The organism is Burkholderia pseudomultivorans, assembly GCF_902499075.1.
GTDB classification, from domain to species: Bacteria; Pseudomonadota; Gammaproteobacteria; order Burkholderiales; family Burkholderiaceae; genus Burkholderia; species Burkholderia pseudomultivorans.
In genome coordinates this window covers 1-55,807 of sequence record NZ_CABVPP010000041.1, presented here as the reverse complement: position 1 = coordinate 55,807, position 55,807 = coordinate 1, and the positions used below count along the sequence as shown (strand labels likewise).

Genomic DNA, 55,807 nt, shown 5'->3' with positions numbered 1-55,807 from the left:
CGATGCGATCGTCACCGAGGATTACGACCGTGCGATGCGTTTCCTGCGCGAAGTCGATTCGGCGAGCGTGATGGTCAATGCGTCGACGCGCTTCGCGGACGGCTTCGAATTCGGCCTCGGCGCGGAAATCGGCATTTCGAACGACAAGCTGCACGCGCGCGGCCCGGTCGGCCTCGAAGGGCTGACGTCGCTGAAGTACGTGGTGCTCGGGCACGGCGAAGGCCGGCAGTAACGTAGAACACAAAGCACAAAACGAGGCGCACAACCGATGGCAATGCTCTGGGTCAAGACGTTCCATATCGTTCTGATTGCCGCGTGGTTCGCGGGGCTGTTCTACCTGCCGCGCATCTACGTGAACCTCGCGATGGAGACCGATCCGGCTGCGGTGCGGCGCCTGCTGCTGATGGCGCGCAAGCTGTTCCGCTTCATGACGATGATCGCGGTGCCGGCGCTGGCCTGCGGGCTGTGGCTGTGGCTCGTGATCGGCATTGGCCAGGGGCAGGGCTGGATCCACGCGAAGGTGACGGTCGTGCTGCTGCTGGTGATCTACCACGCGTACTGCGGGCATCTGCTGAAGGTGTTCGAGCGCGGCGAGAACCGCCGCACCGACAAGTGGTATCGCGTGTTCAACGAACTGCCGGTGCTCGGCATGCTGATCGCGGTCGCGCTGGTCGTGATCAAGCCGTTCTGAGCGAATGCGCTGGAGAACCCGCCGGCGGCGCGGCCCGCTTGCCTGTCATTGCGCAACGGCGTCCCTCGGGGCGCCGTTTGTCGTATACGACGCCGGCGGCGGCTAGTCCTTCGCGCCGTCGTCGATCCGGCGGCGCGTGATCGCTTCCTTCGCGCGGCCGACGCGCTCCATCAGTGCGGGGCCGCGCGACAGCGCGACGCCGACCGCCAGGATGTCGCCGATCGCCAGATGCGACATCCGCGACGTCATCGGCGAGAACACGTCGGTTTCCTCGGCGATGTTCGATGCGAGGCTGACCGTCGCGAGCTTCGCGAGCGGCGAATGGCTGTGCGTGATCGCGACGACTTTCGCGCCGCATGCGAGCGCCGCGCGCGCGGCGTCGACGATGTCGCGCGTGCGGCCCGTGTTCGAGATCGCGACGACGACGTCCTGCGGCCCGAGCAGCGCGGCCGACATCGAGAACGTATGCGGGTCCGAATACGCGACGCTCGGTACGCCGAGCCGGAAGAACTTGTGCTGGATGTCCTGCGCGGCGATGCCCGAGCCGCCCGCACCGTAGAACTCGATGCGCGATGCATTCGACAACAGCGCGATCGCCTCGGCGACGCTGCCCGCCGACAGGCTGTTGCGCACTTCGATCAGCGCGCCGATCGTGCGGTCGAACACCTTGCCGATGATGCCGGGCGCGGGCTCGTCGGGCTCGACGTCGCGATACACGGACGACACGCCCGGCGCGACGCTCTGCGCGAGCCGGATCTTGAATTCGCGAAAGCCGCTGCAGCCGAGCGCCTGGCAGAAGCGCGCGATGGTCGGCTGGCTGACGCCCGCGCGCGTCGACAGTTCGGTCATCGCGAGGTCGAGCACCTCGCGCGGCGCGGCGAGGATGTAGTCGGCAAGCTTGCGCTCGGACGGGCGGAGTTCGGCGCGGATCGCTTCGATGCGGGGCAGCATGGGACGGCAGATGGAAATCGGGTTCGGATGAGCGAGTGTATCGCAATCGAATTGTAGAAAATCTACATGAAAATACTAGCGGGAATAGACGATCTTCCTCGCGACGGTCGTCACGCTCATTAGGGTTTTCACTAGTTATAGCCTTGATGCTGGCGGGAATGAGGGTTGCGGCCGGTTCGATCTGCATTGCGTGCTTGTAGTTTTTCTACTAGACTGCCTTCGTTCGGTCGACGCACTCGACCGTCCCCACGATTCCAACCGCCGGCGTCGGCCGGCATACAGGAGCGCCCAGCATGACGTCGCTGCATCCCACCCTGGCGAAGGTCACCGAACGCGTGATCGCCCGCAGCCAATCGACCCGTTCCGCCTATCTGCAGCGCATCGACGGCGCGCAGGGCAAGTTCCCGGCGCGCGGCGCGCTGTCGTGCGCGAACCTCGCGCACGGTTTCGCGGGGCTCGAGGGCAGCGACAAGTTCGCGATCAAGGCGATCCGCGAGCCGAACATCGGCATCGTGTCCTCCTATAACGAGATGCTGTCCGCGCACGCGCCGTACAAGGATTTCCCCGACATCATCAAGGCCGCCGCGCGCGAGAACGGCGGCGTCGCGCAATTCGCGGGCGGCGTGCCGGCCATGTGCGACGGCGTCACGCAGGGCAATCCGGGGATGGAGCTGTCGCTGTTTTCGCGCGAGGCGATCGCGATGGGCACCGCGATCGCGCTCACGCACAACATGTTCGACGCGGCGCTGTGCCTCGGCATCTGCGACAAGATCGTGCCGGGCCTGCTGATCGGCGCGCTGCAGTTCGGCCACCTGCCGACGATCTTCGTGCCGGCCGGCCCGATGACGAGCGGCCTGTCGAACGACGACAAGGCGAAGATCCGCCAGCAGTTCGCGACCGGCCAGGTCGGCCGCGACGCGCTGCTCGAAGCCGAATCGGCCGCGTATCACGGCCACGGCACCTGCACGTTCTACGGCACCGCGAACAGCAACCAGATGCTGATGGAGCTGATGGGGCTGCACCTGCCGGGCTCGGCGTTCGTCCACCCGCATACGCCGCTGCGCACCGCGCTGACGGCCGAAGCCGCGCGCCGCGTGCTCGACCTGACGGTCGAGCGCGGCCAGTACACGCCGATCGGCCATGTGGTCGACGAGAAGGCGATCGTCAACGGCATCGTCGCGCTGCTCGCGACGGGCGGATCGACCAACCACACGCTGCACCTCGTCGCGATCGCGCGCGCGGCCGGCATCCTGATCGACTGGAACGACTTCGACGAGCTGTCGGCCGTCGTGCCGCTGCTCGCGAAGATCTACCCGAACGGCAAGGCGGACGTGAACCATTTCCATGCCGCGGGCGGCGTCGCGTTCCTGGTGCGCAACCTGCTCGAAGGCGGGCTGCTGCACGAAGACGTGACGACGGTCGCCGGCAAGGGGCTGTCGCACTACACGAAGGAGCCGAAGCTGCTCGACGGCAAGCTGACGTGGGTCGACGGCGCGGCCGAAAGCCACGACACCAAGGTGCTGCGCGGCATCCGCGACCCGTTCCAGCCGGACGGCGGCCTGCGCCTGATGCAGGGCCGGCTCGGCCGCGGCGTGATCAAGATTTCGGCGGTCGCGCCCGAGCACCGCAAGGTGACGGCGCCCGCGATCGTGTTCGATTCGCAGGAAGCCGTGCAGGAGGCGTTCGATCGCGGCGAGCTGAAGCGCGATTTCGTCGCGGTCGTGCGCTTCCAGGGCGCGCGCGCGAACGGGATGCCCGAACTGCACCGTTTGACGCCGCTGCTCGGCGTGCTGCAGGATCAGGGCTTCCACGTCGCACTCGTCACCGACGGGCGCATGTCGGGCGCGTCGGGCAAGGTGCCGGCCGTGATCCACGTGTCGCCGGAAGCGCTGCTGGCCGGTCCGATCGGCAAGGTGCAGACCGGCGACACGCTCGTGATCGACGCGGAAGCCGGCGTGCTCGACATCGAGATCGACGACGCGCAATGGGCGGCGCGCCTGGTCGCGCAGCCGCAGCATCAGGCCGACAACGAAGTCGGGTTCGGGCGCGAGCTGTTCGGCGTGTTCCGCGCGGCGGCCGCACCGGCCGAGCAGGGCGCATCGGTTTTCGGGACGCTGGTCGGCGAGACGGCCGCCCGCGTCGCCGCGTAATTTCAAAGGTTCAAGGAGAAGCATCGATGAAGACGATTGGCGAAATCGTGAAGCTGGGCCCGGTGATTCCGGTGCTCGCATTCGACTCGGTCGAGCAGGGCGAACACGTGTCGCGCGCGTTGCACGCGGGCGGCGTGAAGGTGCTCGAGATCACGCTGCGCACGCCGGCCGGCCTAGAGGCGATCCAGCGTGCGAGCCAGCTCGCGGACGACATCGTCGTCGGCGTCGGCACGATCACGAAGCCCGAGCACTGCGAACAGGCCAAGCGCGCGGGCGCGAAGTTCGGCGTGTCGCCGGGCCTGACGAAGGAACTGCACCTCGCGTCGCTCGACGCGGGCCTGCCGCTGCTGCCGGGCGTGATGACGCCGAGCGACATCATCCAGGCGCTCGACTTCGGCTACGAGATCGTCAAGTTCTTCCCCGCGCAGCAGGCCGGCGGCGTGCCGATGCTGCAGGCGTTCCACGGTCCGTTCCCGACGCTGAAGTTCTGCCCGACCGGCGGCATCTCGGCCGATACCGCGCCGAATTTCCTGAAGCTGCCGAACGTCGTGTGCGTCGGCGGTTCGTGGCTTACGCCGAAAGCCGCGCTTGCCGTGCAGGACTGGGCCGAAGTCACGCGTCTCGCGCAAGCGGCCAGCCAGCTGCCCCGCTAAGGCTTGTACGAAACGGCAGTTTCACCCTCGGAAGACGAGCGCTTAGTGCTTGTTTTCCGAGGGTTTTTGCTGATGGAACCGGTTCTATCCGCGCGCCGTAAAGATAAGTAAAATTCAGCGTCCCGACCGGCAGGGGTTCCCCCGCTGTTTCGGAGACCTGCGCAGCCGGGCATACTCGCGTCAATCCGCGTCCGGTTCGAATAATCCCAAGGAGGAGTGCCACATGGGGGCTGTCCAAGGCAGCATGCTGCTCGTATTCACGCTGATCGCGATCGCCGCGCTGATCCTGATGATCGCGCGCTTCAAGATCTACCCGTTCCTGGTGCTGATCATCGTGTCGCTGGGTCTTGGCCTGGCCGTCGGCATGCCGATGGACAAGATCGTCAAGTCGTTCGAGACGGGCACGGGCGGCACGCTCGGCCACATTGCGATCGTCGTCGGCCTCGGCACGATGCTCGGCAAGATGATGGCCGAATCGGGCGGCGCCGAACGGATCGCGACCACGCTGATCGACTGGTTCGGTGAGAAGAACATCCACTGGGCGATGATGTTCGTCGCGATCATCGTCGGCCTGCCGGTGTTCTTCGAAGTCGGCTTCGTGCTGCTGATCCCGATCGCGTTCAACGTCGCGAAGCGCACCGGCAAGTCGTTGCTCGTCGTCGGCCTGCCGATGGTGGCCGGCCTGTCCGTCGTGCACGGGCTGATCCCGCCGCACCCGGCCGCGCTGCTGGCCGTCCAGCAATACGGCGCCGACATCGGCAAGACGATCGCGTTCGGCCTGATCGTCGGCGTGCCGACCGCGATCATCGCGGGCCCGGTGTTCGCACTGACGATCTCGAAGTTCGTGAAGCTGCCGGAAAACAACCCGCTCGCCGCGCAGTTCGTCGACACGCACGCGGACGGCAAGCGGCGCGAACTGCCGGGCTTCGGCATCACGCTGTTTACGATCCTGCTGCCGGTCGTGCTGATGCTCGTCGGCAGCTGGGCCGACCTGGTGTTCGCGCCGAAATCGCTGCCGAACAACCTGCTGCGCTTTGCCGGCAACTCGGACGTCGCGCTGCTGATCGCGGTGCTGGTGAGCTTCTTCACGTTCGGCAAGCTGCAGGGCTTCAACCGCGACCAGATCCAGAAGTTCTGCGGCGAGTGCCTGGCACCGATCGCCGGGATCACGCTGATCGTCGGCGCGGGCGGCGGCTTCGGCGGCGTCCTGCGCGACAGCGGGATCTCGCAGCAGATCGTCGAAACCGCGAAGCACGCGCACCTGTCGCCGCTGCTGCTCGGCTGGTTCGTCGCGGCGCTGATGCGTCTCGCGACGGGTTCGGCGACGGTCGCGATGACGACGGCCTGCGGCATCGTCGCGCCGATCGCGGCGGCGGCCGGCACGGCGGTCAGCCCGGAGCTGTTGGTGCTCGCCACCGGCTCGGGCTCGCTGATTTTCTCGCACGTGAACGACGGCGGTTTCTGGCTGATCAAGGAATATTTCGGGATGACGGTCGGCCAGACGTTCAAGACGTGGTCGTTGCTCGAAACGATCATCTCGGTGCTTGGCCTCGGTTTCACGCTGGCGTTGAGCATGGTTCTGTAACAAGGGGTAGTCAATGATTCTGATCGCAATGGGCGTGTCGGGCGCGGGCAAATCGCGAATCGGCGAGATGCTGGCGGAACGCCTGTCGTGCAGCTTTACCGACGGTGACGCGTTTCACAGCGCGGCGAACAAGGAAAAGATGCACCACGGCATTCCGCTGACCGACGACGACCGCTGGCCGTGGCTGCGCGCGATTCGCGAGGCCATCGAGGCCAAGCAGCGCGCGGGCGAGACGGCGGTGTTCACGTGCTCGTCGCTGAAACGCTCGTATCGCGACGTGCTGCGCGGCAACGACACCGACGTGCGGTTCGTGTATCTGAAGGGTTCGTTCGAGGTATTGCGCGAGCGCCTGAAGGACCGCACCGGCCACTTCTTCGATCCGTCGCTGCTGCAGAGCCAGCTCGACACGCTCGAGGAGCCGGGCCCGGACGAAGCGATCGAGGTCAGCATCGAGCTGACGCCCGAACAGATCGTCGATCAGGTGATGGTGAAGATCGGGTTCGCGCAGCAGCAGTGACGGTGGGGCGGGAGGTCGATCCCGCTGAAACCGGGTGATACGCCGATGCCAAGGGGCCGAGTCCTGTTTTTACGGGGCTCGGCTCTTTTCGTTTGGATGCGTTCGGTTGCGGATTCGAATGGAGCGGGGGGGGGCGCGCCGTGCTTGCCGCGAAGTATCGACTCGTATCGAAATCAGCTTTCGGCGCGAGGAATCTTGCTGAATTTCCCGCCAGTGACCCATCCGCTGCCGGAGTCGCACCTGACCTTGGTGTACATGTCGACCTTGCCCGCCATGTCCATTCCGGGTTCGCAGTGTTCCGATGGTTGAAGGTAGAAGACGACTTTTCCGTCGATGCTGTCGTAAACCGGGATGCGATCCTGCGCGATCCAGGTTTCGTCGGGATGCGACGAGCAGCCGATCACCAGAATCGACAGCAATGAAATGACGCTACTGCTTCGGATAGACATGTTCGGCAACCAGTCGTCGTGAGCGCTTCAATCCTGTCATGAGGTCGGCGGGGGAGACGGTTTCCCCAAAGGACCAACGAGGATCGTGCGCTTGTATTCCGGCTTCTTGAAGTACTTCGGCGATATTGGAAGAACAACTGTTCCCGAACAGAGAGTATGGTTCATTGGCGGCGATCCGCCGATTGATCGCGGCCAGAATCTTCTGTTTTTCTTGAGCGGTCACCTTCAGTGTGTAACCCCATGAATCGCGTTGCATGCTGACTTGTTGTCGGCGCAGATACCGCTCCTTTGTATCTATGTCCCAACCGCCCGGTGCTCGTCCGTATTCTCGTCCATCGACGATAATGGCGGTGTGACCAAACTGTGATCCTCTCGAAATTAGTCGTGAATCGCTGATTATAATTTCGACTGTTTCATGTTTCGTATTAACGAGGAGCTCCTTTGGATCGGAGTCGGAAGCGACGGTGGTGTTTTTGATCGCGGCCTTGATTAGTAAGGCGCCGGATCTGGAGATGATTGTATCCATTTAAATATAGATGTGCACGGTTTCGGATTCGGTTGTCGACGAAAGAAGATGGGTGCATCCGTCGCGGTCTGTCACGCCGTGCTCAACTGTGCCGTTCGAACGTAAAATCGCGTATTCCTTGTTTACGAGGGGATTGCCTGTTGCATGGTCATATAGTTTGAATCGATCGTTGAGGCGTGGTGGCTCGGTTGACGCGCTGGACGATCCTCTCTCTACGCCGGGCTCAATTTTAGTGATCGTGCTACCCGAAAGCGACATAAAGCCAGTGCTTTGTGATGCAAGAAGGCGAGGTGCTGGAGAGCATTTGCAGATGCATAGATCGTCGCTCAGTGCAATTTGCTTTCCATTCAAGAGCATAGTTCGATAAGGTGGAATGTTTTCGATTGTTCCCACCGTTTGGCAAGCAGGGCAAGATACTTGTGCGCCTGCATAGGCAACCGCTTTGCCGTGATGCTTGAATGAATCTTTTCCCTGTAATACCGTGCCACCAGAAGTTGTTTTATCTCCAATTCTAATAAAATATCTCTCCATGAAACTCTCCCGTTGATCTGTGGGTGAAGTTTGCCATGGGATTTATTGAGGTGCTTGGCATGCAATGCTGAGAACGTTGCGAACTGTGAATGAGGTTAAGTGGCGCGTTCAAAATTTATGGAGCGTGAATGCGTGTTCGGTCGTTGGTGCGTTGGGACATTGACGATGTGTGGAGGAAATCTCAAAGTTGCTTTTCGAGATGTGAAGGCTAGTGCTTTTTAGTGGTTCAAAGCCAAGGCGGGATATTTTCAAGATGTATTGAAAATATCCCGCCAAAATTTCTCGATGCGTTTAATCTGGAGTGGATGTGGCAGTTCCGGGACGAAGCTTGCTCCAGACCTCGGCGACGAGTCGCTTCAACCCGCCTCACCGCCCCCCGCCTGCCGCGCAATCCCGTCGAGCAGCACGTCGAGCATCGTCTCGTGCACCACGGCCGGGTCGAGCGTCGCATAAAGCGGCGCGGCCGACTTGACGAGCGGATGCCCGGCATCGGACAGCGCGTCCATTTCCGCCAGCTCGACGTCGTTCGCGGCCCGCGTGAGCCCGCCTGCCTCGGCCGCGGCGAGCCCGATCACGCTCGCATACCAGCCGACGCACACGGTCGGCAGCGCCGCGTGCGGGATCCCGGCATCGACCAGCGCGCGATGCACGGCCTCGACGTGCGCGAGATCGGCCGGCCCCGTGCTCATGTGGCGCTGCAGGAAGCCGAACGCGACCGGACGGGCCAGCGCGAGCGACCGGTACTGGCGCGCGAGGTCGCGCAGCCGCTCGCGCCACGGCAGTGTGGCATCGACCGGCACCAGCGAGCGCGACAGCGCATTCGCGATCGCGCGGCTCAGGCCTTCCTTCGACTTGAAGTGGTACAGCACGCTCATCGGGTCGCAGCCGATCGACTGCGCGAGCTTGCGCACGCTGAACGCGGCTTCGCCGACTTCTTCGAGCAGCGCGAGCGCAGCGGCGACGATCGCGTCCTTGTCGAGGCCGCGCGGGCCCTGGGCGGGTTTGTCTTTCATCGAGGTGGCGCGGCGGCCGGGATGGACCGACCGTAAGCTTGACGAAAGTATATTCTACACTGTAGAATTATTTCTGCGGTGTAGAAATTGGGTGTCCCGGCACCTTTCAATGCGTGCTTCTCGCACGGTCCGGGATCCAGGCGGCACGAGCGTGCCCGCCGTCAACACGGGCGCGTCGCGCCCCTTCTTCCGTTGACACCCAAGTGGAACCGGCTGCCCCACCCGCGAAGCCAGAACGGCTCTTCGACAGGCGGCCCAAGACCATGCAAGTGCAAACATGATCTCCCGACAACCCCTGATCCAGGGCGAATCGCGTTTCGAGCAAACGCAACTGACTATCGAAAAAGACAACTGGAACTGGTGCGATCCGGCCCGTTACGACGGCGAGCGTCCGGCCAACTGGTACGAGGCGTCGCTGTCGCGTCATGCGAACAGCGCGCCGCTCGCGCAAGACGCGGTGTGCGACGTGCTCGTGATCGGCGCCGGGCTGCTCGGCGCGTCGGCCGCGCTGCATCTCGCGGAAGCGGGCGTCGACACGATCCTCGTCGACAAGCACCACGTCGGCTCGGCCGCATCGGGCCGCAACGGCGGCCAGCTCACGCCCGGCCTCGCGCGCTGGGAAGCGGCCGACATGATCGATCACCTGTCGCACGACGATGCGAAGCGGCTGTGGCGCTTCGCGTCGACCGAGTCGATGGACCTGATCGACGCGATCGGCGCGCGCTATGCGCTCGATCTCGATCGCCGGCGCGGCCACGTGACGGCGGCCGTCCATCCCGGCCACATGAGCGCGCTGCTCGACGGCGCGGATGCGCGCCGCCATCTCGGCGACGCGGGCGTGACGCTGGTCGGCAGGCATCAGCTGCACGACGAATACGTGCGCTCGGGGCTGTATTACGGTGCGGCGGTCGACGCGATCGGCGGGCAGATCCATCCGCTCGCGCTGGTGCGCGGCCTCGTGCACGGCTTCCGGCTGAACGGCGGCGCGCTGTACGAGGGCACCGAGGTGCTGGAGCTCGACGAGACGCCGGCGGGCGTCGTCGCGACGACGCCGGGCGGCACGATCACCGCGCGCAAGGGCGTCGTGCTCGCGCTGCACAACACGACGTTCCGCCTGCTCGACGACGGCGCGGCGACGACCGTGCCGTTCTTCACGTACGTGAGCGTGACGGCGCCGCTCGACGTCGACGTCGCGACGCTGATGCCGGCCGGCATGCCGGTGTACGACACGCAGTTCCAGATCGACTACTACCGGCCGGTGCGCGGCAACCGGCTGCTGTTCGGCGGGCAGGGCACCGGCAGCTGCTGGGCGCAGCCCGACGTGAACGCGTATCTGCTCACGCGGCTGAACACGGTGTTTCCGCAATACGACGACCGCTTCGCGCTCGACTACAGCTGGAGCGGCGTCAGCGACTTCACGCTGAACGGCGCGACCGACAGCCGCAAGACGGACGGCCGCGTGCCGGTCTACATGGTGCAGGGCTGGAGCGGGCACGGCGTCGCGCAGACGGTGCGGATCGGCAAGGCGATCTGCGACGATTTCGTCGGACGCAACGACGACTTCTCGATGCTGACCGGCATCGACCATCGCGAGATTCCGCTCGGCCGGCAGTTGTCGCCGATCGCGATTCCGGCCGCGAAGGCCGCGATGAGCGTGATGAGTGCGCTGAATCCGGGGAAGATGATCTCGTTCTGATTCGGACGGTACGGCGCGGCCGGCGCGCAAGCGTTGGCGCCGGAAACGAAAACGCCCGATGCGATGCATCGGGCGTTTGCTTTTGCGCGCTTGGAGCGGGCGGCAGCGCCGCCACGGCGAGCGCGACGCGAAACCGCGTTACGCGATCCGTTTCGCGAGTTCGACCGCCTTGCCGATATACGACGCGGGCGTCATCGCGAGCAGGCGATCCTTCGCATCCTGCGGAATCGCGAGCGTGCCGACGAATTCCTGCAGCGCTTCGCGCGTGATGCCCTTGCCGCGCGTCAGCTCCTTCAACTGCTCGTACGGGTTCTCGATGCCGTAGCGGCGCATCACGGTCTGCACCGGCTCGGCGAGCACTTCCCAGCAGTTGTCGAGGTCTTCGTTCAGGCGCTGCGGGTTCACCTCGAGCTTGTCGAGGCCGCGGATCAGCGAGTCGTACGCGAGCAGCGAGTAGCCGAGCGCGACGCCCATGTTGCGCAGCACGGTCGAGTCGGTCAGGTCGCGCTGCCAGCGCGACACCGGCAGCTTGTCGGCGAGGTGGCGCAGCGTCGCGTTCGCGAGGCCGAGGTTGCCTTCCGAGTTCTCGAAGTCGATCGGGTTGACCTTGTGCGGCATCGTCGACGAGCCGATTTCGCCGGCCTTCGTCTTCTGCTTGAAGTAGCCGACCGAGATGTAGCCCCACACGTCGCGGTCGAGGTCGAGCAGGATCGTGTTCGCGCGGGCCACCGCGTCGAACAGCTCGGCCATGTAGTCGTGCGGTTCGATCTGGATCGTGTACGGGTTGAACGTGAGCTTCAGGCGGTTCTCGATCACGTCGCGCGAGAACGCTTCCCAGTCGAATTCCGGATACGCGGACAGGTGCGCGTTGAAGTTGCCGACCGCGCCGTTCATCTTGCCGAGAATCTCGACCTTCTCGATGCGCGCGATCGCGCGTTCGAGGCGCGCGGCGACGTTCGCGAGTTCCTTGCCGAGCGTCGTCGGGCTGGCCGGCTGGCCGTGCGTGCGCGACAGCATCGGCTGCTCGGCGAGCGCATGCGCGAGCGCGACGAGGCGCTGGTGGACCGTGCGCAGCGCCGGCACGATCACGTGCTCGCGCGCGCCGGCGAGCATCATCCCGTGCGACGTGTTGTTGATGTCTTCCGACGTGCACGCGAAGTGGATGAACTCGCTGGCCTTCTCGAGTTCGGCCTGGCCCTTCACCGATTCCTTCAGCCAGTATTCGACGGCCTTCACGTCGTGGTTCGTCACGCGCTCGATTTCCTTGATGCGCGCGGCGTCGTGCGCGGTGAAGCGCTCGGCGAGCTGCAGCAGGAACTGTTCGGACGCTTCCGAGAAGCGCGGGACTTCCGCGAAGCCGGCACGCGACAGCGCGATCAGCCAGTGCACCTCGACGGTGACGCGGTGGCGCATGAAGGCGGCTTCGGAGAGCCAGTCGCGCAGCGCTTCGGTCTTGCTGGCGTAGCGGCCGTCGATGGGCGAGAGCGCGGTGAGGGCGAAAAGCGTATCGGGACGAGTGTCGGACATGATCGGGCGGGCCTTGGGGCCGGGTCGAGCGAGGGGGAAGGAGAATCCGGCATTTTACCATCGGCGCGCGACGATTCCTGGCGCGGGCGGCCGGTGCGCGCCGCGGCCTGCCTTTGCCGCGCCGAGGGTGTCCTTGCACCGCGGCCGCGGCGGCCGTGCGCGGCGCCGCCGGCCGCGTCCGCGCGCCGGTAAAATGCCGGCTTCTCCCCGATCGCCGCCCGCCGCGCGCGCCCCGTATGGAACTGAAATGGCTGGAAGACTTCGTCTCGCTCGCGGAGACGCGCAGCTTTAGCCGGTCCGCCGAACTGCGGCACGTGTCGCAGCCGGCGTTTTCGCGGCGCATCCAGGCGCTCGAGGCGTGGCTCGCGACCGAACTGATCGATCGTTCGGTCTATCCGACCCGGCTCACGCAGGCCGGCCAGATCTTCTACGAGCAGGCGCTGACGATGCTGTCGCAGGCGCACGAGGCGCGCACGCTACTGCGCGGCCACGTCGGCGCGCCGGTGCCGACCATCGAGTTCGCGGTGCCGCACACGCTGTCGCTCACGTACTTCCCGCGCTGGCTGCAGCGCATCGAGGCGAAGATGGGCCAGGTCCATACGCGGCTGCGCGCGCTGAACGTGCACGACGCGGTGCTGTCGCTCGTCGAGGGCGGCTGCGACCTCGTGATGGGCTACCACCATCCGAGCCATCCGGTCGCGCTCGACCCGGCGCGCTACGACATGCTGATCCTCGGCAGCGAGCCGATCAGCGCGTTCTCGGCGCCCGGCCGCGCGGGGCGGCCGCGCTACACGCTGCCGGGCACGGCCGACGCGCGCGTGCCGTATCTGTCGTATACGCCGAACGCGTATCTCGGCCGGATGACCGAGGTGATCGTCGCGAATGCGCCGACGCCGCTGTTTCTCGACCGCGTATACGAAACCGACATGGCCGAAGGGCTGAAGGCGATGGCGCTCGCGGGCCACGGCGTCGCGTTCCTGCCGCACAGCGCGGTCGAGGATGCGGTGGCCGGCGGCCGGTTGATCCGCCTCGACCGGGCGGTGCGCGGCGGCGCGCAGCCGTTCACGCTGACGATGGAGATCCGCCTCTACTGCGACAAGCTCGCGCTGCAGGGCGACGAGCCGCGCCAGAAGCTTGTGCGCGCGCTGTGGGAGGTGGTGCGCGACGAGCTGCGCGAAACGGCGGGTTAACCGCCGGCGGTTAACCGGGCCCTCGATCGCGAGCCGGCTGACGGCGAGCTTGCAGCGCCTGTCAGCCGGCTGTCCGGCGGTCGGCGCGCGCACGACGCGCGCCGTTTTTCGCGCCCGCGATGCACGATCGATCGCGGCCGTTCTTGCGCAAATCGACCGCGGATTTGCGAAAAATCGCGATCATGCAAGAAACGCATAATCGAATAAGCAAACGGCATTGGATAAAAAAAACGGGTTTTTCGACAATGTGCGCAATCCGTTGAACGTTGGAGCATCCATGTCTTCGCAACAGCAGTCCATCCCGTCCTACCTGCACGCCGACGATCTCGGCCCGTGGGGCAACTACCTTCAGCAGGTCGATCGCGTCGCGCCGTACCTCGGTTCGCTGTCGCGCTGGCTCGAAACGCTGAAGCGTCCGAAGCGCATCCTGATCGTCGACGTGCCCATCGAGCTCGACAACGGTACCGTCGCGCACTTCGAGGGCTATCGCGTGCAGCACAACGTGTCGCGCGGCCCGGGCAAGGGCGGCGTGCGATACCACCAGGACGTGACGCTGTCGGAAGTGATGGCGCTGTCCGCATGGATGTCGGTGAAGAACGCGGCCGTGAACGTGCCGTACGGCGGCGCGAAGGGCGGTATCCGCGTCGACCCGCGCAAGCTGTCGCGCGGCGAGCTCGAGCGCGTGACGCGCCGCTACACCAGCGAAATCGGCATCATCATCGGCCCGAACACCGACATTCCGGCGCCGGACGTCAACACCAACGAACAGGTGATGGCGTGGATGATGGACACCTTCTCGATGAACCAGGGCCAGACGTCGACCGGCGTCGTGACCGGCAAGCCGATCTCGCTCGGCGGTTCGCTCGGCCGCAAGGAAGCGACCGGCCGCGGCGTGTTCGTGGTCGGCTGCGAAGCGGCGAAGAAGAAGGGCCTCGAGATCGAAGGCGCGCGCATCGCGGTGCAGGGCTTCGGCAACGTCGGCGGCATCGCGGCGAAGCTGTTCCAGGAAGCGGGCTCGAAGGTGATCGCGGTGCAGGATCACACCGGCACGATCTACCAGCCGGCCGGCCTCGACGCGAACAAGCTGCTCGACCACGTGGGCCGCACCGGCGGCGTCGCGGGCTTCGAGGGCGCGGAACCGATGCCGAACGACGAGTTCTGGACGGTCGAGACCGACATCCTGATCCCGGCGGCACTGGAAAACCAGATCACCGAGAAGAACGCGTCGAAGATCCGCACGAAGATCATCGTCGAAGGCGCGAACGGCCCGACCACGACGGCGGCCGACGACATCCTGAGCGCGAACGGCGTGCTCGTGATCCCCGACGTGATCGCGAATGCGGGCGGCGTGACCGTGTCGTATTTCGAATGGGTGCAGGATTTCTCGAGCTTCTTCTGGACCGAGGACGAGATCAACCACCGCCTCGAGCGCGTGATGCGCGAAGCGTTCGCCGGCGTGTGGGCGGTCGCGGAAGAGCACAAGGTGTCGGTGCGCACCGCGGCGTTCATCGTCGCGTGCAAGCGCATCCTGATGGCGCGCGAAATGCGCGGCCTGTACCCCTGATCGGCGTCGCGGTCGTACGCGGCCCGTTGATTTCGATCAAGCGATGACGCAATCCATCCGATTGCGTGCATGAACCGCGCGGGCGGTGCCGGATCCGGCACCGCCCGCGCGCGCATTCGACGCGCCTGAAGCCGGGAGGACGGCTGCGCACCGGGCGATTCGTAGTGCGGTAAACAACCAGTACTTTCAAAAATATTACTTTGATACACTGGCGCGGGTTTCAGCCAAGGAGATGACCAAAATGAAATACCACAAGGCAGTCCTGATGGTCGCGGCGCTCTGCGCGTTCGCAAGCGGCGCGCAGGCTCAGGAGACGGGCACGCTGAAGAAGATCAAGGACACGGGCGTAATCGCGCTGGGCCACCGCGAGTCGTCGATTCCGTTCTCCTACTACGACCAGAACCAGCAGGTCGTCGGCTATTCGCGCGAATTCCAGATGAAGGTCGTCGACGCGGTGAAGAAGAAGCTGAACCTGCCGAACCTGCAGGTGAAGAACATTCCGATCACGTCGCAGAACCGCATCCCGCTGGTGCAGAACGGCACGGTCGACATCGAGTGCGGCTCGACCACCAACAACGCCGAGCGCCAGCAGCAGGCCGCGTTCTCCGACACGATCTTCGTGATCGGCACGCGCCTGATGACGAAGAAGGATTCGGGCATCAAGGATTTCGGCGATCTGAAGGGCAAGACGGTCGTGACCACGGCCGGCACGACCTCCGAGCGTCTGCTGCGCAAGATGAACAACGAGAAGCAGATGGGCATGAACATCATCAGCGCGAAGGATCACGGCGATTCGTTCAATACGCTCGAATCGGGCCGCGCGGTCGCGTTCATGATGGACGACGCGCTGCTCGCGGGCGAGCGCGCGAAGGCCAAGCAGCCGGGCGAATGGGTGATCGTCGGCACGCCGCAATCCGAAGAGGCCTACGGCTGCATGATGCGCAAGGGCGATGCGGACTTCAAGAAGGTTGTCGACGACGCGATCGCGCAGGTCGAGAAGTCGGGCGAAGCCGCGAAGATCTACGCGAAGTGGTTCGAAAACCCGATTCCGCCGAAGGGGCTGAACCTGAACTTCCCGCTGTCGGACTCGATGAAGAAGCTGTTCGCGAACCCGAACGACAAGGCGCTCGACTGACCGCGCGTCCGTTGACGCAGAGTTGATGCCGACGAAACGGAAGAGGCCACGCTTCTTCCGTTTCTTTTTGCTGGAGTCCTGCCCATGTCATACCACTGGAACTGGGGCATTTTCCTGAGCCCCGTCTCGACCGGCGAGCCGACGACTTATTTCGGATGGCTGATGTCCGGCTTCTGGGTGACGATCGAGGTGTCGCTCGTCGCCTGGGTCATCGCGCTGATCGTCGGTTCGCTGTTCGGCGTGCTGCGCACCGTGCCGAACAAATGGCTGTCCGCGATCGGCACCGTGTACGTGTCGATCTTCCGCAACATTCCGCTGATCGTGCAGTTCTTCATCTGGTACCTCGTCGTGCCCGAGTTGCTGCCCGCATCGATCGGCACCTGGATCAAGCAGTTGCCGCCCGGCACGCAGTTCTTCACTGCGTCGATCGTCTGTCTCGGGCTGTTCACCGGCGCGCGCGTGTGCGAACAGGTGCGCTCGGGGATCAACGCGCTGCCGAAGGGCCAGCGCGCCGCCGGTCTCGCGATGGGCTTCACGCAGTGGCAGACGTATCGCTACGTGCTGCTGCCGGTCGCGTACCGGATCATCGTGCCGCCGCTCACGTCCGAGTTCCTGAACATCTTCAAGAACTCGGCGGTCGCGTCGACGATCGGCCTGCTCGACCTGTCCGCGCAGGCGCGCCAGCTCGTCGACTACACCGCGCAGACCTACGAGTCGTTCATCGCGGTCACGCTCGCCTACGTGCTCATCAACCTCGTCGTGATGGCGTTCATGCGCTGGATCGAAGGCCGCACGCGGCTGCCCGGCTACATCGGAGGCAAGTGATGCATCAGTTCGACTGGAGTAGTATTCCCGGCGCGCTGCCGACGCTCTGGACCGGCGCGATCGTCACGTTCAAGATCACGCTGATCGCGATCGTGGTCGGGATCGTCTGGGGCACGCTGCTGGCGCTGATGCGGCTGTCGGGCGTGAAGCCGCTCGCATGGTTCGCGAAGGCGTACGTGACGGTGTTCCGCTCGATCCCGCTCGTGATGGTGCTGCTGTGGTTCTTCCTGATCGTGCCGCAGGTGCTGCAGGGCGTGCTCGGGCTGTCGCCGACGATCGACATCCGGCTTGCGTCGGCGATGGTCGCGTTCTCGCTGTTCGAAGCCGCGTATTATTCGGAGATCATCCGCGCCGGCATCCAGGCGGTGCCGCGCGGGCAGGTGAACGCCGCGTTCGCGCTCGGCATGAACTACGGGCTGGCGATGCGCCTCGTGATCCTGCCGCAGGCGTTTCGCGCGATGGTGCCGCTGCTGCTCACGCAGGCGATCGTGCTGTTCCAGGACACGTCGCTCGTGTACGTGATCAGCCTCGCGGACTTCTTCCGCACGGCCGCCAACATCGGCGATCGCGACGGCACCACCGTCGAGATGGTGCTGTTCGCCGGCGCCTGCTATTTCGTGATTTGCTCGGTGGCGTCTGCCCTCGTCAAAGGTCTCCAGAAAAAGGTCACAAGATGATTTCCATCAAGAACGTTTCGAAGTGGTACGGCCAGTTTCAGGTTCTCACCGACTGCACGACCGAAGTGAAGAAGGGCGAGGTGGTCGTCGTGTGCGGGCCGTCGGGCTCGGGCAAGTCGACGCTGATCAAGACCGTGAACGGCCTCGAGCCGTTCCAGCAGGGCGAGATCCTCGTGAACGGCCAGTCGGTCGGCGACAAGAAGACGAACCTGTCGAAGCTGCGCTCGAAGGTCGGCATGGTGTTCCAGCATTTCGAGCTGTTCCCGCATCTGTCGATCACCGAGAACCTGACGCTCGCGCAGGTCAAGGTGCTCGGCCGCAGCAAGGACGAGGCGACCGAGAAGGGGCTGAAGCTGCTCGACCGCGTCGGCCTGAAGGCGCATGCGCACAAGTTCCCGGGCCAGCTGTCGGGCGGCCAGCAGCAGCGGGTCGCGATCGCGCGCGCGCTGTCGATGGACCCGATCGCGATGCTGTTCGACGAGCCGACGTCCGCGCTCGATCCGGAGATGATCAACGAAGTGCTGGACGTGATGGTCGAACTCGCGCAGGAAGGGATGACGATGATGGTCGTCACGCACGAGATGGGCTTCGCGAAGAAGGTCGCGCACCGCGTGATCTTCATGGACAAGGGCGCGATCGTCGAGGACGACCGCAAGGACGACTTCTTCTCGAACCCGAAATCGGAGCGCGCGAAGGACTTCCTCGCGAAGATCCTGCACTGAGCGTCGCCGCGGGTTTCCCGCGGTCATGCAGAAACCGCCCGGCAGTGCGCCGGGCGGTTTTTTTTCGTCGGCCGGCGGCGCCGGTGCCGCGCGCCGCCGGGCAGCCGTCGCGCCGGACGGCTACCAGCTGTACCGATAGCCGACCTGCCCGACGATGCCGCGCCGGTACGACCCGCCGATATTGCGCGCGTACTTCGCGTTCGCGTACAGCTCGCCCGACTTGCCGAAGCCCGCGGTCACGCCGACGCCGAGTTCGTACCACGTGCGGCCCAGGTGCGTCGCGAACGGCGTGCCGCCGACGACGGTCTGGCCCGGCGACAGGAAGTCGTGCAGCACGTCGGCCGTGAAGTACGGCGTCGCGGCGCCGCCGCCTGCGTTCGACTCGAGGTTCGGCCGGAAGATGCGCACGCCGACGCGCCCGCGCAGCGCGTTGCTGGTCGTGCCCGATACGGCCGACACGTTGTCGCTGAAGCCGTTGAGCTTCAGGTACTGGTACATCAGCTGCGCCTGCGGCTCGACCGCGATCGGCGTGCCGCCGACCGCGAACGGCTTGCCGACCTCCTGCGACAGCGCGACGCCGAAGCCGTTCTGCGACGCTTCGTTGCCGTAGCTGTCGCGATAGCGGTTGCCGTAGTGCGTGACCTGGCCGACGCTGTCGAAGTACGTGCCGTCGGACAGATACTTCGTCCAGTAGCCGCCGATGCTCTGCGCATGCATCTGCACCGAACCGGTCGACGTCGACAGGTCCGGCGTGTCGCTGCGTGCGAGGTCGGTGAAGCTCGCGTTCGACGTGCCGATGGTCGCGGTCACGCCCGCGTGCGTGCTGCCGCCGTTGGGCGTCTGGTCGAGCGTCCAGTCCTTGCCGAGCTGCGCGAAGAACGTGCGCTCGTCGGCCGCGAAGCGTCCTGCGTTCGCATCGAGGCTCTGGCCGCCGATGCGCCCCCACACGCCGTCGCGGTTGCCGGGCTGCTGCTTCTCGAGGTTGTAGACGTCGCCGACGCGCTCGTGCAGCTTGCCGAGCGTCGAGAAGCCGTAGTCGGCGTTGAGCAGCGGCGTCAACGCGTAACCGGAGACGCCCGGACGATAGGCGAGATTGCCGCCGTTGCCGTTGCCGCTGCCGGACGGGCCGACCGGATCGCCCGGGTCGGTCGGGTCGAGCTGCGAGCGCAGATACCAGCCGTTCGCGTCGCCCTGGCCGCCGCGGTAGAGCCGGTATTCGTACGCGCCGGCCTGCACGGGGCCGGCGAGATGGAACGCCGACGCGGTGGTCGTGCCGCCGTTGGCCGTGACGACCACCGGAATCCCGTCGCCGGTCGTCTGCGCGCCGGTGCCGGCCGTGTTGGCGATCTTCAGGCCGGTCGTGCCGCTCGCGGCGCCGCCGCTGACGATCACGCGGTCGGTCGGCGACGCGTCGGCGCCGAGGAACGTGTTCAGCGCGATCGTGCCGCCGTTGCCGACGTAGCTGCCGGTCGTCAGCGTCTTGTAGCTGCCGGTCAGCGCCGGCGAGCCGGTCGGTGCGGCGAAGGCGACCGTGCCCGCGTTCGTCAGGCTGCTCAGCACCGAGCTTGCCGTCATGTTCCACGTGCTCGTGCCGTCGACCGTCAGCGCGACCGGGTCGATCCGGCCGGTCAGCGTCGTGCGCTGGGTCAGGAACACGTTGCCGGTGCTCGATGCGTCGGAGACGATGTCGCCGGTCAGGTTCACCGCCGACGCGTCGAAGGTCGCCTGGCTGCCGTTCGACAGATCCAGCAGCGTGCCGTTGCCGGCCGTCACGACCGTGCCGTTGCGCACTGCGATGTCGGCGGCGCCGCCGCGCGCGGCGAATGCCGGCCCGCCGATCGACGTCACGCTGCCGCCGTCGACGAGCACCGAACTCGTCGCGCCGGTCGCGAGCGTGTCCGAGGTCAGCACGCCGGCCGTCGCGCCCTTGAGCGTCGTGCCCGTCAGCGCGAGCGTGCCGCCGCTGTCCGCGGTTGCGCCGCGGCCGGCCGCGCTCGATATCGACGAGCCCGTATCGGCGATGCGGCCGCCGTTCTGCGCGACGAGGCCGTCGGCCGCGGCGCCGGCCGTGCCGATCTTCGTGCCCGACAGCAGCGCCGTCGCGCCGTTGCCGACGACGAGCGCGGCTGCGCCGGCGCCGGCCGTCGCGACGGTCGTGCCGCCGGCTGCCAGCGTCGAGTCCGTGCCCGACACGACCATGCCGCGCGCGCCGTCGCCGGCGGTGTGCACGCGTGTGGCGGCATCGGTCGAGATCCGCGCGCCGGCGCCGCTCGACGACAGGCCGTCGGCGCCGGTGCCGGTCGTGCCGATCTGCGTGCCCGACAGCACGATCGTCGTGTGGGTGCCCAGGTTGTCGATGCCCTTGCCCGAGCCGCCGACCGCGATCGACGTTGCGCCGGCCGCGATGCCGCCGTCCGACACGGTCGAGTCGATCAGCACGCCGTCGGCGCTGCCGTTCGCGGCGACGGTGCCCGCACCCGACAGCGCGACCGACGCGCCGGCGCCCGTCAGGTGGATGCCGGCGATGCCGTCGTCGGCCTCGATCGAGCCCGTGTTGGTCAGCGTCGCCGACGCGCCCTGCACGAGCGCGCCGGTGCCGTCGGACACGCGGATCGTCGATGCGTTGTTCACCGTGCCCTGCGTGCCGACCACCACGCCGGTCGAGCCGGCGCCTGTCAGCAGCACGGTGTTGCGGTTATCGAGCGTGCCGAGGTTCTGTGCGACGAAGCCCGTCACGCCCGCGGTCGACGACGTGACGGCGGCCTCGTTGGTCAGCGTCGTCGCGACCGGTGCACCGGCATTCGCGCCGGACAGGTCGTGCGGCTGGCCGTCGACGACGCCCGCGATCGCGCCGGCCGCATTCAGGTTGATCGTCGCGCCTGCGTCGATCGTGCCGGTCGCGCCGCCTTCGACCGCGACGGCGATGCCGTTCGCGCCGTTGACGTTGTAGACCGCGTCGCCGGTCGACAGCGTGGTGCCGGCGTCGGTCGCGAGCACGCCGCGCGCGTGCTGGCCGTCGACGTTGGTCGTCAGCGTGCCGGCCGTCGATGCGCCCGTATAGGCTGCGCCGCCCGCGACGCGGAACAGCGTCGAATCGTCGGTGCCGACCGTGAGATTCTGCGCGGCCACGTTGATCTTCGAGCCCGCGCCATACGCGTAGAAGCCGATCTGGTTGGTGCCCGACACGAAGTCCGGCACCGCGTTGGCGCCGACGTCGATGGTCGCGCCGGCGCGCGCGTGCACGCCGATCGCGCCGTTGCCCGTCAGGTTCAGCGCGCCGTCGAGCCGGGCCGTCGCGTTCGGCCCTTCGGCCCACACGCCGTAGTTGCGCATGTCCGACGCCGGGTCGAGCGCGCCGGCCACGTCGATCGTGCCGGTCGAGGTCGCGGACGTCGCGGTCGCGCCGTTGCCGACCACCATGATGCCGATCCCGTTCACGCCGTTCAGCGTGATGGTGCCGGTGTTGGTCACGGTCGCGCCGCTGTTGGCCGCGAGCATGCCGACGTTGGCGAGCGGCGTGCCCGGCGCCGCGCCGTTGACGGCGATCGTGCCGGCGTTGGTCAGCGTGCCGGCGGTCGAGCCGATGCTTGCCATCGCGGCGCCGTTCTGCGTCTGCGAGCCGATCACGATGGTGCCGAGGTTGCTCGCGGTGCCGGACTGGCCGAGCAGCACGCCGTACGCATGCGCGGACAGTGCGACGTCGTTCGCGGCTTCCGGCGCCGCGCCGTCGTACTGCGCGGCGCGGCCGAGATAGATCGTGCCGCCGGCTTCGTTCGTGAAGCTGCCGCCGGCGACGAGCCCGCCGATCACCTGGCTGTCGAGCGTGGTCGCATTGACGCCGACGTTGATCGTGCCGGCGTTCGACGCGGCGGCGCCGCCCGTCACGGCCACTGCGTAGCTCTGCAGGTCCGGGTGGTCGCCGTTCAGCGTCCACGCACCGACGTTCATCACGCCGTTGTTGACGAAGGTCGTGCCCTTGCCGTCCGCATAGACGCCGAAGCCTTCGGTATATGCGCCGAAGCCGAAGTTGTCGGGCGCTGCGCTGCCGCCCGTGTTGAAGTTGTCGCCGGCCGCGTAACCTGCGGAGATCGCGCCGTTGTTGACGCCGCTTGCGCCGCTCAGCAGGCGGACCAGCGTGAAGTCGCCCGACAGGCTGCCGTCGTTGACGAAATGCGCGCCGTGTTCCGCGAGCACGGCCGAACTCGAGTCGATCGTGTTGGTGCCGCGAAAGTCGATCTGGCCGCCCGTGCCGATATGCAGCGTCGCGTTCGCGCCGGTGCCGTGCATGACCGACAGGTGATCGATCGGCAGCGCGTTCTTGTCGCCCGCGGACACGTCGTTCGCGTACTGGAAGGTTTCCGTCGAGATCGTGACGGCCTGGCCGAACGCGCTGTCGTAGGCGGCCTGCGAGCCGAGCGCGCCGCTCTGGATCGAGCGCACCAGGAAGTCGTTGTACGCGGCGAGCGACGCGGCATCGGTGACGGTCCAGGTGCTGCCGTCGAACGCGGTGAAGGTGCCGGCGTAGGTCGGCACATCGAGCTGGATGCTGCCGACCGGGCCGCCGTTCGCGAGATAGTCACCGGTGGTGAACCAGACCTGGTTGCGCGAATTCCAGTTGACGACGCTCGGCGCCGCGCCGGTGCCGTCCGCGAAGGTCAGGTCGGTCTGCTTGGCCGCCATCGTGATCGCATTGCCGGCCGCCGCCGGCGCATTCGCCGGATTGCCGATCGACACGTCGAGCGTGCCGCCGGTGTCGGCGACCGTGCCGATGCGCGTGTTCAGGTACTGGTTGCCGTTCACGTCGTGATAGACGGGGACGTCGACCGAGCCTGCGCTCGACGCGGCGAATTCCGACGAGTTGTAGGTTGCGATCGACGTATGGGTGCCGGTGATCGAGTCGGGCGTGCTGACGCTCTGCGTCTTGCCGCCGAGCGACAGTTGCGGCTGGCTCGGGTCGCCCGACACGGTCGACGCGCTGCCGAGCGGCACCATCGTGTAGCCGGCGTCGCCGGTGGCGCCTGTCCATGCGCCGGTGACGCCGACCCTGTCGCCGCCCGAGACGGTCGCGGCACCGGCCAGGTTGTCGTTCGCGACCGGGCCGTAGCTGCCGATTGCGCAGGTGCCGCCCGTCGCGACCGGCGCGCCGTTGCCGCAACTCGACGCGTACGCGGCGCCGGAGGACAGCGCGGCCAAGGTAGTCAATGCGGCGCCCAGCGCGGCGACGCGCAGTCGCGGCCGGTTGGCGCTCGCCGATGCGACGATGCTGCCGCCGGACCGGCTGCCCGAACGCTTGCCGCGCGCCCGCGATGTTTCCGCCACTGCGACCCAGCACCCGGTGGTCTCGCTCCATATCGATCGAAATGAGTGATTCACGACATGCCCCTCTTTTTCTTTTGAAGTGGTATTCACCGCGATACGGTGAAAGCGCGTTCCGCGGTGAATCAATATCCGGAATGGACATGCGGCGACCGTGGCGGCTTGCTGCGCCAGTCGCATTTCGCTACACCGAGGATGAGGGGAGTCTACTGACTGCGTAAGCGGTCGATTATCAAAAAAATTAAAATCGTGGCGTTAATGCCGATTAAATCCGGTATTTCTGAAATGTGTGATCGTACGAACCGAAAGCCTTTGTGGACAATGGTTTGGCGGGGATCGTCGGCGGGGCGGGGAATTGCCGAATCGGTGGGCTGACGCACGGTTCGGCAAATTTCGATGCGTTAAAATAGGGTTTCCGGATTATGTGCTTTTAGCGGATCGCGATTTTTTGTTTCGCATATGGATTATTTTCGCTTGAAAATTAATAAAATCAAGTGAATATTGCGGGGCGGCGCGCCGATTTGCTGAATTGTGGTCCGGATGAAACGGAAACGGGCGGGGCAGGGATTTCGGCCGCGAAATGCAGCGCTCGGGCGTGCAGAAACGGCGCGCGACGGCCGCGCGCCGCGTTCAGAAATCGATTGCGTCGTCGGTGTCGGCGTCGGCGCCTTCCGCGAGCGCCGCGCGCCGCGTGTCGCACGGCGCGGACGCGGACGGGTCGAGCGACGGGTTGCGCAGCTTCTCGAGCACGCGCTCCGGCACCGGAATCTGCATTCGCGCCGCGACGTCGCCGCACTGGAACATGATCAGCTCGCCCGGCTCGAACGCGGTCCAGACTTCGTTGTCGGTGAGCGGCTGGGTCGCGATCACCGCGACGCGATCCTCGGGCGTCGTGTATTTCGCGAAGTCGATCGACAGGTCCTCGTCGACCAGATGCGCGGTCGAGAACGGCCAGCGGCGCACCAGGTAGTGCAGCCGCGTCGAGCAGTGCGCGAACAGCGCCTGGCCGTTCGACATCAGGAAGTTGAACACGCCGTGATCGGTGATCCCGCGCGTCAGTTCGCCGACGCGCTCGAACAGCTCCGGCAGCGGCGGCTGCGCGCCCGGGAACGCTTCGCGCAACCCCTGCATCAGCACGCAGAACGCCTGCTCGCTGTCGGTCGTGCCGACCGGGTGGTAGACGCTGCCTTCGAGGTCGGGTTCGTAGTCCTGCAGATCGCCGTTATGCGCGAAGATCCAGTGCCGTCCCCACAGCTCGCGCATGAACGGATGGCTGTTCTCGAGCAGGATGTGCCCCTGCGTGGCCTTGCGGATGTGCGCGATCGTGTTCTTCGACTTGATCGGGTAGCGCTTGACCATTTCGGCGATCGGCGATGTCGCCGACGCCTGCTGGTCGATGAACAGGCGGCAGGCCTTGTCTTCGAAGAAGGCGATCCCCCAGCCGTCGGCGTGGTGATCGGTGAGCCCGCCCCGGGCCGCGAAACCTGTGAAGGAGAATGTGACGTCCGTCGGCGCGGCGCAGTTCATTCCTAGGAGTTGGCACATTTTACTTGGGGCGGCTGGTCGAAGCGGGGTAACGAACCGGGTGAACCCCGGTACAATGCGGGTTCTAGCATATCACCGAGCCCGGAGCGGTAAAAAGCGGATTCCGCCGGCCGAAGGCCCCGTGTTGCGGTTTGCCGTCAGTCGGCCCGCGCACGCGCGTTCCGGCCCCGCCGTCGTCCGCCCGTTCCAGCCCGTTCCTCACGACGCCTCCTATGACTGCCTCGAACGCTACCTCTCCGGCGACGCTGTCGCTCGCCCGTCCCGACGACCTGCACCTGCATCTGCGAGACGGCGACATGCTGGCCGCCGTGCTGCCGCATACCGCGCGCCAGTTCGCCCGCGCGATCGTCATGCCGAACCTGAAGCCGCCGGTCACGACCACCGCGCATGCGCAGGCCTATCGCGAGCGGATCCTCGCCGCGCTGCCGGCCGGCATGGCGTTCGAGCCGCTGATGACGCTGTACCTGACCGACAACACGTCGCCCGACGAAATCCGCCGCGCGCGCGCGAGCGGCTTCGTGCACGGCGTGAAGCTGTACCCGGCCGGCGCGACGACGAACTCCGATCACGGCGTCAGCGATCTCGCGAAGTGCGCGAAGGCGCTCGAAGCGATGCAGGAAACCGGCATGCCGCTGCTCGTGCACGGCGAGGTGACCGATCCGGCGGTCGACATGTTCGATCGCGAGAAGGTCTTCATCGACCGCGTGATGACGCCGCTGCGTCGCGATTTCCCGGGCCTGAAGGTCGTGTTCGAGCACATCACGACGAAGGACGCCGCCGACTACGTGCGCGACGCCGACGCGGCGCCGGGCCTGCTCGGCGCGACGATCACGCCGCAGCATCTGCTGTACAGCCGCAACGCGCTGTTCGTCGGCGGGATCCGCCCGCATTACTACTGCCTGCCGGTGCTGAAGCGCGAGACGCATCGCGTCGCGCTGGTCGAAGCGGCGACCTCCGGCAACCCGCGCTTCTTCCTCGGCACCGACAGCGCGCCGCACGCGCGCGACGCGAAGGAAACCGCATGCGGCTGCGCGGGCTGCTATACGGCGCTGCACGCGCTCGAGCTGTATGCGGAAGCGTTCGACCAGGCCGGCGCGCTCGACAAGCTGGAAAATTTCGCGAGCCGCTTCGGCGCCGATTTCTACGGGCTGCCGCACAGCACCGAGACGATCACGCTGCGCCGCGAAACCTGGGAACTGCCGCGCGAGGTTTTCGCGGGCGATACGCCGGTCGTGCCGCTGCGCGCAGGCGAGACGCTCGGCTGGAAACTCGCGTGAGCGGCGCGCCGCCGCGTGACGCCGGCCATGCGGCCGGCGGCGGGGCGGCCGATTTCGCGCGGATCGACTGGTCCGCGCCCTGGCTCGCCGGCTATGCGCCGCCGGGCCGCGCCGTGCAGGCGGCCGCGCTGGCCGGCGCCGCCGCGATGCTCGATGCGCTGAACGGCGCCCTCGGCGCACTCGGTAATGGCGCGCGCGTCAGCGGCCGCGGCAAGCCGCTGCGCTTCGTGCCGCAGGCCGAACTGCCGCCCGGCGTCGCCTACGAGACCCATATCGCCGCCACCGGCGGCGTGCCGACCCGGCACAATCTCCACGATTTCTTCAATGCGCTCGTCTGGCTCGCGTATCCGCGCATCAAGGCCGCGCTGAATGCGCGCCAGGCCGCGGCGATCGACGCGGCGGGCGGCGTCGGGCCCGTGCGCGGGCCGTTGCGCGACGCGCTGACGCTGTTCGACGAGAACGCGGCGCTGTTCGTGACCGCCGACCGCGCACTCGCCGACGCGCTGCGCGGCTTCGACTGGCCGCGGCTGCTGGTGGCCGCGCGCGATGCGTGGGGCGCGCGCTGCGAGGTGCGGCTCGTCGGCCATGCGCTGCTCGAAAAGCTCGTCGCGCCTTACAAGTCCTGCACCGCGCACGCATGGATCGTCGAAGTGAGTGCCGACTATTTTTCGTGGCCGGACGCACGGCGCGCCGCGCATGTCGATGCGCAAGTGGCCGGCGAACTCGCGGCGCGCAACCTGACGAGCCGCGATTTCTCGCCGCTGCCGGTGCTGGGCGTGCCGGGCTGGTGGGCGGCGAACGCCGACCCGGCGTTCTACGCGGATACGGCCGTCTTCCGCAGCGGCCGCCGCACGCGCGCTGCCGGCGGCGGCGCGCAGTGCTAGAATGCGCGTCGCAAAGCAGGCTAGGCAGTCGCGGCCTCGCCGCCTTCGGGCAGGCGGGGGCGAGGAAAGTCCGGACTCCACAGGGCAGGGTGATGGCTAACGGCCATCCGTGGCGACACGCGGAACAGGGCAACAGAAAGCAAACCGCCGATGGCCCGGCGCAAGCCGGGATCAGGTAAGGGTGAAACGGTGCGGTAAGAGCGCACCGCGGCGACGGCGACGTTCGCCGGCACGGTAACCTCCACCCGGAGCAATTCCAAGTAGGCAGGCGCGCATTTTCGGATGCAGGACGGGGCCCCCGTCTCGTCTGCGGGTAGGAAGCTTGAGCGCGTCAGCAATGGCGCGCCTAGAGGAATGGCTGCCACGCGCGGCGCGCTTCGGTGCGCCGCGTGCACAGAATCCGGCTTATCGGCCTGCTTTGCCGCTCGAATACACGAAGGGCCGGCGCTCCGCGAGGAGCGTCGGCCCTTCGTTCATGTGCGCGCCGTGCGCTCAGGCTGCGACGATGTCGAACGAATGCGTGAGTTCGGCCGTCTTCGCGATCATGATCGACGCGGAGCAGTACTTGTCGTGCGACAGGTTGATCGCGCGCTCGACCGTGGCCGGGTTCAGGTTGCGGCCCGTGACGGTGAAGTGGAAGTGGACCTTCGTGAACACCTTCGGATCTTCGCTGGCGCGCTCGGCCTTCAGCGTGACCGAACAGCCGGTGACGTCCTGGCGGCTCTTCTTCAGGATCAGTACGACGTCGTACGCGGTGCAGCCGCCGGTGCCGACCAGCACCATTTCCATCGGACGCGGCGCGAGGTTGTGACCGCCGCCCTCGGGCGCACCGTCCATCGCGACGAGGTGGCCGCTTCCGGTCTGGGCGGAAAATGCCATGCCGTCCTGACCCATCCAGCTTACTTTGCATTCCATGCTTGCGCTCCAGCGTTGCCTGATTCGAATTCGATCCGGCATTGTAGCCCGCCGCGCCACGCCCGGCTGATGCGCCGCAGGAGCCGGAACGCCGCACCGGCGCATCGGCCGCGCGAGCGGCTGCCGAACGGCCATTTCCCTGTCGGGTTTAGGGGTTTTACTCTAGATGGGCACGGTCGCAGCTTCGTCGATCCTGCTTCAATCGATTGATTCATAAGGGGAAATCCGGATTTTCGAGTGCTGACCCGATATTTCGCATTATGGTTTTCGATTTCGCAATGCAAATTTTCTTGTGAAGTCGGCGACGCGTTCGTATAATGCGTCTCATTGGTTGTCGCGCTGCGGCAACCTCCGAATGTCTCCTCCACCCTCCTCCTAAGGTGGATTAAGCCCGAACCAGCCGTTCGGGCTTTTTTTCGTCCCGTGCAAACATCGGCGCGCAGTTTGCGCGCCCCGATACCGCTACGCGGGTTGCTGCGCGGCCGATTGCGATGGCGCGCCGGGCGGTGCGCCGCGCGGGCGGGCCGCAGGCGCGGCCGCTGCCGACGCGTGGCCGTGGGCGCGCGCGCAGAAGTGGCGCACGCGTTCGCGCACCGCGCGCAGGCGCGCGATCCGGTCTTCGGCATGGGCGGCGCGGGCCTCGGCGATGCGCGCATCGAGCGCGTCGAGCTTGGCTTCGCAGCCGGTGTGGGCGGCGACGGCGGGCGCCGCGGCGGCCAGCAGCGTGGCCGCGAAGAAGGGTGCAAGTCGTTGTTTCATAAGCGTGTTTGTTGTTTTCCGCATGCGGCCGGTCGGGGCGCGGCAAGGTCATGTGCCGCGCGTCGATGGGTGCCTCCCCGGGCGCTCGGTTCGCCTGGCTGGTCGGGGCACGACCGGATTTTGGCCGATTTCGGGCACGCTGGACACCGCGGTATGGATTCTCTTTGACCGCGACGCCGTATTTCCTTTATAATTCAGGGCTTTTCCGCATTCATGCCCACGGAAAAAGAACAGGGAGAGCCTGCACCGCGCCTCGAAGCGCACTCAGACAAGCAGGAAGAACACATCGGGCAAAGCATTTTTTTTGGATCGATCATGAAGACGTTTTCCGCAAAAGCCCATGAGGTGACGCGCGAATGGTACGTGATTGACGCGACGGATAAGGTTCTCGGCCGTGTTGCCAGCGAAGTGGCACGCCGTCTGCGCGGCAAGCACAAGCCTGAGTTCACCCCGCACGTCGACACCGGTGATTTCATCATCATCATCAACGCGAGCAAGTTGAAGGTCACGGGCAACAAGACTCTGGACAAGAAGTACTACCGTCACTCGGGCTACCCGGGCGGTATCTATGAAACGACGTTCGGCAAGATGCAGGAACGCTTCCCGGGCCGCGCGCTCGAGAAGGCGGTCAAGGGCATGCTGCCGAAGGGCCCGCTCGGCTACGCGATGATCAAGAAGCTGAAGGTCTACGCAGAAGCGACGCATCCGCACTCGGCTCAACAGCCGAAGGCGCTCGAGATCTAAGGGGAGCCCACATGATCGGTAACTGGAACTACGGTACGGGCCGCCGCAAGAGCGCAGTCGCACGTGTCTTCATCAAGGCTGGCAAGGGCGACATCATCGTCAACGGCAAGCCCATCGCTGACTACTTCTCGCGCGAAACGTCGCTGATGATCGTGCGTCAACCGCTGGAACTCACGAACCACGGCCAGACGTTCGACATCAAGGTGAACGTGACGGGCGGCGGTGAAACGGGCCAGGCAGGCGCAGTGCGCCACGGCATCACCCGTGCACTGATCGACTACGATGCGACGCTGAAGCCGTCGCTGTCGAACGCAGGCTTCGTCACGCGCGATGCACGTGAAGTCGAGCGTAAGAAGGTCGGTCTGCGCAAGGCACGCCGCGCGAAGCAGTTCTCGAAGCGTTAATTTCGCTTCATGGCCGCGCCGCTTCCGGGCGGCGTCCGCCGGAAAAACCGCCAGCTTTCGCGCTGGCGGTTTTTTTATGCGCGCGCGGCGACGGCCGGCCGCGCGCACGCTTGATGAAATCGACAAGAACCTATTGATTTCATGGACATCAGCACGATCTTCTGATCGGCCCTACAATAGCGGCTAAAGCTTTTTGGAGAGTTCGCAATGAACGCTGTTACCGAATCCGCAGCAACGACGACCGAAATGCCGGCACCGTTCGTCTTCACCGACGCCGCGGCCGACAAGGTCAAGCAACTGATCGACGAAGAGGGCAATCCCGACCTGAAGCTGCGCGTGTTCGTGCAGGGTGGCGGCTGCTCCGGCTTCCAGTATGGCTTCACGTTCGACGAGGAAGTCAACGAGGACGACACCGTGATGAACAAGAACGGCGTCCAGCTGCTGATCGACTCGATGAGCTACCAGTACCTGGTCGGCGCCGAGATCGACTACAAGGACGACCTCAATGGCGCGCAGTTCGTGATCAAGAACCCGAACGCAACGACCACCTGCGGGTGCGGCTCGTCGTTCTCGGTCTGAGCGCGCGACGGATCCCATCCGGTTCGCCGGAATCAAAAACGGGGCTTCATGCCCCGTTTTTTTATGCCCGTGCGCGGCGTGAGCTGCGCCGTGTCGTCTTTAACGCGGGTACAGCGCACCGAGCACGCGCTCGCCGGCCGCGCCGGTGACGCTGGCGAGGTTGCCCGGCTGGCGCGCGGTGAAGCGGTACGCGAGCCACGCGAACGCGAGCGATTCGACCTGCTGCGGCGGTACGCCGAGCGCGGCCGTGGTATCGACCGTGGCCAGCACGCCGGCATCGCGCAGCGCGTTCGCGAGCGCGGCGAGCAGCACCGGATTGCGTGCGCCGCCGCCGCACACGAACACCGCCTGGCAGTCGCGCGCATGCTGCGCGATCTCGCGGGCGACCGATACTGCGGTGAGCGCGGTCAGCGTCGCCTGCACGTCCTCGGGCGACACCTGCGCGAACGCGGCGAGCTTCGCGTCGAGCCACGCGGGATTGAACAGGTCGCGCCCGGTGCTTTTCGGCGGCGGCGCGGTGAAGTAGGGCTCGTCGAGCAGCGCGTCGAGCAGCGGCGCATGCACGCTGCCGCGCGCGGCGAACTTGCCGCCGTCGTCGTACGGCTTGCCGAGGTGGCGGGTCGCCCACGCATCGATCAGCGCGTTCGCGGGGCCGCAGTCGAAGCCGCGCACGTCGCCGCCTTCGCCGGGCAGGATCGTGATGTTGCTGATCCCGCCGAGATTGCAGACGACGCGCGTCTCGCCCGGCGTACCGAATACCGTCGCGTGGAACGCCGGCGCGAGCGGCGCGCCGTGGCCGCCGGCCGCGACGTCGCGGCTGCGGAAATCGGCGATCACGTCGACATGCGCGAGTTCGGCGAGCAGCGCCGGGTTGTTGAGCTGCCGCGTATAGCCGCGCTCCGGGCGGTGGCGCACCGTCTGGCCGTGCACGCCGATCGCGCGGACGTCGTCCGGCGACAGGCCGGCCGTGCGCTGCAATTCGTGGCAGCACACCGCGTAGCGCGCGACCAGCGCGTTCGCGGCCACCGATTCGCGGTCGATCTCGTTGTCGCCCGGCTGCTGCAGCGCGAACAGCGCGTCGCGCAGCGACTGCGCGAAGCCGACGAACGCCTCGGCGAGCACGACCGGCGCGCGGTCGGCCTCGAAGCGCACGGCGATGCCGTCGACGCCGTCCATGCTGGTTCCCGACATCAGCCCGAAGTAGATGCCGTCGGCCGGATGGTCGGTTTGCGGATGTCGTTGCGGCACGTTGGATCCTCCTGAAGCCTGCGGCGCGGGCCGGTGCCGCGCGTCTTGCGCCCGATTATCCGCGCAACGCGGCGCGCCGTTAAGCGATGCGCGCGCAAGTTATGGGAAAATCCCTGTTTTTGCGACATTCTTCCTGGCACCGATGAGCACCGAACCCAGTTCCAAGCCCGTATTCCCGATCACCGACGAAGTCCGGCATGCGCTCGCCGTCACGAAGCGCGGCGTCGACGAGCTGCTGATCGAGGAGGAGTTCGCGCAGAAGCTCGCGCGCAGCGCGGCCACCGGCACGCCGCTGCGCATCAAGCTCGGCCTCGACCCGACCGCGCCCGACATCCACATCGGCCATACGGTCGTGCTGAACAAGATGCGTCAGCTGCAGGACCTCGGCCATACGGTGATCTTCCTGATCGGCGATTTCACGTCGTTGATCGGCGATCCCTCGGGCCGCAACGCGACGCGCCCGCCGCTCACGCGCGAGCAGATCGAGGCGAACGCGAAGACCTACTTCGAGCAGGCCGCGCTCGTGCTCGACCGCGACAAGACCGAGATCCGCTACAACAGCGAGTGGTCGATGCCGCTCGGCGCGGACGGGATGATCAAGCTCGCGTCGCGCTACACGGTCGCGCGGATCCTCGAACGCGAGGACTTCACGAAGCGCTTCCAGGGTGGCGTGCCGATCTCGATCCACGAATTCCTGTACCCGCTGATGCAGGGTTACGACTCGGTCGCGCTGAACGCCGATCTCGAACTCGGCGGCACCGACCAGAAGTTCAACCTGCTGGTCGGTCGCGAGCTGCAGAAGCAGTACGGCCAGGAACAGCAGTGCATTCTGACGATGCCGCTGCTCGAAGGGCTCGACGGCGTCGAGAAGATGTCGAAGTCGAAGGGCAACTACGTCGGCATCAGCGAGAAGCCGACCGACATGTTCGGCAAGCTGATGAGTATTTCCGACACGCTGATGTGGCGTTACTTCGAACTGCTGTCGTTCCGCAGCATGGACGAGATCGCCGGCTTCAAGCGCGAGATCGAGGGCGGCCGCAATCCGCGCGATTTCAAGGTGCTGCTCGCGCAGGAAATCGTCGCGCGCTTTCACTCGCAAGCCGATGCCGAGCGGGCGCTGGAAGACTTCAACCACCGCGCGAAGGGCGGCGTGCCGGACGACATTCCGTCGGTCACGCTCGCGGGCGCACCGCTCGCGATCGGCCAGTTGCTGAAGCAGGCGGGTCTCGTGCCGTCGACCAGCGAAGCGCTGCGCAACATCGAGCAGGGCGGCGTGAAGATCGACGGCGCGACGGTGTCGGACAAGGGCCTGAAGGTCGAGGCCGGCGAGTTCGTCGTGCAGGTCGGCAAGCGCCGCTTCGCACGCGTCACGCTGACCGCATGATCGCGCTGATCCAGCGCGTGAAGCGCGCCGACGTGCGGGTCGGCGCGCGCACCACGGGCGAGATCGGCGCAGGCCTGCTCGCGCTCGTCTGCGCGGAGCGCGGCGACACCGAGGCCGCGGCCGACAAGCTGCTCGCGAAGGTGCTCGGCTACCGCGTGTTCAGCGACGCGGCCGGCAAGATGAACCTGCCGGTGTCGAACATCGACGGTGAAGGACGCGCGGGCGGCCTGCTGCTCGTGTCGCAGTTCACGCTCGCGGCCGATACCAACAGCGGCCTGCGTCCGAGCTTCACGCCCGCCGCGCCGCCCGACGAGGGCGCGCGCCTGTTCGACTATTTCGTCGCGGCCGCGCGTGCGCGCCATCCGGTCGTCGAGACCGGCGAATTCGGCGCCGACATGCAGGTCTCGCTCGTCAACGACGGGCCCGTGACGTTCTGGCTGCAAGTGCGGCCCTGATTCCCCGCCGGAGACGCCTCGCGATGGCCACCACGCAGATCCTCTTCATCCGCCACGGCGAGACGGCCTGGAACCGCATCAAGCGCATCCAGGGCCATATCGACATCCCGCTGGCCGACACGGGGCTCGCGCAGGCGCAGCGGCTTGCCGCGCGCCTCGAACGCGACGCGCGCGACGGCGCGCGCATCGACGCGGTCTATTCGAGCGACCTGATGCGTGCGCAACAGACCGCGCAGCCGTTCGCTGCCGCGCTGGGGCTGCCGCTGATCCTGCGCGAAGGCCTGCGCGAGCGCGCGTACGGCGTGTTCCAGGGGCATGACAGCGCGGAGATCGAAACGCTGTTTCCCGATGCATATGCGGCGTGGCAGACGCGCGATCCGGGTTTCGAGCCGGAAGGCGGCGAGTCGCAGCGCGCGTTCTATCATCGCGTGCTGCATGCGATCGAGCCGATCGTCGCCGCACATCCGGGCGGCCGGATCGCGTGCGTCGCGCACGGCGGCGTGCTCGATTGCGTGTATCGCTTCGCGAACGGGATCGAGCTGGCCGCGCCGCGCAACTATCCGCTGCTCAACACGAGCATCAACGTCGTCGATTACGTGGACGGCCGCGCGCAGGTCGTGCAGTGGGCCGACATATCGCATCTGGACGCGGCCAGCGACGACGACGGATACCGGAAGGTGCTCTGAGCGCCCGGCCCCGCCGGCTTGGCCGGCCGGGGCGCGTGCACGATTGCGGGCGCGCTGCTTTACTGCGGCAGCGCGTGGCGCGCCTTGTAGTCGAGCGCGTACGCGAGCTTGCCCGGCTTGTCGGCCGTGATCGGCTGGCGCAGCTTGTCGAATTCCCCCTTGCCGTATTTCTTGCCGCCGTTGATCGCGTCGGCGCGTCCGAGGTCGGCACCCGTCTTGCCGTCGATCACCGGGTCCGTGGCCGCGACCATCAGCATCGACGCATTCCACACCGCATTCGCATAACCGGTATCGGCCTTCGCGGGATCGGGATCGGTAGTGCCGATGCGCGTCAGGTCGTAGCCGGCGAGCGCGAACGTGCCCGGTTGCGCGCGCAGCCAGTCGGCCCAGTAGAACTCGAGATAGTCGGTCGCCTGCGCGGGCTTGCTGTAGCCGATGTCGCGCGTGAAATAGACGAGCGACCGGTAGCGATCGTTCGTCATCCCGAGCTTCAGCCCGAGCCCGGTCGGCAGTTGTGCGGTCGTGATCGGCTGGCCGTCGCCGTCCTTCAGGCGCAGGTAGCCGCGGCTCTGCATCTGCTGCCAGAACGCGTCGCCGGAGTACGCGCTCAGGTTGTCCTTGACGACCACATGCACGTGCAGCGCCGGGCCGCCGTCGGGCGTCTCGTAGTAGGTGGACAGGCCGTGATGGCCGTCGGTCAGGTACAGCGTGTCGCCGTTCGGGCCGATCACGACGGGATTCAGCACCGAGCGGTCGCGCGCGTTCGCGTCGGTGGTCGTGCACGCGTAGCTCGCGGTGTCGCGCAGCGTCGACTGCGCGGTGTAGCCGCTCGACGCGACGCCGCCGAGGCCTTCGTCCGCACAGAAGTCGTCGAACTTCTTGTCGGGCTGCAGTTCGTAGCGGCCGAGCTTGTAGTAGATCTGGTCGTAGCCGATCGCGCCCTGCGTCGGGTGCAGATCGCCGAGCGTGACGTCGAGCAGGTCGCCCGCGCGGACGGCTTGCCACTTGCCGGGCTGCGGCGTGACGGCGGGCGGCGTCTGTGCGTCGGCGTGCGTGACGGACGCGACGTCGTCACCGCCGCAGGCGGCGAGGGCGAGAACGGTGGACAGGCTGGCGGCAGCGGCGAAACGGATCGGCAGACGGGGCATCGCGGGCATCGGGTGTCGGTGGGTGGGCCGCGCGCAGGACGAGCGCACGCGGATGCAAGCCCGTCAGCTTGTCACAGGAATTTGACAGCAAATTGAAATGATCGGAAGGATCGTCAGGCGGACGGATGGTCGCCGGGCGGCGTCGCGGTCGCGCGGCGTCGCGCGCGCTTCGACACGCCGTTGATCAGCGCCCAGCGCAGCACGGGCGCGACGGCGCGCACGCCGGGACGCACCACCGCGCGCCGCAGCGGCGCGAACCTCGACACGCCGAGCCGCTGCTGCGCCCACGGCGGCAGCAGGTCGATGCCGGCCTGCATCACGAGCGTCGCGGCGGGCCGCAGCGCGGGTTTCGCGACGGGCGCATTCAGCAGGATGCGCATTACTTCGAAGGTGCGAGGCCCGGCCTCGAGTTCCGGCTGCATGCGCGCCAGATACGCGGCGATTTCCGCGCGCGAGCGCGGCACGTCCCGCGCGCCGAGCCGCTCGGCGATCTGCGCGGTTTCCGCGTAGTAGCGGTCCTGCAGGTCGCCGGGCAGCGCCGGGTTCACGTAGCACAGGTGCGCGGCCAGAAAGCTCGACACCTCGGCGACATGCACCCACGTCAGCAGCGCGGGATCGTCGGCGCGGTATGGCCGCCCGTCGGGCGCGGTGCCCGAGATATGCGCGTGGATCGCCTTCACGCGCTCGATCAGCGCGAGCGCGTCTTCGCGGCTGCCGAATGTCGTGCCGGAAATGAACGTCGCGGTGCGCCGCAGCCGGCCGAGGATGTCGGTGCGAAACGACGAATGATCCCAGACGCCCGCGAGCGCAAGCGGGTGGAGCGCCTGCAGCAGCAGCGCGGCAATGCCGCCCGTCATCATCGACGTGAAATCCGCATGCACGCGCCAGCAGACCGCGTCGGGGCCGAACAGCCCCGGATCGCCGGGCGGCGACGAATAGTCGAGGGTCGGGCCGCTGCCCGTGGTCAGGTGCGTGACGCCGGCCACGACCCGCTTGCGCAGCTGCTCGACCCAGCGCGGGCCGGAGGCGGCGGGGTGGGGGCTGTGCGGCGTCGTCATGGCGGGCAGCCGGTCGGGCGGTGGGCTACTGCGCGTCCGGCGTGTCCCACACGCCGCGCGTGGCATTGCCGGCATCGGGCGCCGCGAGCCCGAAGTGGCGATACGTGAGCAGCGTCGCGACGCGGCCGCGCGGCGTGCGCTGCAGGAAGCCCTGCTGGATCAGGTACGGCTCGAGCACGTCCTCGATCGTGTCGCGCTCCTCGCCGATCGCGGCGGCGAGGTTGTCGATGCCGACCGGGCCGCCGTCGAACTTGTGCAGGATCGCTTCGAGCAGCTTGCGGTCCATCAGGTCGAAGCCGACCGGATCGACGTCGAGCATCGCGAGCGCGGCGTCGGCGACGGCCGCCGTGATCTGGCCGTCGGCCTTCACTTCCGCATAGTCGCGCACGCGGCGCAGCAGCCGGTTCGCGATCCGCGGCGTGCCGCGCGAGCGCCGGGCGATTTCCAGCGCGCCGTTCGGGTCGATCTGCGCGTTCAGCAGCGATGCCGAGCGCCGCACGATGCGCGACAGTTGGTCGGCATCGTAGAACTCGAGGCGCGCGACGATCCCGAACCGGTCGCGCAGCGGGTTGGTCAGCATCCCCGCGCGGGTGGTTGCGCCGACCAGCGTGAACGGCTGCAGGTCGAGCTTTACGCTGCGTGCGGCCGGCCCTTCGCCGATCATGATGTCGATCTGGTAGTCCTCGAGCGCCGGATACAGGATTTCCTCGACGACCGGCGACAGCCGGTGGATTTCGTCGATGAACAGCACGTCGTTCGCTTCGAGGTTGGTCAGCAGCGCGGCCAGATCGCCCGCGCGTTCGAGCACGGGGCCCGACGTCTGGCGCAGGTTCACGCCCATCTCGCGCGCGATGATGTGCGCGAGCGTGGTCTTGCCCAGGCCGGGCGGCCCGAACAGCAGCACATGGTCGAGCGGCTCGGAACGTCGCTTCGCGGCCTCGATGAAGATCTCGAGCTGGCCGCGCACCTTTTCCTGGCCGACGTAGTCGTCGAGCTGGCGCGGCCGCAGCGCGCGTTCGAACACCTCCTCGTGCGACGAGGCGGGCGTGGCGGCGATGATCCGCTCGGCGGCGAGTTTGTCGGTTTCAATCATGCGGGCATTGTACCGCGCGGCGCGGTCGTGCCCAGCTGGCCGAACGGCCGACTGGCGCGCGCCTCGCCGCCGCGCGACACTGGCTTCGACAGCCGGCTGCGGGCCGGCGTCAGACCTTCGACAGTGCCTTCAGCGCGAGCTTGATGCCCTCGGAGACGCCGGTGCCGGCCGGCACGTTCTTGATCGCGGCGAGGCCTTCCTTTTCCGAGTAGCCGAGTGCGACCAGTGCGTTGAGGATGTCGGCCGAGTGGTCGGACGGCGAAGCCTCGCCGGCGAGTGCGCCGAGGTCGGCGCCGAGCTTGCCCTTCAGCTCGAGCAGCAGGCGCTCGGCGGTCTTCTTGCCGATGCCGGGCAGGCGCGTCAGGCGCGCGGCGTCCTGCATCGTCACGACCTGCGCGAGCTCCTGCACGCTCATGCCGGACAGCACGGCGAGCGCCATGCGCGCGCCGATGCCGGTGATCTTCAGCAGCTCGCGGAAGGTCGTGCGCTCCTGCGGCGTCAGGAAGCCGTACAGCAGGTGCGCGTCCTCGCGGACGATCTGCTGCGTCAGCAGCACGACGCGCTCGCCCGTCTGCGGCAGGTTGTAGAAGGTGCTCATCGGCACGTCGATTTCGTAGCCGACGCCGTTGCAGTCGACGAGCAGGTGAGGCGGATTCTTTTCGAGCAGGATGCCGGCGATGCGACCGATCATGGAGGGTGGGATGCGAGGAAGAAAGCGCGAGTGTAGCGCACGCGCGGCGCAAAGCCGACGGTCGGGCCGGGCGTTCGGGGTTTGCGGGGGAAAACGGCGGTGCGGCCTCGGCGCGCGCGGGGTGCCGCACCGGGCGGATCGGGTGCAGGCACCGTATCGCCGCTCGCGCCGGGTGCCGGTGCGGCTGCACTGCGCCGCGTCAGCCGACGAGCCGCCCGCGCCGCACGCGCAGCCCTTTCTTCGCGAGCGCCGGCGCGAGGCCGCCGAGCGTCGACAGCGTATTGCCGCCGTGCGCATGGCAGATCGCCATCCCGAGCGCGTCGGCCGCGTCGGAGCCGGGCTGCCCGGACAGGTTCAGCAGGCGCGTGACCATTTCCTGCATCTGCGCCTTGGTCGCGCGGCCGTAGCCGACCACGGCCTGCTTGAGCTGCAGCGCCGTGTATTCCGCGACCGGCAGCCCGCCCGCGACAAGGCCGCAGATCGCGGCGCCGCGCGCCTGGCCGAGCAGCAGCGTCGACTGCGGGTTGACGTTGACGAACACCTTTTCGATCGCGGCCTGGTCGGGCGCGTGTTCGCGCACGAGCGTCGAGACGCCCTGGAAGATCGTGCCGAGCCGGGTGGCCAGATCGGCCGTCGGGGTGCGGATCACGCCGCTCGTGACATACGCGAGACGGTGGCCGCTGACGTCGATGACGCCGAAGCCGGTGACGCGCAGGCCTGGGTCGATGCCGAGAATTCGCATGTAAGGAGGGAATTGCCTGATGCAGCGATACTACAACGAAAGGTGCGGCGGGCCGTCGCGATGCGGTGCGTGGCCGAGCGGCCGGCGAGTCGCGTGCGCAGCGCACGGCCGGCCCGCTTCGGCGCATCGCCGCGCGGGGACGCGCCGTGCAATAAAAAACCCGGCGGGTGTGATGCCGCCGGGTTTTCGCGCAGCCGCCGCATGGGCCGGATCAGTGACGGAAGTGGCGCACGCCCGTCAGGATCATCGCGATGTTGTGCTCGTCGGCCGCCGCGATCACTTCGTCGTCGCGCATCGAGCCGCCCGGCTGGATCACGCAGGTCGCGCCTGCCGCGACGACCACGTCGAGACCGTCGCGGAACGGGAAGAACGCATCCGACGCGACGGCCGAACCGGCCAGCGTGAGGCCTGCGTTCTGCGCCTTGATGCTCGCGATGCGCGCGGAATCGACGCGGCTCATCTGGCCGGCGCCGACGCCGAGCGTCATGCCGTTGCCGCAGAACACGATCGCGTTCGACTTCACGTACTTCGCGACGCGCCAGGCGAACAGCAGGTCGTCCATTTCCTTCGGCGTCGGGTGGCGCTTCGTGACGACGCGCAGCTCGTGCGGCTGCACGTTCTTCGCATCGAGCGACTGCACCAGCAGGCCGCCGCCGACGCGCTTCAGGTCGAACGCGTTATGGCCTTCGCCGAGCGCGATTTCCAGCAGGCGCACGTTCTGCTTCGCGGCGAACACCTGCTTCGCGGCGTCGCTGAACGACGGCGCGATCAGTACTTCGACGAACTGCTTGGCAACGGCCTGCGCAGCCGCTTCGTCGACTTCGCGGTTGAACGCGATGATGCCGCCGAACGCCGACGTCGGATCGGTCTGGAACGCCTTCGCATACGCATCGGCCGAATCGTTGCCGACCGCGACGCCGCACGGGTTCGCATGCTTGATGATCACGCAGGCCGGCGCGTCGAACGTCTTCACGCATTCCCACGCCGCATCCGAATCCGCGATGTTGTTGTACGACAGTTCCTTGCCCTGCAGCTGGCGGTAGTTCGCGAGCGCGCCGGCCGGCGTGACGAGGTCGCGGTAGAACGCCGCGCTCTGGTGCGGGTTCTCGCCGTAGCGCAGGTCCTGCACCTTGTCGAACGCCATGTTCAGCGTCGCCGGGTACGTATTGCGCGCCGTGTGCTTCAGTTCGTCGGTCAGGCTCGTCAGGTAGTTCGTGATCGCGCCGTCGTATTGCGCGGTGTGCGCGAACACCTTGGTCGCGAGGCGGAAGTTGGTCGCGTAGCCGACCGTGTTGCCGTTCGCCTTCATTTCGTCGAGCACGACCGCGTAGTCGGCCGGATCGACGACGACCGTCACGTCGCGGTGGTTCTTCGCGGCCGAGCGCAGCATCGTCGGGCCGCCGATGTCGATGTTCTCGATCGCGTCGGCGAGCGTGCAGTCGTCCTTCGCGATCGTCGCGACGAACGGATACAGGTTCACGACGAGCAGGTCGATCGTCGGGATGCCGTGCTGTTCGAGCGCCTGCATGTGCTCGGGCAGGTCGCGACGCGCGAGGATGCCGCCGTGGACCTTCGGGTGGAGCGTCTTCACGCGCCCATCGAGCATTTCCGGGAAGCCGGTGTAGTCGGCCACTTCGGTGACGGGCAGGCCCGCGTCGGCGAGCAGTTTCGCGGTGCCGCCGGTCGACAGCAGCTTGACGCCGAGGTCGGACAGCGACTTCGCGAAGTCGACGATGCCGGTCTTGTCGGAAACGGAAATGAGCGCTTGCTTGATCATGATGGAACCACCAATAGCCAGGGAAACGGGGACGGGACGGCTGCCTACAGCAGGCCGTGCTGCTGCAGCTTCTTGCGCAGCGTATTGCGGTTGATGCCGAGGTACTCCGCGGCGAGCGACTGGTTGCCGCCGGCCTGTTCGAGCACGACCTCGAGCATCGGCTTTTCGACGCAGGACATCACCATTTCATAGACGTCGTGCGGATTGGAGCCGTCTAGATCCCGGAAATACACGTCCAGGCTCTCGCGGACACATTGTTCGATGTTGTGCTTGCTCATGCTGCTAACTGGTTAGGGTCGTCCGACTCGCCCTGGCCGTTTTCGTCTTCGTCGTCGACGTAGACGAGGTGGTCCGACAGCGCCTTTTGCGCGTCGAAGAAGGCATTGACGGCGGCGAGCTGCTCGCGGGTGGAGTCGAGCGTGTTCATTCGATGCCGGAACCCGTTGGCACCGGAAAGGCCGCGAGTGTACCAGCCGATGTGCTTGCGCGCAGTACGAACGCCGGTGAATTCCCCGTAGAACGCGTAGTGATCTTCCAGGTGTTCGTTCATCACGTGCTGGATCTCGTCGATCCGCGGCGGCGGCAGCAGCTCGCCGGTTTGCAGGAAATGATCGATTTCGCGGAAAAGCCACGGCCGGCCTTGCGCGGCACGACCGATCATCAGCGCGTCGGCGCCCGTGGCGTCGAGCACGGCCTTCGCCTTCGCCGGCGACGTGATGTCGCCGTTCGCGACGACCGGAATGCGCACCGCGGCCTTCACGGCCGCGATCGTGTCGTATTCGGCTTCGCCGCGATAGAGGTCGGCGCGCGTGCGGCCGTGCACGGTGAGCATCGAGATGCCGGCGGCTTCGGCCAGCCGCGCGACCGTGATCGCGTTCTTGTGCTCGCGGTCCCAGCCGGTGCGGATCTTCAGCGTGACGGGCACCGCGTCGGGCCCGGTGCCCACTGCCGCGACGACGGCCTCGACGATGCGCTGCACGAGCGGCTCGTTCTGCAGCAGCGCGGAGCCGGCCGCGACGTTGCAGACCTTCTTCGCGGGGCAGCCCATGTTGATGTCGATGATCTGCGCGCCGTTGTCGACGTTGTAGCGGGCCGCTTCGGCCATCATCGCCGGATCGGCGCCGGCGATCTGCACCGCGATCGGCTCGACTTCGCCGGTGTGGTTCGCGCGCCGCATCGTCTTCGCGCTTTTCCACAGCTGCGCGTTGGACGCGACCATCTCGGACACCGCGTAACCGGCCCCCAGCTTCTTGCAGAGCTGGCGGAACGGACGATCGGTCACCCCGGCCATCGGGGCGACGAACAGGTTGTTACGCAGGACGTGAGAGCCGATAACGGGCATCGCAATGGCACCGCCCGCGAGCGGCAGGCGTCGCGGGCCAAAAAGGGCGGAGGGAAAACGCGCATTTTACCGTATTCCCATGCCCCGCCGATTTGACCCGGTTTGACGGGGATCGCCGTGCGCTCGCGCGCGCGGCGCGTTGCGTGTCAGCTGCGCTGGCCGAACATCATCTGGCGCGCGATCGCGGTCTTCAGCGGCGGCACGAATTCGAGCGCGGTGAGCGCCGCACCGCGCAGCAAGGGCAGCGGCCCCGCGTCGATCGTAAACAGCCGCGCGAGCGTGTCGGTCGCGCCGATCGTGAAGCGCCGGTCGAGCGCGCGGCGCGCGTTGAAGGTCGCGAGCGCGGTCGCTTCGAAGCCTTGCGCGGACAGCGCATCGACCAGCGTGTGCGCGTCGCGCAGCCCGAGGTTGAGCCCCTGGCCTGCGACCGGGTGCAGCGTCTGCGCGGCGTTGCCGACGATCGCGATGCGGCCGTTGACGAGCGTCTGCGCGGCATTGAGCCCGAGCGGGAACGACGCGCGGCCCGCGATCGCGACGAACGCGCCCATGCGTTCGCCGAACGCGACGCCGAGTTCGCGCAGGAACGCGTCGTCGGGCAGCGCGGCGCGGCGCGCCGCTTCGTCGGGCGCGCAGCACCAGACCAGCGCGTAGTCGGCCTGGCGCGGGCCGCCGAGCGGCAGCAGCGCGAGCGGGCCTTCGTGCGTGAAGCGTTCCCATGCGACATGCGGGCGCGGCGCGGCGACCGTGACGGTGCCGACGAGCGCGGTCTGCCGGTAGTCGCGGCGATGCTTGCCGGTGTCGGCCTGCTGTTCGTGGAACAGCCCGCCTTCGGCATTGACGACGATGCGCGCGCGCAGCGTGCGTTCGCCGTGCGGGCCGTCGAGCGTCAGCGTGACGCCGTCGGCGTCCTGCTGCGGCGCGCGCGCGGTGGTCGAGGTCAGCCAGTCGACGCGCGTGCCGCGCACCGCGCCCGCGAGCGCCTGCACGAGCGAGCCGTAGCGCACGACGTAGCCGAGCGCGGCGAGATCGTGCTCGTTGCGGTCGATCAGCGTGCGGCCGAAGTGACCGCGCTGCGATACGTGGATGTGTTCGATCGCGGTCGCGTCGGCAGGCCATGCGAGCGTGTCGAGCAGCACGCGGCTGCCGTGCGACACGGCGATCGCGCGCGGATCGTTCGCGCTCGCGGCAGGCTCGCGTGCGTCGACCAGTGCGATCGACGCGTGCTGCGTCGCGCTGCGCCGCGCGAGCCAGCCGGCGAGTGCGAGGCCGACGGGGCCCGCGCCGACGATGGCGAGGTCGTAGTCCGGCGTGGCCGGGGAAGAAGCGGTCGTCATCAGGATTCGTGAAACGGTGGTAACGGTCGATGGCGGCGCATCGCGGGTCACGTGCCCGCGCGCATCAGCGCCTCGATCTCGGCCGCGTCGACCGGCACGTCGCGCGTGATCAGTTCGCAGCCCTGCTCGCGCACGATCGCGTCGTCCTCGATGCGGATGCCGATGTTCCAGTAGTCGGACGGCACGTCGTCGGCGGCGCGCACGTACAGGCCGGGCTCGACCGTCAGCGTCATGCCGGGCTTCAGCGTGCGCCACGGCAGCGCGCCGTTGGCGTCGCGTTCGGCGAGTCGTTCGCGATAGTCGCCGCAGTCGTGCACGTCCATCCCGAGCCAGTGGCCGGTGCGGTGCATGTAGAAGCGCGCGTACGCGCGCTCGGCGATCACGTCGTCGACGTTCGAGAAGCGCGTTTTCGGGATGATGCCCGTATCGAGCAGGCCCTGCGCGAGCACGCGCACCGCCGCGTCGTGCGGCGCCTCGAACGGCACGCCCGCGCGCGTCGCGTCGATCGCCGCCTGCTGCGCGGCGAGCACGATGTCGTACAGCGTACGCTGCGCAGGCGAGAAGCGCCCGTTCGCCGGGAACGTGCGCGTGATGTCCGACGCATAGCCGTCGAGTTCGCACGCCGCGTCGATCAGGATCAGGTCGCCGTCGCGTGCGGCCGCGTTGCCGGCCGGGTAGTGCAGCACGCACGCGTTCGCGCCGGCCGCGACGATCGAACCGTAGGCGGGCGCCTGCGCGCCGTGCCTGCGGAACGTATACAGCAGCTCGGCTTCCAGTTCGTATTCGCGGATGCCGGGCCGGCATGCCTGCATCGCGCGGCGGTGCGCGAGCGCGGAGATGTGCGCGGCGCGCATCATGATCGCGAGTTCGTGTTCGTCCTTCACGAGCCGCATGTCGTCGAGCAGCGGCGTGAGGTCGAGCATCGCGTCCGGCGCGGCGACGCCCGCGCGCGCCTGCGCGCGCACCGCGTCGAGCCAGCGCGCGAGCTGCCGGTCGAACTCGGCCGACGCGCCGAACCGGTAGTGCACGGTGCCCGCATCGGCGAGCAGGCGCGGCATTTCGGTGTCGATCACGTCGGTCGCGTACGCGGCATCGAAGCCGAATGCGTCGCGCGCGGCTTCCGGCCCGTAGTGGAAGCCCTCCCAGATCTCGCGGTCGGCATTCTTCGCGCGGCAGAACAGGATCGATTCCGGCGCGCCGTGCGGTGCGGCCGCGTTCAGCACGAGCACCGCGTCGGGCTCGCTGAAGCCGGTCAGGTAGTGGAAATAGCTGTCGTGCCGGTACGGGTAGCCCGTATCGCGATTGCGCAGCACTTCCGGCGCGGTGGGGACGATGGCGACGCCGCCGCCCGCGGCGCGCAGTGCGGCAAGCACGCGCGCGCGGCGCTGGCGGTAGACGTCGACGGCGATGGCGGTATCGATGGGCGCATTCATCGTGCGATTGTAGCGCCGCCGGACGGCGCGCGTGAACGCCGCGGCCGCAGGCCGCGCCGGAAGGCCGCGGGGCGGCTGTTGCAAACCATCCACAGGCCAAACGGGCGATTTTCTACCGCGTGACGCCGCCCGGTTATGATCGACGACAACGTATACTCTCGGCGGTTCCCTTCAAAAGGCAGATGATGAAATTAATCGGTTCGCTCAGCAGCCCGTACGTCCGAAAGGCGCGGATCGTGCTTGCTGAAAAGAAGATCGACTACAAGCTGGAGCTCGAGAACGTGTGGGGCGCGGATACCAACATCCATGCGTCGAACCCGCTCGGCAAGGTGCCGTGCCTCGTGATGGAGGATGGCGCCGCGGTGTTCGATTCCCGCGTGATCTGCGAATACGTCGATACGCTGTCGCCGGTCGGCAAGCTGATTCCGCCGTCGGGCCGCGAGCGCGTCGAGGTGCGTTGCTGGGAAGCGCTGTGCGACGGCGTGCTCGACGCGTCGGTCGCGATTCGTCTCGAACACACGCTGCGCGACGAGGCGCAGCGCAGCGCGAGCTGGATCGCGCGGCAGCAGCGCAAGATCGACGACGGCCTCGTCGCGATGTCGCAGGGTCTCGGCGGCAAGACGTGGTGCGTCGGTAATCATTACACGCTCGCCGACATCGCGCTCGGCTGCGCGCTCGGCTATCTCGACTTCCGGATGCCGGAGCTGAACTGGCGCGATCGCCACCCGAACCTCGACAAGCATTTCGTGAAGCTCGCGCAGCGCCAGTCGTTCGCCGATACGGTGCCGCAGAACTGAGCCGCGACCGGTTCGCGTACGCAATCCGCAGACAAGAAAAAGCGCCCGGCCCGGGCGCTTTTTCTTTGTGGCGACCGCTCGCGACGCGCGGCGGCCGGCGTTACTCGATCGACGCGTAAACGGTCTCGCCGAGCGTGAACGAATCGCTGCGCGAAATCGGCCACCATTTGTCGTACAGCGTGTAGCCGCAGGTGTTGCCGTCGAGCAGCGCGCCCGGCTTCAGGTACTTCAGCAGTTGCGACATCAGCCGGACCTCGTGCGGCGAGATGCGCTGCACGATATGGTGCGCGCGCAGCTCCGACGGATGCGCGAGGCCGGCCGCCTGCACCAGTTCCTGCAGCGCATGCAGCGTATTGCGGTGGAAGTTGTACACGCGATCGGACTTGTCCGGCACGACCAGCGCACGCTGACGCACCGGATCCTGCGTCGCGACGCCGGTCGGGCAGCGGCCGGTATGGCAGGTCTGCGCCTGGATGCAGCCGACCGCGAACATGAAGCCGCGTGCCGAGTTGACCCAGTCCGCGCCGATCGCGAGCGTGCGCGCGACGTCGAACGCGGTGATGATCTTGCCGCTCGCGCCGATCTTCACGCGGTCGCGCACGCCGATCCCGACCAGCGTGTTGTGCACGAGCAGCAGCCCTTCCTGCAGCGGCACGCCGACGTGGTCGGTGAATTCGAGCGGCGCCGCGCCGGTGCCGCCTTCCGCGCCGTCGACGACGATGAAGTCCGGCACGATGCCCGTTTCGAGCATCGCCTTCGCGATCCCGAAGAACTCCCACGGATGGCCGATGCACAGCTTGAAGCCGGTCGGCTTGCCGCCCGACAGCGTGCGCAACCGTTCGACGAATTCGAGCAGCCCGCGCGGCGTCGAGAATTCCGAGTGCGTCGCGGGCGAAATGCAGTCCTTGCCCATCGGCACGCCGCGCGTCTCGGCAATCTCGGGCGTGATCTTCGCGGCCGGCAGCACGCCGCCGTGGCCCGGCTTCGCGCCCTGCGACAGCTTGATCTCGATCATCTTGACCTGCGGATCGGCGGCCTGCTTCGCGAACTTGTCGGGGTTGAACGTGCCGTCGTCGTTGCGGCAGCCGAAGTAGCCGGACGCGATTTCCCAGATGATGTCGCCGCCGTTCTCGCGGTGGTACTTCGACAGCGAGCCTTCGCCGGTGTCGTGCGCGAAGCCGCCTTTCTTCGCGCCGAGGTTCAGCGCGCGGATCGCGTTCGCGGACAGCGAGCCGAAGCTCATCGCCGAGATGTTGAAGATCGAGATGTCGTACGGCTGCGCGCGGGTCGCGCCGACGCGGATGCGGAAATCGTGGTTCGGCAGCCGGGTCGGCGCGAGCGAATGGCTGATCCATTCGTGCGCGACGGCCTTCACGTTCAGCTCGGTGCCGTACGGGCGATTGTCGGCGACGTTCTTCGCGCGCTGGTAGACGAGGCTGCGCTGCGCGCGCGAAAACGGTTTCTCGTCGGTGTCGTCCTCGACGAAGTACTGGCGGATTTCCGGCCGGATGAACTCGAACAGGAAGCGGAAGTGGCCCCAGAGCGGGTAGTTGCGCAGGATCGCGTGACGGTCCTGCTTCAGGTCATACAGGCCGAGCGCGACGAGCGCGACGGGGATGACGATCCAGAACCAGGAGAGCACGTGGATCGATGCGAGCGCGGCCGCCGCGACGAGCAGCAGGACGGCGCACCACATCGCAAGGTAGCGTCGTGAAAGCATGGGGACTCCGTAAGAATCTGGGATGCCGCCATGCGTACGCTGCGCGGCGGCGCGCCGGCCTCGACCGAATCGTGTCCGGCCGGGCGCGGCGTGCCGCAAGTCTAAACCGAATACGGGTCAGCGTGCGTCGGCGAGCGCCGGCGCACGGCCGTGCGCTGGCGCGGCCTGACCGGGCTGGCCGGTTGCCGCGAATTCGATGATGCCGCCGCCGAGACAGATCTCGCCGTCGTACAGCACCGCCGACTGGCCGGGCGTGACCGCCCATTGCGCATCGTCGAACGCGAGCGAGAAGCGCGCTTCGCCGGCCGGGCCGGGCGTCGCCGTGCCGAATGCGCATGCGGCGTCGGCCTGCCGGTAGCGGGTTTTCGCGCCGCACGCGAAGCCGTCGGCCGGCGGCTCGCCCGCGACCCAGCTGACGTTGCCGGCGACGAGCTGTCGCGACAGCAGCCACGGATGATCGTGGCCCTGCACCACGTACAGCGTGTTCGACGGAATGTCCTTCGCGGCGACGAACCACGGCTCGCCGCTGCCGTCCTTGCTGCCGCCGAGGCCGATGCCCTTGCGCTGGCCGAAGGTGTAGAACGCGAGGCCGATGTGCTCGCCGACGACCTTGCTGTCCGGCGTCTTCATCGGGCCGGGCTTGGTCGGCAGATAGCGGTTCAGGAAGTCGCGGAACGGCCGTTCGCCGATGAAGCAGATGCCGGTCGAATCCTTCTTCTTCGCGTTAGGCAGCCCGATCTGCGCGGCGATCTCGCGCACCTTCGTCTTCGGGATCTCGCCGAGCGGGAACATCGTCTTCGACAGCTGCGCCTGGTTCAGCCGGTGCAGGAAGTACGACTGGTCTTTCGTATGATCGAACGCCTTCAGCAGCTCGAAGCGCCCGTCGCGCTCGCGCACGCGCGCGTAGTGACCGGTCGCGATCATCTCGGCGTCGAGCGACATCGCGTGATCGAGGAACGCCTTGAACTTGATCTCGGCGTTGCACAGCACGTCGGGGTTCGGCGTGCGGCCGGCCGAATATTCGCGCAGGAACTCGGCAAACACGCGGTCCTTGTACTCGGCCGCGAAATTCACCGCCTCGACGTCGATGCCGATCAGGTCGGCCACCGACACGACGTCGATCCAGTCCTGGCGCGTCGAGCAGTATTCGCCGTCGTCGTCGTCTTCCCAGTTCTTCATGAACAGGCCGACCACGTCGTAGCCCTGTTCCTTCAGCAGCCACGCGGTCACCGACGAATCGACGCCGCCCGACATGCCCACCACTACACGGCGCTTGCTCATTTGCCCACCGCCTGACGGTCGAATGCGTCCGGCCGCGGCGCGACCGAATGCGTATGCACGAAATCGAGCGGAATGCGCCGCCCGGCGAGATAGTCGTCGACGCAGCGCATCACCGCCGGCGAGCGGTGGCGATCGACGCAGGCGCGCAGTTCGTCGGCGCTCATCCACATCGTGCGGACGATGCCGTCGTCGAGCGCGTGGCCCGCGACCGGCTCGCCGGCCGTGCCGCAGAACGTGAAGCGCAGGTAGGTCGCGCCGGCGGTGCCGGGGCGGTCGTAGTGCGCGAGATAGACGCCGACCAGCGCGTCGGGCGTAAACGGGTGCGCGGTTTCCTCGAGCGTCTCGCGGATCACCGCGTCGGCAAGCGTTTCGCCGGCTTCGAGATGGCCGGCCGGCTGGTTGATGCGCAGGCCCGTCGAGGTTTCTTCCTCGATGACGAGAAAGCGGCCGTCGCGCTCGACGAGCGCCGCGACGGTCACGTGCGGGGTCCAGGTTTCGGGTTTCATGGTTCGGCATTTTACCGGTTGCGCCCGGACGCTGCCCGCCGTCTGCTCAGACGAATCCGACCCCGCGAATCGTCTGTCCGGCCGGTGCGCGCGGCGGCCGGCCGCGGCACTGTTGCAAACCGGAACGATCGTGCGGAAAGTGCTGGCCGGCTCGCGGCTTTCGGTTAAAGTGCAGCGTGAAAGCCGTTGCTCGTGAGCCGGTACGTCAGCCTGTCCGGCTCGTTGTGCAGTAAGAATCGCAAGAAAGAAATACTGACAATGACTGGAGGAACTGACGATGCATATTGGCGTGCCTGCTGAAACGCGGGCCAACGAGTCGCGCGTGGCCGCGACGCCGGAGACCGTGAAGAAGTACGCGGCCGCCGGTCATCGCGTGAGTATCGCGAAAGGGGCCGGCAGCGCGGCCAGCTATCTCGACGAAGCCTATGCGGCTGCCGGCGCGGAATTGACCGACCAGTCGGCCGCGCTTGGCGCCGACCTGGTGCTGAAGGTCCAGGCGCCGACCGAGGCCGAACTGCCGCTGCTCAAGCGCGGTGCGGTGCTGGTCGGCATGCTCGATCCGTTCAACGGCGCACAGGCGGCGCAGCTCGCTGCCGCCGGCGTGACCGGTTTCGCGCTCGAAGCGGCGCCGCGCACGACGCGCGCGCAAAGCCTCGACGTGCTGTCGTCGCAGGCGAACATCGCCGGCTACAAGGCGGTGCTGGTCGCGGCGTCGCTCTATCCGCGCTTCCTGCCGATGCTGATGACCGCCGCCGGCACCGTGAAGGCCGCGCGCGTGCTGATCCTCGGCGCGGGCGTCGCGGGGCTGCAGGCGATCGCGACCGCGAAGCGGCTCGGCGCGGTGATCGAGGCCTCCGACGTGCGGCCGGCCGTGAAGGAGCAGATCGAATCGCTCGGCGCGAAATTCCTCGATGTCCCATACGAAACCGACGAAGAGCGCGAAGCCGCGCAGGGTGTCGGCGGCTACGCGCGGCCGATGCCGGCGTCGTGGCTCGGCCGCCAGGCTGCGCTCGTGCACGAGCGCGCGAAGCAGGCCGACATCGTGATCACGACCGCGCTGATTCCGGGCCGCCCGGCGCCGACGCTGATCTCGGTCGAGACGGTGCAGTCGATGAAGCCCGGTTCGGTGCTGGTCGACCTCGCGGCCGGCCGCGGCCCGGAAATCGACGGCCGCAAGGGCGGCAACTGCCCGCTGACGGTCGCCGACCAGGTGATCGTGCACGGCGGCGTGACGATCGCCGGCTACACGAACCTCGCGTCGATGGTCGCGTCGGACGCGTCGGCGCTGTATGCGCGCAACCTGCTCGACTTCATGAAGCTGATCGTCACCAAGGAAGGCGCGCTGAACATCGACCTGACCGACGACATCGTCGCCGCGACGCTGCTGTGCCGCGACGGCGAAGTCACGCGCAAATAACGGAGGAGACCATGGAAATCATCAATCACACGGTGATCAACGTGATCATCTTCGTGCTGGCGGTCTACGTCGGCTACCACGTGGTGTGGAACGTCACGCCGGCGCTGCATACGCCGCTGATGGCGGTCACCAACGCGATCTCGGCGATCGTGATCGTCGGCGCGATGCTCGCGGCGGCGCTCACCGTCGGCGCGACCGGCAAGATCTTCGGCACGCTCGCGGTCGCGCTCGCGGCCGTCAACGTGTTCGGCGGCTTTCTGGTGACGCGGCGCATGCTCGAGATGTTCCGCAAGAAGGAGCCGAAGGCAGCGAAGGAGGGCGCGCGATGAGCATGAACGTCGTTACGCTGCTGTACCTCGTCGCATCGGTGTGCTTCATCCAGGCGCTGAAGGGCCTGTCGAACCCGAAGAGCGCGCGGCGCGGCAACCTGTTCGGGATGGTCGGGATGGCCATCGCGATCCTCACGACGATCGCGCTGATCGTCAAGCAGGCGGCCTGGCTCGGCGCGAACCTGCCGCTCGGGCTGGCGCTCGTGCTCGGCGCGCTGGTCGTCGGCGGCGCGGTCGGCGCGTTCGTCGCCGCGCGCGTCGAGATGACCAAGATGCCGGAACTCGTCGCCGCGATGCATTCGCTGATCGGTCTGGCGGCCGTGTGCATCGCGTATGCGGTGGTGTCGGAGCCGGAAGCGTTCGGGCTCGTGCCGCAGGACGCGGTTGCCGCGAACTTCATCCCGTACGGCAACCGTGTCGAGCTGTTCATCGGTACGTTCGTCGGCGCGATCACGTTCTCCGGGTCGGTGATCGCGTTCGGCAAGCTGTCGGGCAAGTACAAGTTCCGGCTGTTCCAGGGCGCGCCGGTCGTGTACGCGGGCCAGCACCTGATCAACCTGATGCTCGCGATCGCGATGCTCGGCTTCGGCGTGCTGTTCTTCATCACGCAGGCGTGGCTGCCGTTCATCATCATGACGGCGATCGCGTTCGTGCTCGGCGTGCTGATCATCATCCCGATCGGCGGCGCGGACATGCCGGTGGTCGTGTCGATGCTGAACTCGTACTCGGGCTGGGCCGCGGCCGGCATCGGCTTCTCGCTGAACAACGCGATGCTGATCATCGCGGGCTCGCTGGTCGGCTCGTCGGGCGCGATCCTGTCGTACATCATGTGCCACGCGATGAACCGCTCGTTCTTCAACGTGATCCTCGGCGGCTTCGGCGGCGAGGCCGCGGCCGGCGGCGCGGCGGGTGCGCAGGAGCAGCGCCCGGTGAAGTCGGGCTCGGCCGACGACGCGGCGTTCATGCTCGGCAACGCGGAGTCGGTCGTGATCGTGCCGGGCTACGGGCTGGCCGTCGCGCGCGCGCAGCATGCGCTGAAGGAGCTGACCGACAAGCTGATCGAGAAGGGCGTCGACGTGCGCTACGCGATTCACCCGGTTGCCGGGCGGATGCCGGGCCACATGAACGTGCTGCTCGCGGAAGCGGAAGTGCCGTACGACATCGTGTTCGAGATGGAGGACATCAACGGCGAGATGGGGCAGGCCGACGTGGTGCTGGTGCTCGGCGCGAACGACGTCGTGAACCCGGCCGCGAAGAACGATCCGAAGTCGCCGATCGCGGGCATGCCGATCATCGAGGCGTACAAGGCGCGCACCGTGATCGTCAACAAGCGCTCGATGGCGGCGGGCTACGCGGGGCTCGACAACGACCTGTTCTACATGGACAAGACGATGATGGTGTTCGGCGATGCGAAGAAGGTCATCGAGGACATGGTGAAGGCGGTCGAATGACGTGCGGGCGGCCGGCGTCGCTCTGTTCGAGCGGCGCGCGGCCCGTCCGGAGCGGCCCGATCGGCGTGTATGGCCGATCGGGCTTTTTTCTTTCGCGGGCGCTCGAACCGGCGTCAGCGCATCGGCGCTTCCGCGATCCGCATGTAGTCGGCGATGCGGCGGCCTTCCATGTCCGGAAACTGCTCGTGCACAGTAATGTCGCCCATCCGCGCGATGTCGAAGGTGCGGAAGTCGCCGCGCAGCTCGCACCACGCGCCGATCGTCCAGCGCCCGCCCCAGTAGACGAGCCCGAGCGGCCACACGCGGCGCTGCGTGTGCGCGCCGAGCCGGTCGCGATACGTGAAGCCGACGATGTGACGCGTATCGACGGCCTGGTGGATCGCATCGACCTTCCCGGAAAACGCCTCGTCGATATGGAACGACGGCGCGAATACCGGCAGGCGGTCGAGTGCGGTGCGCTTGTCGGCCGGCATCGCCGACGCGATCTTCGCGAGCGCCGAGCGTGCACCGCCCGCGAAGCGCGCGCCGCCCCAGGTTTCGAGCATCCGCGCGCCGGCGGCGAGCGCCGCGAGCTCCTCGGCCGTGAACGTCAGCGGCGGCAGGCTCGCGTGGCGGTTCAGCCGGTAGCCGATCCCGGCTTCCCCTTCGATCGGCACCCCCGACAGTTGCAGGTCGCGCACGTCGCGGTACACGGTGCGCGGCGACACCGACAGCCAGTCGGCGAGCTGCTGCGCGGTCGTGAGGCGGCGTCCGCGCAGCAGCTCGGCGATCTGGAACAGGCGGTCGGCACGGCGCGTCATGGCTGCACCTCGGCTTCAACGGCAGTGGGAATGCCGCGATGATAGCGCCGTGCCGGCCGTGCGGCGGCCGCGTTCAGTGGCATTTCGGCGCGTGCAGGCCGACCCGGTTGCCTTCGGTATCGATCAGGTAGCCGATGTAGCCGTAGTTGTTCGGCAGCTCGACCACCGAGCCCTGCACGATGCCGCCCGCGCGCTTCGCGCGTTCGAGCGCCGCGACGACCGATTCTCCGGCGTTCAGGTACACGAGCACGCCGTTCGCGCTCGGCTTCATCTGCTGCGGATCGAACACGATGCTGCCGCCGGTGTTCGACGCCTCGTGATCGAACACGGCCATCGGCACGCCGCCGATCACTTCGCGCTGCAGCGTCGTCTGCAGCACGGTTTCGTAGAAGCGGATCGCGCGGTCGAAATCGAGCGACGGAATATCGAACCACGCAATCGTGCGTTCCAGGGTTGCGGTTGCTGCGGTCATGACGCGCTCCTTATTCGTTTGGATTCTGTGTGGAACCGGCATTGCATGGCGCCGGGATTGCAGTGTGAGCGGGGGCTGCTGACACCGTATTGTCAGTAGTGTCGTCAGGACTGACAGACGGGCGGTCGGCGCGCGATCGAGGACGCGGAAGGGGGCGGTTGATGGCGGCGGAACATCGCAAGCGGCCGGTGGCGTCGAGTCGGGCCGGTTCGTGTCGCGACGCCGATGGTCTCGGCCGACAAGCGGCGCCGGAAAGGGGGAGGGAGCACGGAGGACGTACGGTCCGGCAGCCGGGCCGGGCTGCACGAAGCGCGCGCTTGCAGCCGGCGCTGCGGCCGGTCAGGAGGCGGGATGCGGGATCGGCACGGGCGCTGATGCGCCCCCGGCCGGCATTGTGGAACCGTGCGCGGTTGCCGCTTCTGCAGCCCCGCGCGGCGGTGCAACGCTCAGGCGTCGCCTTCCGGCGCGGCCGGGCGCGCTTTCACGCTGCCCGCGATCAGGTCGAAGCGGAACAGCCGGCATTCGAGCGCGCCGTTGAACAGCGGCGTCTTCGCCGATTCGCGCAGCCGGAGCTGGCCCGGCAGCGAACGGTCGGACGTGAGCAGGAACGCCTGCCAGCCGGTGAAGCGCTGCTTCAGCGCATCGCCGAGCGCGTTGAAGAATTCGCTGTCCGGCGCGTCGGTGTGCGTGCGGCGGAACGCGTCGTCGTTGCCGCGGTTGCGGCCGGTCTCGCGCGCCTCGCCGCGTGCGCTGCGGCCGCGCACCTCGATCCGCTCGCCGTACGGCGGGTTCGCGAGCAGGATGCCCGGGCCGTCGCACGGCGGCGTCATCCCGCGCGCGTCGACCTGCTTGAGCCACACCGACGGCACGCCCGCGCGTTCGAGGTTCGCGCGCGCCTTCTCGAGCATGTCGCCGGAGATGTCGCTGCCGTACACGCGCAGGTCGTCGCGCTTGGCGCGCGCCGCGCGCTTCACGTCCAGCGCCGCGACCTTCAGGCCCTGCCACGCGGTGATGTCGTACTGCTTGAGCTTTTCGAAGCCGAAGCGGCGCTCGACGCCCGGCGCGACGCCGAGCACGATCTGCGCGGCTTCCGCGAGGAACGTGCCGCTGCCGCACATCGGGTCGTACAGCGGCGTGCCGGGTGTCCAGCCGGTCAGGCGCAGGATGCCGGCCGCGAGGTTCTCGCGCAGCGGCGCCGCGCCCTTGTCGAGGCGCCAGCCGCGCTTGAACAGCGGCTCGCCCGATGTGTCGAGGTACAGCGTGCAGTCGGTGGCCGTCAGGAACGCGAACACGCGCACGTCCGGCGCACCGGTGTCGATGCTCGGGCGCGCGCCGGTCTTGTCGCGCATCCGGTCGCAGATCGCGTCCTTGACGCGCAGCGTCGCGAATTCGAGGCTCTTCAGCGGCGACTTGATCGCGGTGATGTCGACGCGCAGCGTCTGCGTCGCCGCGAACCAGCGCTCCCACGGCTGCTCGAGCGCGAGCGCGTAGACGTCCTGCTCGTTGCGGTACGGGCGATGCGCGATTTTCAGCAGGATCCGGCTGGCGATCCGCGAATGGAGGTTCGCGGCCATGCCGGCGGCCCAGCCGCCGCGGAAATGGACGCCGCCCGGCACCTGCGCGCCCGCGGCGAACGGCGCGCCGTCCAGGTGGCGGCCGGCGATCTCGGCCAGCTCGGCGGCGAGCGCCGCTTCGAGGCCGCGCGGGCAGGGAGCGAAAAAGTCGTACAGGGTGGGCGAGGACATAAGGCGGGTGAGGGCGTGCAAAAGTCCAGTATTGTACGCGGCGCGGGCGGGCGCGGCCCGCGCGCGCCGCGCC

The 55,807-nt window shown here is 67.3% G+C and carries 52 protein-coding genes and 1 other RNA gene (1 of these 53 cut by a window edge); 26 read left to right on the top strand and 27 right to left on the bottom strand.

The features are described from left to right. Positions 1-232: the final stretch of a glutamate-5-semialdehyde dehydrogenase gene (locus tag BST28156_RS23470; protein WP_174903469.1), read on the top strand. 1,040 nt of this gene lie to the left of the window's left edge; only the last 232 of its 1,272 coding nucleotides appear in the window; the start codon falls outside the window, past its left edge; the stop codon is at positions 230-232. A gap of 36 nt (positions 233-268) precedes the next feature. Further along, positions 269-691 (top strand): CopD family protein, encoded by a 423-nt coding sequence (locus BST28156_RS23465; protein ID WP_144397729.1) that lies wholly within the window; start codon positions 269-271, stop codon positions 689-691. Between the two features lie 102 nt (positions 692-793). Here BST28156_RS23465 and BST28156_RS23460 read toward each other — a convergent pair whose 3' ends face one another. Next, positions 794-1,642, bottom strand: coding sequence for a MurR/RpiR family transcriptional regulator (locus BST28156_RS23460; RefSeq protein WP_009688050.1), 849 nt, complete (start codon positions 1,640-1,642; stop codon positions 794-796). A 293-nt stretch (positions 1,643-1,935) separates the two neighbouring features. On the opposite strand from BST28156_RS23460, the gene edd reads away from it, so the two are divergent. The 4 genes from edd to BST28156_RS23440 all read left to right on the top strand — a co-directional run bounded on the left by edd (position 1,936) and on the right by BST28156_RS23440 (position 6,547). After that, positions 1,936-3,792 carry a phosphogluconate dehydratase gene (gene edd / locus BST28156_RS23455; protein ID WP_174903466.1) on the top strand — a complete coding sequence of 619 codons (1,857 nt, stop codon included), beginning with the start codon at positions 1,936-1,938 and terminating at the stop codon, positions 3,790-3,792. A 26-nt stretch (positions 3,793-3,818) separates the two neighbouring features. Beyond that, positions 3,819-4,445, top strand: coding sequence for a bifunctional 4-hydroxy-2-oxoglutarate aldolase/2-dehydro-3-deoxy-phosphogluconate aldolase (gene eda / locus BST28156_RS23450; RefSeq protein ID WP_174903465.1), 627 nt, complete (start codon positions 3,819-3,821; stop codon positions 4,443-4,445). A 223-nt stretch (positions 4,446-4,668) separates the two neighbouring features. After that, a complete protein-coding gene (locus BST28156_RS23445; RefSeq protein ID WP_009688053.1) occupies positions 4,669-6,030 on the top strand; it encodes a GntP family permease in 1,362 nt (453 codons plus the stop codon). Between the two features lie 13 nt (positions 6,031-6,043). Continuing rightward, positions 6,044-6,547: a gluconokinase gene (locus BST28156_RS23440; protein WP_040126642.1), complete on the top strand. Its 504-nt coding sequence runs from the start codon at positions 6,044-6,046 to the stop codon at positions 6,545-6,547. A 173-nt stretch (positions 6,548-6,720) separates the two neighbouring features. On the opposite strand, the gene BST28156_RS23435 is transcribed toward BST28156_RS23440, so the two are convergent. The 4 genes from BST28156_RS23435 to BST28156_RS23420 form a co-directional block, all read right to left on the bottom strand. Then, on the bottom strand, positions 6,721-6,996 hold the full coding sequence (locus BST28156_RS23435) for a hypothetical protein (protein WP_059516741.1): 276 nt from the start codon (positions 6,994-6,996) through the stop codon (positions 6,721-6,723). Continuing rightward, positions 6,977-7,522 (bottom strand): lipoprotein N-acyltransferase Lnb domain-containing protein, encoded by a 546-nt coding sequence (locus BST28156_RS23430; RefSeq protein ID WP_081074447.1) that lies wholly within the window; start codon positions 7,520-7,522, stop codon positions 6,977-6,979. The genes BST28156_RS23435 and BST28156_RS23430 overlap by 20 nt, the downstream gene beginning before the upstream one ends. Further along, positions 7,523-8,053 carry a PAAR domain-containing protein gene (locus tag BST28156_RS23425; protein ID WP_174903464.1) on the bottom strand — a complete coding sequence of 177 codons (531 nt, stop codon included), beginning with the start codon at positions 8,051-8,053 and terminating at the stop codon, positions 7,523-7,525. It lies immediately after the preceding gene. Positions 8,054-8,409: 356 nt separating this feature from the next. Continuing rightward, on the bottom strand, positions 8,410-9,066 hold the full coding sequence (locus BST28156_RS23420) for a TetR/AcrR family transcriptional regulator (protein WP_174903463.1): 657 nt from the start codon (positions 9,064-9,066) through the stop codon (positions 8,410-8,412). 277 nt (positions 9,067-9,343) lie between these two features. Here BST28156_RS23420 and BST28156_RS23415 point away from each other — a divergent pair, with 277 nt between their 5' ends. Continuing rightward, positions 9,344-10,762: an NAD(P)/FAD-dependent oxidoreductase gene (locus tag BST28156_RS23415; protein WP_174903462.1), complete on the top strand. Its 1,419-nt coding sequence runs from the start codon at positions 9,344-9,346 to the stop codon at positions 10,760-10,762. 138 nt (positions 10,763-10,900) lie between these two features. On the opposite strand, the gene purB is transcribed toward BST28156_RS23415, so the two are convergent. Next, positions 10,901-12,289, bottom strand: a complete 1,389-nt coding sequence (purB, locus tag BST28156_RS23410; RefSeq protein ID WP_009687894.1) for an adenylosuccinate lyase — start codon at positions 12,287-12,289, stop codon at positions 10,901-10,903. A gap of 236 nt (positions 12,290-12,525) precedes the next feature. Here purB and BST28156_RS23405 point away from each other — a divergent pair, with 236 nt between their 5' ends. The 6 genes from BST28156_RS23405 (at position 12,526) to BST28156_RS23380 (ending at position 18,402) form a co-directional block, all read left to right on the top strand. Continuing rightward, complete coding sequence (locus tag BST28156_RS23405) at positions 12,526-13,479, top strand: LysR substrate-binding domain-containing protein (protein WP_060244942.1); 954 nt, start codon at positions 12,526-12,528, stop codon at positions 13,477-13,479. 277 nt (positions 13,480-13,756) lie between these two features. Next, the gene (locus tag BST28156_RS23400; protein WP_060244943.1) at positions 13,757-15,043 is read left to right on the top strand and encodes a Glu/Leu/Phe/Val family dehydrogenase; all 1,287 of its coding nucleotides are present in this window, start codon (positions 13,757-13,759) and stop codon (positions 15,041-15,043) included. 241 nt (positions 15,044-15,284) lie between these two features. Further along, positions 15,285-16,178 carry a glutamate/aspartate ABC transporter substrate-binding protein gene (locus BST28156_RS23395; RefSeq protein ID WP_060245064.1) on the top strand — a complete coding sequence of 298 codons (894 nt, stop codon included), beginning with the start codon at positions 15,285-15,287 and terminating at the stop codon, positions 16,176-16,178. Between the two features lie 84 nt (positions 16,179-16,262). Further along, the gene (locus BST28156_RS23390; protein WP_009690758.1) at positions 16,263-17,003 is read left to right on the top strand and encodes an amino acid ABC transporter permease; all 741 of its coding nucleotides are present in this window, start codon (positions 16,263-16,265) and stop codon (positions 17,001-17,003) included. After that, the gene (gene gltK, locus BST28156_RS23385) at positions 17,003-17,680 is read left to right on the top strand and encodes a glutamate/aspartate ABC transporter permease GltK (RefSeq protein ID WP_060244945.1); all 678 of its coding nucleotides are present in this window, start codon (positions 17,003-17,005) and stop codon (positions 17,678-17,680) included. Before BST28156_RS23390 ends, gltK begins: the two co-directional genes overlap by 1 nt. Next, on the top strand, positions 17,677-18,402 hold the full coding sequence (locus tag BST28156_RS23380; protein ID WP_060244947.1) for an amino acid ABC transporter ATP-binding protein: 726 nt from the start codon (positions 17,677-17,679) through the stop codon (positions 18,400-18,402). The genes gltK and BST28156_RS23380 overlap by 4 nt, the downstream gene beginning before the upstream one ends. A gap of 120 nt (positions 18,403-18,522) precedes the next feature. On the opposite strand, the gene BST28156_RS23375 is transcribed toward BST28156_RS23380, so the two are convergent. Together BST28156_RS23375 and BST28156_RS23370 are read right to left on the bottom strand one after the other, a co-directional pair. Then, entirely contained in the window at positions 18,523-23,775 is a 5,253-nt protein-coding gene (locus BST28156_RS23375) for an autotransporter outer membrane beta-barrel domain-containing protein (protein WP_174903461.1), read from the bottom strand. A 573-nt stretch (positions 23,776-24,348) separates the two neighbouring features. Beyond that, the gene (locus BST28156_RS23370; protein WP_174903460.1) at positions 24,349-25,263 is read right to left on the bottom strand and encodes a class II glutamine amidotransferase; all 915 of its coding nucleotides are present in this window, start codon (positions 25,261-25,263) and stop codon (positions 24,349-24,351) included. A gap of 212 nt (positions 25,264-25,475) precedes the next feature. Between BST28156_RS23370 and pyrC the strand changes: the two genes are divergently transcribed. The 3 genes from pyrC (at position 25,476) to rnpB (ending at position 27,848) form a co-directional block, all read left to right on the top strand. Continuing rightward, positions 25,476-26,540, top strand: coding sequence for a dihydroorotase (gene pyrC / locus BST28156_RS23365; RefSeq protein ID WP_174903459.1), 1,065 nt, complete (start codon positions 25,476-25,478; stop codon positions 26,538-26,540). Continuing rightward, complete coding sequence (locus BST28156_RS23360; RefSeq protein WP_174903458.1) at positions 26,537-27,424, top strand: DUF3025 domain-containing protein; 888 nt, start codon at positions 26,537-26,539, stop codon at positions 27,422-27,424. Before pyrC ends, BST28156_RS23360 begins: the two co-directional genes overlap by 4 nt. 12 nt (positions 27,425-27,436) lie before the next feature. After that, an RNA gene (gene rnpB / locus BST28156_RS23355) (RNase P RNA component class A) lies at positions 27,437-27,848 on the top strand. Between the two features lie 68 nt (positions 27,849-27,916). On the opposite strand, the gene BST28156_RS23350 is transcribed toward rnpB, so the two are convergent. Both BST28156_RS23350 and BST28156_RS23345 read right to left on the bottom strand, forming a co-directional pair. Beyond that, positions 27,917-28,381 (bottom strand): OsmC family protein, encoded by a 465-nt coding sequence (locus BST28156_RS23350; protein WP_080292842.1) that lies wholly within the window; start codon positions 28,379-28,381, stop codon positions 27,917-27,919. A 420-nt stretch (positions 28,382-28,801) separates the two neighbouring features. Then, positions 28,802-29,098 (bottom strand): DUF1090 family protein, encoded by a 297-nt coding sequence (locus BST28156_RS23345; RefSeq protein ID WP_174903457.1) that lies wholly within the window; start codon positions 29,096-29,098, stop codon positions 28,802-28,804. A 315-nt stretch (positions 29,099-29,413) separates the two neighbouring features. On the opposite strand from BST28156_RS23345, the gene rplM reads away from it, so the two are divergent. From rplM to erpA, 3 genes are all read left to right on the top strand, one after another. Further along, on the top strand, positions 29,414-29,842 hold the full coding sequence (rplM, locus tag BST28156_RS23340) for a 50S ribosomal protein L13 (RefSeq protein ID WP_009687896.1): 429 nt from the start codon (positions 29,414-29,416) through the stop codon (positions 29,840-29,842). 11 nt (positions 29,843-29,853) lie between these two features. Continuing rightward, entirely contained in the window at positions 29,854-30,246 is a 393-nt protein-coding gene (rpsI, locus tag BST28156_RS23335) for a 30S ribosomal protein S9 (protein ID WP_009687897.1), read from the top strand. A 207-nt stretch (positions 30,247-30,453) separates the two neighbouring features. Next, positions 30,454-30,825, top strand: coding sequence for an iron-sulfur cluster insertion protein ErpA (gene erpA, locus BST28156_RS23330; protein ID WP_006401687.1), 372 nt, complete (start codon positions 30,454-30,456; stop codon positions 30,823-30,825). Positions 30,826-30,924: 99 nt separating this feature from the next. Here erpA and BST28156_RS23325 read toward each other — a convergent pair whose 3' ends face one another. After that, positions 30,925-32,073, bottom strand: coding sequence for an anhydro-N-acetylmuramic acid kinase (locus BST28156_RS23325; protein ID WP_174903456.1), 1,149 nt, complete (start codon positions 32,071-32,073; stop codon positions 30,925-30,927). 142 nt (positions 32,074-32,215) lie between these two features. On the opposite strand from BST28156_RS23325, the gene tyrS reads away from it, so the two are divergent. The 3 genes from tyrS to BST28156_RS23310 are packed head-to-tail and all read left to right on the top strand — an operon-like array spanning position 32,216 to position 34,598. Then, positions 32,216-33,457: a tyrosine--tRNA ligase gene (tyrS, locus tag BST28156_RS23320; RefSeq protein WP_060244963.1), complete on the top strand. Its 1,242-nt coding sequence runs from the start codon at positions 32,216-32,218 to the stop codon at positions 33,455-33,457. Continuing rightward, on the top strand, positions 33,454-33,912 hold the full coding sequence (gene dtd / locus BST28156_RS23315; RefSeq protein WP_009687901.1) for a D-aminoacyl-tRNA deacylase: 459 nt from the start codon (positions 33,454-33,456) through the stop codon (positions 33,910-33,912). Before tyrS ends, dtd begins: the two co-directional genes overlap by 4 nt. Positions 33,913-33,935: 23 nt before the next feature. Then, positions 33,936-34,598: a histidine phosphatase family protein gene (locus BST28156_RS23310; RefSeq protein ID WP_060244965.1), complete on the top strand. Its 663-nt coding sequence runs from the start codon at positions 33,936-33,938 to the stop codon at positions 34,596-34,598. 59 nt (positions 34,599-34,657) lie between these two features. Here the strand turns inward: BST28156_RS23310 and BST28156_RS23305 are convergent, their stop codons facing one another. From BST28156_RS23305 to BST28156_RS23260, 10 genes are all read right to left on the bottom strand, one after another. Next, positions 34,658-35,746: a ParB/Srx family N-terminal domain-containing protein gene (locus tag BST28156_RS23305; RefSeq protein ID WP_174903455.1), complete on the bottom strand. Its 1,089-nt coding sequence runs from the start codon at positions 35,744-35,746 to the stop codon at positions 34,658-34,660. Positions 35,747-35,859: 113 nt separating this feature from the next. Then, positions 35,860-36,804 (bottom strand): oxygenase MpaB family protein, encoded by a 945-nt coding sequence (locus BST28156_RS23300; protein WP_174903454.1) that lies wholly within the window; start codon positions 36,802-36,804, stop codon positions 35,860-35,862. Positions 36,805-36,829: 25 nt separating this feature from the next. Beyond that, positions 36,830-37,897 (bottom strand): Holliday junction branch migration DNA helicase RuvB, encoded by a 1,068-nt coding sequence (gene ruvB, locus BST28156_RS23295; RefSeq protein WP_060244969.1) that lies wholly within the window; start codon positions 37,895-37,897, stop codon positions 36,830-36,832. Positions 37,898-38,006: 109 nt separating this feature from the next. After that, the gene (gene ruvA, locus BST28156_RS23290; RefSeq protein ID WP_174903453.1) at positions 38,007-38,588 is read right to left on the bottom strand and encodes a Holliday junction branch migration protein RuvA; all 582 of its coding nucleotides are present in this window, start codon (positions 38,586-38,588) and stop codon (positions 38,007-38,009) included. Positions 38,589-38,787: 199 nt separating this feature from the next. Next, positions 38,788-39,330: a crossover junction endodeoxyribonuclease RuvC gene (gene ruvC, locus BST28156_RS23285; RefSeq protein ID WP_009687692.1), complete on the bottom strand. Its 543-nt coding sequence runs from the start codon at positions 39,328-39,330 to the stop codon at positions 38,788-38,790. A gap of 211 nt (positions 39,331-39,541) precedes the next feature. After that, on the bottom strand, positions 39,542-41,107 hold the full coding sequence (gene purH / locus BST28156_RS23280) for a bifunctional phosphoribosylaminoimidazolecarboxamide formyltransferase/IMP cyclohydrolase (protein ID WP_060244970.1): 1,566 nt from the start codon (positions 41,105-41,107) through the stop codon (positions 39,542-39,544). A 44-nt stretch (positions 41,108-41,151) separates the two neighbouring features. Then, positions 41,152-41,385 carry a Fis family transcriptional regulator gene (locus tag BST28156_RS23275; protein ID WP_006401675.1) on the bottom strand — a complete coding sequence of 78 codons (234 nt, stop codon included), beginning with the start codon at positions 41,383-41,385 and terminating at the stop codon, positions 41,152-41,154. Then, positions 41,382-42,449, bottom strand: coding sequence for a tRNA dihydrouridine synthase DusB (gene dusB / locus BST28156_RS23270; protein ID WP_174903452.1), 1,068 nt, complete (start codon positions 42,447-42,449; stop codon positions 41,382-41,384). Before dusB ends, BST28156_RS23275 begins: the two co-directional genes overlap by 4 nt. 146 nt (positions 42,450-42,595) lie before the next feature. Continuing rightward, positions 42,596-43,783, bottom strand: a complete 1,188-nt coding sequence (locus BST28156_RS23265; protein WP_174903451.1) for a UbiH/UbiF/VisC/COQ6 family ubiquinone biosynthesis hydroxylase — start codon at positions 43,781-43,783, stop codon at positions 42,596-42,598. 47 nt (positions 43,784-43,830) lie between these two features. Continuing rightward, positions 43,831-45,216 (bottom strand): aminopeptidase P N-terminal domain-containing protein, encoded by a 1,386-nt coding sequence (locus tag BST28156_RS23260; protein ID WP_174903450.1) that lies wholly within the window; start codon positions 45,214-45,216, stop codon positions 43,831-43,833. 185 nt (positions 45,217-45,401) lie between these two features. On the opposite strand from BST28156_RS23260, the gene BST28156_RS23255 reads away from it, so the two are divergent. Beyond that, complete coding sequence (locus BST28156_RS23255) at positions 45,402-46,013, top strand: glutathione S-transferase family protein (protein ID WP_174903468.1); 612 nt, start codon at positions 45,402-45,404, stop codon at positions 46,011-46,013. A gap of 100 nt (positions 46,014-46,113) precedes the next feature. On the opposite strand, the gene BST28156_RS23250 is transcribed toward BST28156_RS23255, so the two are convergent. The 3 genes from BST28156_RS23250 to BST28156_RS23240 all read right to left on the bottom strand — a co-directional run bounded on the left by BST28156_RS23250 (position 46,114) and on the right by BST28156_RS23240 (position 49,520). Then, positions 46,114-47,733 (bottom strand): FMN-binding glutamate synthase family protein, encoded by a 1,620-nt coding sequence (locus tag BST28156_RS23250; protein WP_060244976.1) that lies wholly within the window; start codon positions 47,731-47,733, stop codon positions 46,114-46,116. A 117-nt stretch (positions 47,734-47,850) separates the two neighbouring features. Continuing rightward, positions 47,851-49,014: a tRNA 2-thiouridine(34) synthase MnmA gene (gene mnmA, locus BST28156_RS23245; RefSeq protein ID WP_174903449.1), complete on the bottom strand. Its 1,164-nt coding sequence runs from the start codon at positions 49,012-49,014 to the stop codon at positions 47,851-47,853. Further along, positions 49,011-49,520: an NUDIX hydrolase gene (locus BST28156_RS23240; RefSeq protein ID WP_060244982.1), complete on the bottom strand. Its 510-nt coding sequence runs from the start codon at positions 49,518-49,520 to the stop codon at positions 49,011-49,013. The genes mnmA and BST28156_RS23240 overlap by 4 nt, the downstream gene beginning before the upstream one ends. Before the next feature lie 277 nt (positions 49,521-49,797). Here BST28156_RS23240 and BST28156_RS23235 point away from each other — a divergent pair, with 277 nt between their 5' ends. Genes BST28156_RS23235 through BST28156_RS23225 form a run of 3 tightly spaced genes read left to right on the top strand, consistent with a single transcriptional unit; the run spans position 49,798 to position 52,717 of the window. Further along, on the top strand, positions 49,798-50,937 hold the full coding sequence (locus BST28156_RS23235; protein ID WP_174903448.1) for a Re/Si-specific NAD(P)(+) transhydrogenase subunit alpha: 1,140 nt from the start codon (positions 49,798-49,800) through the stop codon (positions 50,935-50,937). Between the two features lie 11 nt (positions 50,938-50,948). Next, positions 50,949-51,266 carry an NAD(P) transhydrogenase subunit alpha part 2 gene (locus tag BST28156_RS23230; protein ID WP_009688496.1) on the top strand — a complete coding sequence of 106 codons (318 nt, stop codon included), beginning with the start codon at positions 50,949-50,951 and terminating at the stop codon, positions 51,264-51,266. Continuing rightward, a complete protein-coding gene (locus BST28156_RS23225; RefSeq protein WP_060244986.1) occupies positions 51,263-52,717 on the top strand; it encodes an NAD(P)(+) transhydrogenase (Re/Si-specific) subunit beta in 1,455 nt (484 codons plus the stop codon). The genes BST28156_RS23230 and BST28156_RS23225 overlap by 4 nt, the downstream gene beginning before the upstream one ends. Positions 52,718-52,830: 113 nt before the next feature. Here the strand turns inward: BST28156_RS23225 and BST28156_RS23220 are convergent, their stop codons facing one another. From BST28156_RS23220 to BST28156_RS23210, 3 genes are all read right to left on the bottom strand, one after another. Then, positions 52,831-53,517 carry a helix-turn-helix transcriptional regulator gene (locus BST28156_RS23220; RefSeq protein ID WP_174903447.1) on the bottom strand — a complete coding sequence of 229 codons (687 nt, stop codon included), beginning with the start codon at positions 53,515-53,517 and terminating at the stop codon, positions 52,831-52,833. 73 nt (positions 53,518-53,590) lie between these two features. Further along, positions 53,591-53,989, bottom strand: a complete 399-nt coding sequence (locus BST28156_RS23215; RefSeq protein WP_009688689.1) for a VOC family protein — start codon at positions 53,987-53,989, stop codon at positions 53,591-53,593. Between the two features lie 446 nt (positions 53,990-54,435). Beyond that, positions 54,436-55,734 carry a THUMP domain-containing class I SAM-dependent RNA methyltransferase gene (locus BST28156_RS23210; RefSeq protein ID WP_040126662.1) on the bottom strand — a complete coding sequence of 433 codons (1,299 nt, stop codon included), beginning with the start codon at positions 55,732-55,734 and terminating at the stop codon, positions 54,436-54,438. Positions 55,735-55,807 lie beyond the last annotated feature (73 nt).

Coding starts and splice junctions, on each gene's coding strand:
- BST28156_RS23465 (WP_144397729.1), top strand. CDS start 269: ATGGCAATGCTCTGGGTCAAGACGTTCCATATCGTTCTGATTGCCGCG.
- BST28156_RS23460 (WP_009688050.1), bottom strand. CDS start 1,642: ATGCTGCCCCGCATCGAAGCGATCCGCGCCGAACTCCGCCCGTCCGAG.
- edd (WP_174903466.1), top strand. CDS start 1,936: ATGACGTCGCTGCATCCCACCCTGGCGAAGGTCACCGAACGCGTGATC.
- eda (WP_174903465.1), top strand. CDS start 3,819: ATGAAGACGATTGGCGAAATCGTGAAGCTGGGCCCGGTGATTCCGGTG.
- BST28156_RS23445 (WP_009688053.1), top strand. CDS start 4,669: ATGGGGGCTGTCCAAGGCAGCATGCTGCTCGTATTCACGCTGATCGCG.
- BST28156_RS23440 (WP_040126642.1), top strand. CDS start 6,044: ATGATTCTGATCGCAATGGGCGTGTCGGGCGCGGGCAAATCGCGAATC.
- BST28156_RS23435 (WP_059516741.1), bottom strand. CDS start 6,996: ATGTCTATCCGAAGCAGTAGCGTCATTTCATTGCTGTCGATTCTGGTG.
- BST28156_RS23430 (WP_081074447.1), bottom strand. CDS start 7,522: ATGGATACAATCATCTCCAGATCCGGCGCCTTACTAATCAAGGCCGCG.
- BST28156_RS23425 (WP_174903464.1), bottom strand. CDS start 8,053: ATGGAGAGATATTTTATTAGAATTGGAGATAAAACAACTTCTGGTGGC.
- BST28156_RS23420 (WP_174903463.1), bottom strand. CDS start 9,066: ATGAAAGACAAACCCGCCCAGGGCCCGCGCGGCCTCGACAAGGACGCG.
- BST28156_RS23415 (WP_174903462.1), top strand. CDS start 9,344: ATGATCTCCCGACAACCCCTGATCCAGGGCGAATCGCGTTTCGAGCAA.
- purB (WP_009687894.1), bottom strand. CDS start 12,289: ATGTCCGACACTCGTCCCGATACGCTTTTCGCCCTCACCGCGCTCTCG.
- BST28156_RS23405 (WP_060244942.1), top strand. CDS start 12,526: ATGGAACTGAAATGGCTGGAAGACTTCGTCTCGCTCGCGGAGACGCGC.
- BST28156_RS23400 (WP_060244943.1), top strand. CDS start 13,757: ATGTCTTCGCAACAGCAGTCCATCCCGTCCTACCTGCACGCCGACGAT.
- BST28156_RS23395 (WP_060245064.1), top strand. CDS start 15,285: ATGAAATACCACAAGGCAGTCCTGATGGTCGCGGCGCTCTGCGCGTTC.
- BST28156_RS23390 (WP_009690758.1), top strand. CDS start 16,263: ATGTCATACCACTGGAACTGGGGCATTTTCCTGAGCCCCGTCTCGACC.
- gltK (WP_060244945.1), top strand. CDS start 17,003: ATGCATCAGTTCGACTGGAGTAGTATTCCCGGCGCGCTGCCGACGCTC.
- BST28156_RS23380 (WP_060244947.1), top strand. CDS start 17,677: ATGATTTCCATCAAGAACGTTTCGAAGTGGTACGGCCAGTTTCAGGTT.
- BST28156_RS23370 (WP_174903460.1), bottom strand. CDS start 25,263: ATGTGCCAACTCCTAGGAATGAACTGCGCCGCGCCGACGGACGTCACA.
- pyrC (WP_174903459.1), top strand. CDS start 25,476: ATGACTGCCTCGAACGCTACCTCTCCGGCGACGCTGTCGCTCGCCCGT.
- BST28156_RS23350 (WP_080292842.1), bottom strand. CDS start 28,381: ATGCCGGATCGAATTCGAATCAGGCAACGCTGGAGCGCAAGCATGGAA.
- BST28156_RS23345 (WP_174903457.1), bottom strand. CDS start 29,098: ATGAAACAACGACTTGCACCCTTCTTCGCGGCCACGCTGCTGGCCGCC.
- rplM (WP_009687896.1), top strand. CDS start 29,414: ATGAAGACGTTTTCCGCAAAAGCCCATGAGGTGACGCGCGAATGGTAC.
- rpsI (WP_009687897.1), top strand. CDS start 29,854: ATGATCGGTAACTGGAACTACGGTACGGGCCGCCGCAAGAGCGCAGTC.
- erpA (WP_006401687.1), top strand. CDS start 30,454: ATGAACGCTGTTACCGAATCCGCAGCAACGACGACCGAAATGCCGGCA.
- tyrS (WP_060244963.1), top strand. CDS start 32,216: ATGAGCACCGAACCCAGTTCCAAGCCCGTATTCCCGATCACCGACGAA.
- dtd (WP_009687901.1), top strand. CDS start 33,454: ATGATCGCGCTGATCCAGCGCGTGAAGCGCGCCGACGTGCGGGTCGGC.
- BST28156_RS23310 (WP_060244965.1), top strand. CDS start 33,936: ATGGCCACCACGCAGATCCTCTTCATCCGCCACGGCGAGACGGCCTGG.
- BST28156_RS23305 (WP_174903455.1), bottom strand. CDS start 35,746: ATGCCCCGTCTGCCGATCCGTTTCGCCGCTGCCGCCAGCCTGTCCACC.
- BST28156_RS23300 (WP_174903454.1), bottom strand. CDS start 36,804: ATGACGACGCCGCACAGCCCCCACCCCGCCGCCTCCGGCCCGCGCTGG.
- ruvB (WP_060244969.1), bottom strand. CDS start 37,897: ATGATTGAAACCGACAAACTCGCCGCCGAGCGGATCATCGCCGCCACG.
- ruvA (WP_174903453.1), bottom strand. CDS start 38,588: ATGATCGGTCGCATCGCCGGCATCCTGCTCGAAAAGAATCCGCCTCAC.
- ruvC (WP_009687692.1), bottom strand. CDS start 39,330: ATGCGAATTCTCGGCATCGACCCAGGCCTGCGCGTCACCGGCTTCGGC.
- purH (WP_060244970.1), bottom strand. CDS start 41,107: ATGATCAAGCAAGCGCTCATTTCCGTTTCCGACAAGACCGGCATCGTC.
- BST28156_RS23275 (WP_006401675.1), bottom strand. CDS start 41,385: ATGAGCAAGCACAACATCGAACAATGTGTCCGCGAGAGCCTGGACGTG.
- dusB (WP_174903452.1), bottom strand. CDS start 42,449: ATGCCCGTTATCGGCTCTCACGTCCTGCGTAACAACCTGTTCGTCGCC.
- BST28156_RS23265 (WP_174903451.1), bottom strand. CDS start 43,783: ATGACGACCGCTTCTTCCCCGGCCACGCCGGACTACGACCTCGCCATC.
- BST28156_RS23260 (WP_174903450.1), bottom strand. CDS start 45,216: ATGAATGCGCCCATCGATACCGCCATCGCCGTCGACGTCTACCGCCAG.
- BST28156_RS23255 (WP_174903468.1), top strand. CDS start 45,402: ATGAAATTAATCGGTTCGCTCAGCAGCCCGTACGTCCGAAAGGCGCGG.
- BST28156_RS23250 (WP_060244976.1), bottom strand. CDS start 47,733: ATGCTTTCACGACGCTACCTTGCGATGTGGTGCGCCGTCCTGCTGCTC.
- mnmA (WP_174903449.1), bottom strand. CDS start 49,014: ATGAGCAAGCGCCGTGTAGTGGTGGGCATGTCGGGCGGCGTCGATTCG.
- BST28156_RS23240 (WP_060244982.1), bottom strand. CDS start 49,520: ATGAAACCCGAAACCTGGACCCCGCACGTGACCGTCGCGGCGCTCGTC.
- BST28156_RS23235 (WP_174903448.1), top strand. CDS start 49,798: ATGCATATTGGCGTGCCTGCTGAAACGCGGGCCAACGAGTCGCGCGTG.
- BST28156_RS23230 (WP_009688496.1), top strand. CDS start 50,949: ATGGAAATCATCAATCACACGGTGATCAACGTGATCATCTTCGTGCTG.
- BST28156_RS23225 (WP_060244986.1), top strand. CDS start 51,263: ATGAGCATGAACGTCGTTACGCTGCTGTACCTCGTCGCATCGGTGTGC.
- BST28156_RS23220 (WP_174903447.1), bottom strand. CDS start 53,517: ATGACGCGCCGTGCCGACCGCCTGTTCCAGATCGCCGAGCTGCTGCGC.
- BST28156_RS23215 (WP_009688689.1), bottom strand. CDS start 53,989: ATGACCGCAGCAACCGCAACCCTGGAACGCACGATTGCGTGGTTCGAT.
- BST28156_RS23210 (WP_040126662.1), bottom strand. CDS start 55,734: ATGTCCTCGCCCACCCTGTACGACTTTTTCGCTCCCTGCCCGCGCGGC.